Here is a 48,153-nt window from a genome sequence, read left to right on the forward strand (position 1 = left end):
CGCATTCCGGATACGCTTGACCAGGTGGTCGTCCGGGCGCGCGATTCCGTTCATGGTTTCGGCCTGCGGGTGATCTTTCCGCTGCCTGAATGAGTGATGGATATCGTGGGTGTCGGAACCGGTTCGGAAAAAAGTTTCCGTTTCTGAGTTAAATCAATGCGCTATCAAAGTTTCAAAAATATGAAACTATCTCTTGCGTGAACAAGGCCGTGCGATTATGTGGACCGAACGGCATAAGCGATCAGGAGTTGGCATGCGAAATGGCGATTGTAAACCGGCCGGGGAGCGCCGGTTTCTGGGGAGTTTGATTTGGCTCGGAGCCTTGCTCGTCCTTGCGGTGGCTGGAATGAACAGCCTGGCACAGGCTGAGGAATACCAGGTCAAGACCCGGACCGTGACCGACACCAAGACCGTTTACGGAACCGTTCAGGCTGCCGTCGACGTTCCCGCACGTGCGCGCATTTCAGGGACCCTGCAGGATCTTTCCGTCGACGACGGCAGTTCCGTCAAGAAGGGCGAGCAGATTGCGCAGATCGTCGATGAAAAGCTGAACCTGCAACGCCTGGCCCTGGACGCCAAGATCGCCGCGTCCAAATCGAACGTCGACAATTACCAGCTCGAATACGATCGCGCGCAGAAACTCTACGAACGCGGCACGATCGCCAAGTCCCGGATCGACCAGCTCGAAACCCAGCTTATCGTCGCACAGAACACGCTGAAGGCCGCGGAGGCCGAAAAGGCGGTCCTCGAACAGCAGATGACGGAGGGCAAGGTCCTCGCGCCGTCTTCGGGACGGGTGCTTGACGTACCGGTGACCGCCGGTTCCTTCGTCATGGGCGGCGAAGTGATCGCGACCATTGCTCAGGAAGGCTTTCTGCTGCGGATCGAGGTGCCGGAACGCCACGCCCGCTCCATGAAGGTCGGAGACGAAGTGCTGCTTGGCGCGGAACTCGTGAAAGAGGGGCAAGCGGCTGAAGCAGGGCATATCGTCAAGGTCTATCCGAAGATCAGTCAGGGCAGGGTGGTTGCCGATGCTGAGGTGCCCGGGCTTGGCGATTTCTTCGTCGGCGAGCGCATTCAGGTCCGCATTGCGGTCGGGGAGCGCCAGGCCATCTTCATTCCGCTGGAATACATCTCGACGCGCTTCGGGCTCGATTTCGTCAAACTCGCCGCTGACAACGGCGATACGCTCGAAATCGTTGTGGAACTGGGCGAGCATCAGACCGTTGACGGAAAGCCCTATGTTGAAGTCTTGAGCGGCCTGAAAGACGGCGACAGGCTGGTGCACCCATGAAGCTCGGTCTTTCTGGTGTTCTGACCAAGGCGTTCATCACCTCGCCGCTGACGCCGCTTCTGCTGTTTGCCGCGCTTGTGCTCGGGACGATCTCTCTGATCACCCTGCCGCGCGAAGAAGAACCGCAGATTTCCGTGCCCATGGTCGACATCATGGTGGAGGCCAACGGCCTCAAGGCGCCGGACGCGGTGAAGCTGGTGACCGAGCCACTCGAAACCATCGTCAAGGCGATCAACGGCGTGGAACATGTCTACAGCCAGACGGTCGACGATCGGGTGATGGTGACTGCGCGGTTTTTTGTCGGGACGGATTCCGACGACGCGATCCTGCGGGTGCACGAAAAGATCAAGGCCAATATGGACCGGATCCCGGCAGGGATCCCGGAACCGCTCGTCGTCGGCCGGGGCGTGGATGATGTGGCGATCGTCGTTGCCACCCTGACACCGTCGCCGGAAGCCGCCAGCCGCTGGAACGACAAGAACCTCCATACGCTTGCCGATGAGGTGCGTATCGAGCTTTCCAGGCTCGACGATGTCGGTCTGACCTATCTGGTCGGCGGAAACACTGAAATGGTGCGCGTCGAACCGGATCCGGAAAAACTGTCGCTCTATGGCGTGACGCTCGATCAGCTGGTCGGAAAGGTCCAGGCCGCAAACCGGTCGTTCATCGCCGGCGCCGTTCGCGACCAGGGCAAGAACCTGCCGGTCGTGGCCGGTCAGACATTGACCGGAATACCCGATATCGGCCTTCTGCTGCTGACGACCCGTGACGGACGTCCCGTCTATGTGAAGGATGTTGCGAAAACCGTCATCGGCGCCCGGCAATCGGAAGAACGGGTCTGGCATCTGCAGCGCCGGAACGACAATCAGGTGACCCAGCTTCCGGCCGTTGAAGTCGCCATTGCCAAGCGGGCTGGGGCCAATGCGGTGGTCATCTCCGAACAGGTCGTCGATCATCTGGAAGACCTGAAGGGCCGTCTGATTCCGGAGGACATCGAGGTTCACATCACCCGGAACTACGGCGAAACGGCCAATGAAAAGGCCAATGAGCTGCTGTTCCACCTCGGACTGGCAACCCTGTCCATCGTGATCCTGGTGGCGGTCGCGATCGGCTGGCGCGACGGGATCGTCGTTCTGGTCGTGATCCCGACCACGATCCTGCTGACGCTGTTTGCCGCCCAGATGATGGGCTACACCATCAACCGGGTCAGCCTGTTCGCGCTCATATTCGCGATCGGTATCCTGGTCGATGACGCGATCGTCGTGATTGAAAACATCGCCCGCCACTGGGGCATGAAGGATGACCGCACCAGGATCCAGGCAGCCATCGAGGCGGTCGCGGAAGTCGGCAATCCAACCGTGGTGGCAACCCTGACCGTCGTTGCCGCCCTGCTGCCGATGATGTTCGTCTCCGGCCTGATGGGCCCCTACATGAGCCCGATCCCGGCGGTCGCCTCCGCTGCCATGCTGTTTTCGTTCTTCGTCGCAGTGGTCCTGACCCCGTGGCTCATGCTGAAGACGTCGGGCAAGGCGTCCATGCATGGAAACCCTCACGGAGAGGCAAGCGATGGCGGGCCCTTGGGGCGGATCTATCGCGCCGTTGCGACGCCGATCCTGCGCACCAAGGCAGGGGCCTGGGTCTTCCTGCTGCTGGTCGGGGCTGCGACGCTCGCCTCCATGGCGCTGATCTACACCAAGGACGTGACGGTCAAGCTGCTGCCTTTCGACAACAAGTCTGAAATCCAGGTGGTCGCCGATTTCCCGGAAGGAACGGTTCTGGAAGAAACGGATCGTGTCCTGACGGAAATCGGGGGCAGCCTTTTCGATATTCCCGAAATCACCTCGATTCAAAGCCATGCCGGGACCGCGGCCCCGTTCAACTTCAACGGTCTGGTTCGCCATTATTTCCTGCGGGCGAGCCAGGAACAGGGCGACCTCCAGGTCAATCTGCTGCCCAAGGGCGAACGCGACCGGACAAGCCACGACATCGCACTGGAACTGCGCGAGCGGTTAAAGGCGATCAAGGTGCCTGAAGGGACGTCGCTCAAGGTGGTGGAAGTCCCGCCCGGACCGCCGGTGCTGGCGACCCTGCTGGCCGAAGTCTATGGCCCGACGCCGGAAGTCCGTCGGGCGGTTGCCGCGAAGCTGGAACAGATCTTCAAGGAGGTCCCGTTCATCGTCGATGTCGACAATAGCTACGGCCAGCCGACCGAACGGGTCCGGATCTCCATCGATCAGGACAATCTGGAATACCACGGTGTATCGGAAGCTGATGTCTATAACACCATCCAGAGCCTGCTCGGGACGACCGTCGTGGGCTATTCCCATCGCGGCGACGGCCGTCGGCCGGTGGAAATCGCGCTGGCGCTGCCCAAGGGCGAACGGGTGCTGTCCGAACGTCTGCTGTCCACACCGGTTCCGGCCAATGCCCTGCCGGGCAACCGGACCGTCGTCGAACTGGGCGACGTCGTCCATCTGTCGCGCGAACCGTCGTCCTACCTGATGTTCCGGCATAACGCGCGTCCGGTGGTCATGGTCATGGCGGATCTCGCCGGTGAATTCGAGGCGCCTGTCTATGGCATGCTCGCGGTACAGGACAAGATCGATGCGACCGATTGGGGAAATCTGCCAAAACCGCAGGTCATTCTGCACGGCCAGCCAATCAGCGATGCCACGACAGCCGTTCTGTGGGACGGGGAGTGGGAAATCACCTGGGTGACCTTCCGCGACATGGGAGCCGCCTTCATGGTCGCTTTGCTCGGGATCTATTTCCTGGTGGTGGCGCAGTTCCGCTCGTTCCAGCTGCCGCTGGTGATCCTGACGCCGGTACCGCTTACCCTGATCGGCATCATGATCGGCCATTGGCTGTTCCATGCGCCATTCTCGGCAACGTCGATGATCGGCTTTATCGCGCTCGCCGGCATTATCGTGCGCAACTCGATCCTGCTGGTGGATTTCATCCGCCATGCGCGGTCCGAGGACCGGGCCTTGAAGGATGTGCTTCTGGAGGCCGGCTCGATCCGCTTCAAGCCGATCCTTCTGACCGCGCTCGCCGCCATGATCGGTGCGGCGGTGATCCTGGCCGATCCGATCTTCCAGGGGCTTGCGATCTCGCTGCTCTTCGGGCTTGCGTCCTCGACGCTTCTGACCGTGCTCGTGATCCCGGCGATCTATGTCGTGCTGCGCGACGACGGCAAGCCGGTCACGAAGCGCTAATTTAGCACAGGCGGCGTTTACGGCTTCATGAACGCCAGGACGCCGTCTGCGATGAACTGAACGGAAAGGGCCGCCAGAAGCACGCCGAGCAATCGGGTAATGACCAGTTGCGCCGTATCGCCCAGAAGCCGTTCGATCCTGTCGGCCAGCAGGAAGGAGAACAGGCAACTGGCGAGAATAACGACGATTACGCCGGCCAGCCCGATATAGGTCAGGGTGTCGGGGGCTTGCCCGGTCAAAAGGATGATCGCGCTGATAGCCGCAGGCCCGGCGATAAGCGGGATGGCCAGCGGGAAAATGGCCACTTCGTGAAAGTCGGCGGGCGGATGATGTTCGACGGCTTTCTCCGCCGTCTCCGCTTTTCGCTGTTGCCTTTTGCCGAAGACCATTTCTATGGCGATCAGAAACAGCAGGATGCCGCCGGAGACCCGGAAGGCGGATACGGAAATACCCAGCACGGTGAGCACCGATTGTCCCGCTACGAAAAAGACCAGGAGAATGAGGGCCGCCGTGACCGTTGCCCGGATGGCGACGCGCTTGCGATCGGCGGCCGAAAGCCCAGCCGTAACGGCCAGAAACATCGGTGCCAGACCGACCGGATCAATGGTCACGAATAGCGTGGCGAAGGCATTGATGAAGTAATCGGTCATAGGGTGTTCCGGGCCATTTTGAACGGTGAATTTCGGCTGCTTTTTGCGTAATTCTTGCGCGTCTGAAGGGGTGTTGCAGCAATCTATTTTTTGGCCTGTGAATTGTCGGTGTAACTATATGAAAATAAAGGATATTTAGTTGGCGTGTTCAGTGCCTGGAATTTGGCCGCCTATTTGGAATCGTATATAAACGGCAAAGCAATAACAACGACTAAGAGTTCCATCCTTGGCAGACCAGGATAATACCACACCTTCCGGCGCGAGCCCGTCGGACATCAAGCCGATCTCAATCGTCGATGAAATGAAGAGCAGCTATCTCGATTACGCCATGAGCGTGATCGTCAGCCGTGCTCTGCCCGATGTCCGCGACGGCCTCAAGCCCGTTCACCGCCGCATCCTGTTCTCCATGCACGAGAATGGCTACGAGTGGAACAAGCCCTACCGCAAGTCGGCCCGCGTGGTCGGCGACGTCATGGGTAAATACCACCCGCACGGCGACAGCGCGATCTACGATGCGCTAGTGCGTATGGCGCAGAACTTCTCCCTGCGCCTGCCGCTGATCGACGGGCAGGGCAACTTCGGTTCCGTCGACGGCGATCCGGCTGCGGCCATGCGCTATACCGAGTGCCGCCTGCAGAAGGTCGCTCACAAGCTGCTGGACGATATCGACAAGGATACGGTCTATTTCCAGGAGAACTACGACAACTCCGAAAGCGAACCGGTCGTCCTTCCGGCGAAGTTCCCGAACCTCCTGGTCAACGGCGCCGGCGGTATCGCCGTCGGCATGGCGACGAACATTCCCCCGCACAATCTGGGCGAAGTCATCGATGCCGCGATCGCGATCATGGAAAATCCGGCGCTGACGCTGGAAGAGCTGATGCAGATCGTGCCGGGTCCGGACTTCCCGACCGGAGCCATGATCCTGGGCCGCTCCGGCATTCGTTCCGCCTATGAGACCGGCCGTGGGTCCGTCGTCATGCGCGCCAAGGTCGAGGTCGAAGAAGTCCGCAAGGACCGCTGGGCGCTGGTCGTCAACGAGATCCCGTATCAGGTGAACAAGGCCTCGATGATCGAGAAGATCGCCGAACTGGTGCGCGACAAGCGGATCGAGGGCATCTCCGATATCCGGGACGAGAGTGACCGCTCCGGCATGCGCGTCGTGATCGAGTTAAAGCGCGATGCGGTCGCCGATGTGGTCCTCAACCAGCTCTACCGCTTCTCCCAGCTGCAGACCTCCTTCGGCTGCAACATGGTGGCGCTCAACGGTGGCAAGCCGGAGTTGATGATCCTTTCGGATATGCTCAAGGCATTTGTGAGCTTCCGCGAAGAAGTCATTGGCCGAAGGACACGTTTCCTTCTGAAGAAGGCGCGTGATCGGGCCCATATTTTGGTCGGTCTGGGCATTGCCGTGGCCAATATCGACGAGGTCATCAAGCTGATCCGCAGCGCGCCGGATCCGGCGACCGCCCGGCGCCAGCTGATGGAACGCAACTGGCCGGCACAGGACGTGGAAGCGTTGATCCGTCTGATCGACGATCCGCGGCACATGGTGCAGGAAGACGGCACCTACAAGCTCTCCGAAGAGCAGGCCCGGGCCATCCTCGATCTGCGTCTGCAGCGTCTGACCGCCATGGGCCGTGACGAAATCGAGGACGAGTTGAACAAGATCGGCGCCGAGATCGCCGATTACCTCGACATCCTGCGCTCGCGCGCCCGGATCCAGCAAATCGTCCGCGATGAAATGCTGGAGATCAAGGAGGAATTCGCAACGCCGCGGCGGACCGAAATCACCGAAGGCGGCGCGGATTTCGACGACGAGGACCTGATCCAGCGCGAAGACATGGTCGTCACCGTGTCTCACGAGGGCTACATCAAGCGCGTGCCGCTGGCCACCTACCGGGCGCAGCGCCGCGGCGGCAAGGGCCGTTCGGGCATGTCGACCAAGGACGAGGATTTCGTAACCCGCCTGTTCGTCGCCAACACCCATACTCCGGTTCTGTTCTTCTCCTCACGCGGCATTGCCTACAAGATGAAGGTCTGGCGTCTGCCGCTCGGCGGTCCGACCTCGCGCGGCAAGGCGCTGGTCAACATGCTGCCTCTGGAGCAGGGCGAACAGATTTCCTCCATCATGCCCCTGCCGGAGGATGAGGACAGCTGGGCAAATCTCGACGTCATGTTCGCAACCGTCCGCGGCACGGTCCGGCGCAACAAGCTTTCCGATTTCGTCCAGATCAACCGCAACGGCAAGATCGCGATGAAGCTGGAAGAGGGCGACGGTATCGTCGGCGTGGAGACCTGTTCCGAACATGCCGATGTCATGCTGACGACGGCTTCGGGCCAGTGCATCCGCTTCCCCGTGACCGATGTCCGTGTTTTCGCCGGCCGAAATTCCGTCGGCGTGCGCGGTATCCGGCTCGGCGACGAGGATCGCGTCATTTCCATGCAGATCCTGCACCACATCGATGTGACCGCGGAAGAACGTGCCGCCTATCTGAAGATGTCGCGCGCATTGCGCGGCGAGACCGAGGAAAGCGGTAACGGCCACGATGAGGAGGAAGATGTCGTCGCCGGGGAGCTCAACCAGGAACGCTATGCGGAAATGGGCGCTGCCGAGCAGATCATTCTGACCATCTCCGAAAACGGCTACGGCAAGCGGACATCGTCGTTCGAATACCGGGTGACCGGCCGCGGCGGCAAGGGCATCACGGCCATGGCCGTCAATGCGCGCAACGGTGATTTGACCGCATCCTTCCCGGTCGAGGAGACCGATCAGATCATGCTGGTGACCAATGGCGGCCAGTTGATCCGGTGTCCGGTCGACGGCATTCGTATCGCCGGCCGCGCCACCCAGGGCGTGACGGTCTTCAAGACGGCAGAGGGCGAAAAGGTCGTTGCCGTCGAGCGGATCAGCGAAGTCGACGAGGAAGAGGACGTCGATCTGGAAAATGGCGAGAACGGATCTGACGCCGGGGAGGCTCCGCCGGAAGCCCCGGAAGGCGACGCCGAATAAACTCCGCCTGAATCAGGAAACAAAAACAGCGGCCAGGCATTGCCTTGGCCGCTGTTTTTTGAAGGGGAGCGGTCAGGTTTGGTCAGTTTGTCCTGGGGAACCGGGCCAGGATCGTTTCATTGACGGTCTGCGAGGGCTGTTCGACCGTGACAAATCCGACATTGCGGACCGCGGAACCACCCGACAGTGCGGCGGCGCAGTCTGCGCTCCAGGCGCCCCAGGCCTGACCCTGGCAGGATGCCGGCAGGTTGGTCTTCGTGCGGTCGGACTTGGTGGCTTCCAGGCCCTGGACCATGCCCATGTCGGCGGCCCGGGCAGGTGTGAAGGACTCGGCCGGCTGCAGCGTGACGAAACCGGCAATCAGAACCGCCAGCAACGCCAGGGCCAGGATGCCGGCGATCTGCGTCGCGCCGGCCGGGTGAGCGGCGGTCTTGTTCGACTGAAAGACATCCTTGCCGAATTTCTGCAAGAACAAGTCCGTGGTGGCTTTCTGATAAGTGGACATGTGCGTTACTCCCTGCGCGTCTGTTGTCCATCCCTATGCGAACCACTATGAGCGGGATCGGCTTCTTGAGCCGTGACGCCTGTCACACTTTTAAAGGTTTTGTCTTTAAAACCGCTGAATCCTCATCGGCAGTTCTTACAGATCCTGTTCACCCGGGTCGTTTCAGGAGGCAACCGGCCCCGGAACGCTTGCTGGGACGCTTGTAGGTTCGGCGTTGGCAGAGTATGGAAGGTCCCATGATACGCATAGCGCTCTATCCCGGGTCCTTCGATCCGGTCACCAACGGTCATATGGACATCCTGCGTCAGGCACTTGCGCTTGCCGACAAGGTGATCGTGGCCATTGGCATTCACCCCGGCAAGGCGCCCCTTTTCAGCTTCGATGAACGGGTGGAGATGATCCATACCTGCGCGCAGGAGGCTTTCGGAGCCGAAGAAGCTGCCCGGATCGAGGTCAAGTCCTTCTCCAATCTGGTGATCGACTTTGCGCGTGAAAACGGCGCCCGCTACCTGGTGCGCGGCCTGCGTGACGGCACGGATCTTGACTATGAAATGCAGATGGCCGGGATGAACGGCACGCTTGCGCCTGAAATCAACACCGTGTTCCTGCCGGCGTCTCCGGATGTCCGCCATATCACGGCCACGCTTGTGCGTCAGATCGCAAAGATGGGCGGTGACACCTCGGCATTCGTCCCGAGAAGCGTTGCGCAACCCTTGAAGCTCAGAACCAGCTGACAGTCAGTTTGAAAACAGTTCATGGCTGACGCCTGACAACCCGATCGGAGTACCCAGTGTCACGATTTCTTACCATCTTTGCGGTGATCGCTTCGATCCTGCTTGTTCCCGCATTTGCCGGAGCGTCTGATCTCGATCCGGAAAACACGCTTTACCTCGACCTGAAGGACGGACGGGTCGTCATCCGCCTGCGCCCGGATCTGGCACCGAAGCATGTGGAACGCATCAAGCAGCTGACCCGAGACGGTTTTTACGATGGCATCATCTTTCATCGCGTGATCGACGGCTTCATGGCCCAGACCGGCGATCCGACCGGCACCGGTACCGGTGGGTCGGACCTTCCCGATCTGAAGGCGGAGTTCTCCGATGCCCCGTTCAAGCGTGGCGTTCTCGGCATGGCGCGGACATCCGATCCGGACAGCGCCAATTCCCAGTTTTTCATCATGTATGCCGACGGCGACTGGCTGAACGGCCAGTACACGGTCTGGGGCGAGGTGGTCGATGGCATGAAATACGTTGACATGATCGCAAAGGGTCAGCCGCCCGCACATCCCGACAAGATCATCAAGATGCAGGTGGCCGCCGACGCCGGCTGATCTGCGTACATAATCGATTGGAAATAACGGAGAAAAAGAAATGGCCGAAATCAAGGACGCCGAGAATACACTTTTGATGGAAACGACCCAGGGCCCGATCATCATCGAGATGAAGCCGGATCTTGCGCCGACCCATGTGGCCCGCATCAAGGAACTGGTTCGCGACGGCTTTTATGACGGTATCGTCTTCCACCGTGTCATCGACGGTTTCATGGCCCAGACCGGCTGCCCGCACGGCACCGGCACCGGCGGTTCCGGCCAGAAGCTGAAGGCGGAATTCTCCAACGAAAAGCACAAGCGCGGCACCTGTTCCATGGCCCGCGCCATGGACCCGAACTCCGGGGACAGCCAGTTCTTCATCTGCTTCACCGATGCACCCTGGCTCGATGGCCAGTATACGGTCTGGGGCGAAGTCGTCGAAGGCATGGACAACGTCGACAAGATCAAGCGCGGCGAGCCGGTTTCCGATCCGGACAAGATCGTCTCGATCAAGGTCGCAGCCGACGCCGAATAAGCGTTTTTGGTACGTCAACATCTGCAGCGCGATGCCCGGCATCGCGCTGCTTTTGTTTGGTTCTGCCAAGACGGTTGATAATTGCCCGTATGGCGGTTATCAGCACGGCTCTTTGCTTCGTCTTGTGAACAGTTTCAGGGATGCCGGTGCGGCCCGGACGGATGAACGATGCGCGTGGACCAGTTTGAATTCGACCTGCCGAACGAGCGGATTGCCCTCAGGCCCGCCCGGCCGCGGGATTCCGCGCGCATGCTGGTGGTCCATCCGGACCATGAACCCGAACTGACCGATGCCTGCGTGCGGGATCTGGGCTCCTGGCTGGAACCCGGCGACGCGCTGGTTTTCAACGACACGAAAGTGATCCCGGCACAGCTGGAAGGGACCAGAGCCCGCGGCGAGGCGGTGGCCAAGATCAGCGCAACGCTTCACTTGCGTTCAGGCGACGATCGCTGGCGGGCCTTCGTCCGGCCGGCGAAGAAGCTCAGCGTCGGCGACCGGGTGCGTTTCGGCGGCGAGGGCGGGGCGTGCCTGCTCGGCACGCTCGATGCGACCGTCGCCGAAAAGGGTGAGGCCGGGGAAGTGCTCCTGGTCTTCGACCTGTCGGGACCGAGCCTCGATGAGGCCATTGCCGCGGTCGGACACATTCCCCTGCCGCCTTATATTGCCGCCAAACGCGGTGAGGACGAACAGGACAAGCTCGACTATCAGACCATATTCGCCGAAAGGGAAGGCGCGGTGGCGGCCCCGACCGCGGGTCTCCATTTCACACCGGACCTGCTGGAAAGCCTGGCCGCACGCGGTATCGAACAGCACCGGGTGACCCTTCACGTCGGTGCGGGCACCTTCCTGCCGGTCAAGAGCGAGACCACCGAAGGTCACCGGATGCATGCCGAATATGGCGAAGTTTCCGCGGAAACCGCCGATGCACTCAAAGCCGTGCGGGCGCGCGGCAATCGGGTCGTCAGCGTCGGGACGACATCGCTTAGGATCCTGGAAAGCGCCGCGCAAGGGCCGGGCGGCCTGACCGCTTTCGCCGGCGAAACGTCGATTTTCATTACGCCGGGCTATAAGTTCCGGGCGATCGATGTGCTGATGACCAACTTCCACCTGCCGCGCTCGACGCTGTTCATGCTGGTGTCGGCCTTTTCGGGGCTTGAAACCATGCAGCGGGCCTACGCCCATGCGATTGCCGAAGAATACCGCTTCTACAGCTATGGCGACGCCTGCCTGCTGTTTCCCGCCAGCGGTGCGGTTGAAAGGGACTTACGATAATGTCGGGGAACACCGAAAACCGCTTTTCCTTCAAGTTGCTCAAGACCGACGGCAAGGCGCGGCGCGGCGAGATCACCACGCCCCACGGGCTCGTGCGCACGCCGGCCTTCATGCCGGTCGGAACCCAGGCGACCGTCAAGGCCATGTATCCCGAGCAGGTTCGGGACCTTGGTTCGGACGTTGTGCTCGGCAATACCTATCATCTGATGCTGCGCCCGACGGCGGAGCGGGTTCATCGTCTCGGCGGCCTGCATACGTTCATGAACTGGCCGCATACGATCCTGACGGACAGCGGCGGCTTCCAGGTCATGTCGCTTGCCCAGCTGCGCAAGCTGGACGAGACCGGTGTCCGGTTCCAGAGCCATATCGACGGCCAGAAGTATCACCTGACCCCGGAACGGTCCGTCGAGATCCAGGGGCTGCTCGGGTCCGATATCCAGATGCAGCTGGATGAGTGTATCCGCCTGCCGGCTCCTCGTGAGGAAGTGGCACGCGCGATGGAACTGTCGCTCCGCTGGGCGGAGCGGTCGCGCACCCAGTTTGAAAACATGGATGGCCCGGCAAAGGGGCAGGGGCTTTACGGCATTGTCCAGGGCGGTGACGTGGAGGACCTGCGTATCCGGTCCGCCGAGGAACTCTCCAAAATGCCGTTTGAGGGCTATTCGGTCGGCGGCCTTGCGGTTGGAGAACCCCAGGACGTCATGTTGAGGATGCTGGATATCACCAACCCGGTGCTTCCCGTCGACAAGCCGCGCTACCTGATGGGGGTGGGGACGCCGGATGATATTCTGGAAAGCGTGGCCCGCGGTATCGATCAGTTCGACTGCGTCATGCCGACCCGTGCCGGACGGCATGGCCTGGCCTATACGAGGTTCGGCAAGGTCAACCTGAAGAACGCCCGCCATGCGGATGATCCGCGGCCTCTGGACGAGGCAAGCAACTGCCCGGCGACGAGCACCTATTCACGCGCCTACCTGCATCATCTGGTACGTGCCGGCGAGGGATTGGCGGGCATGCTACTCACCTGGAACAACCTGGCCTATTACCAGTCGCTGATGCAGGGCATGCGTGATGCCATCGAGGCGGGAACCTTCGAGGACTTCCGGCAGAAGACCAAGGAAAACTGGGCGCGGGGAGATATCGCCGCGCTATAGGGGCCTGTCTGAGACCACCGATAGGTCCGTTGTTATGCCGGATACCCGGACGACTTGGTCAGGTAACAGCCGGAAATCCGCCAGTTCCCGTCGTCCTGCTTTTCGAAGCTGTAGAGGGCAAGCCAGTCATCGCCGTCCGGGCCGGTGAGATAGACTTCCTGGACCGGGCCCTTGCTGGTTACCTTGGAAGTTCCGAAGGTAATATCCCTTGGGCTGTAGACCGGACGGTAGCCACGCTTGACCGCGTCCATGAAGATGGCCGGCGTCTGAAACTGATGCTGCAAGGCCGTCGTTGCATAGGAGAATGCGGCGTTCGCGTCTCCTGCCGCAAAGGCCTTCATCTGGTCCTTGATGATTTTGTGAAAGACGGCGCCGTCCGGCGTGACCGCTTGCGCTTCGGCCGGGATCCGGCCGGAGAAAAGCACAGCGGCGAAAACAACCCAAACACTGACAAAGACTGAAACCCGCATGACCGGTCCTTCCTTGTTGTTGGAATTCAGTCAGTATACGCGAGATTCGCAAATTCAATCTGTTGTAAAAATATGCAATTTGCTCAAATAACTGCAGAAATTTATTTTGCCGGAAAACCCGTTGAAAAGTCGGGTGATTTGGTCCGCCATTCCTTGCAGGCAGATGCGGCAAGCATCACAGCCGCCAGAGTGTGACCGCTTCTGGCTTTTTGGAACGGGCAAGACGCGCCGGCAGGTCGGCCACCAGCGTCGCACCATCCCCTAACAGCGGGAGGATGACCGGCCAGGCATTATCCGCTTGGAAAAACGCGGCATGAGGAACCGCAAGGATCACGGCATCCGCTCCGGCAAGATCTTCAAGCGGGGACAGCCTGAGCCCGTATTCCGCCTCGACCTCGTCGGACAGGGCAAGCGGGTCGTGAATTCTGACGTCGGCTCCGAAATCAACCAGTTCCCGGACCAGGTCGACAACCTTGGAATTGCGGGTATCGGGCACATTGGCCTTGTAGGTGAGGCCGAGCACGGCGATTTTCGGCGGCATCTTCCGCCCGAGCTTGACGCAGGCCTGAATGATCTTGCCGGCAATGAAGGCGGGCATGGCCTCATTGGTGCCGCGGCCGGCAAGGATCACCTGCGGGGTGAGGCCGATTTCGTGGGCCTTGTGGGTGAGGTAATACGGGTCGACGCCGATGCAGTGCCCGCCGACAAGTCCCGGCTGAAACGGCAGGAAGTTCCATTTCGTCGCGGATCCGGCGAGAACGTCCCGCGTATCGATGTCCATCGCATGAAACAGGACGGCGAGTTCGTTCATCAGCGCGATGTTGAGATCCCGCTGGGTATTTTCAATCACCTTCGCCGCTTCCGCTACCTTGATGGACGGGGCGCGGTGAATTCCGGCCGTGACGACTGAGCCATAGAAATCGCAGAGCGTATCGGCCGCTGCCCCGGAGCTTGCCGATACGATCTTCATGATGTCGGCAAAGCCGTGAACCGTATCTCCCGGATTGATCCGTTCCGGGGAATAGCCGACTTCGAAATCCCTGCCGAATGTCAGCCCCGAAGCCTCTTCGAGGATCGGAACCGCGATGTCCTCGGTCGCGCCCGGAAACACGGTGGATTCAAAGACGATGATTGCGCCCTTCCGCATGACCGAACCGACGGTTCGGGCAGCACTTTCAAACGGCCGCAGGTCCGGCCGTTTTGCCCGGTCGATCGGTGTCGGAACCGCGACGATAAAGATTTCGCAATCCGCAAGCTCCGCCGGGTCTCCTGTGAAGGTCAGGTTTGGATGGCCGAGATCATCCGGGCTGACGGAGGCTGTCACATCGTTGCCGCCTCGAAGGGCGCTCAGCCTGTCCGACTTGATATCGAAACCTCTGACCCGGTGTCCTGCGCGCGCAAATGCGACGGCGACCGGAAGCCCCACATACCCAAGGCCGATGACGGCGACATCTCTGAAAATCGGGGCGGCGGAAGTCATCAGCGTTTCCGGATGTGAGGGCCAAAGGAAAGGGCCGGTCCTTTTCAGGCGGCCGGCCCAGTCCTAGTCGGTAAGGTCTTGGTCTTGCAAGCGCAATAACGCCGGTCTTCCTGCAGACGCCGGATTATTCCGCAGCTTCGCGCTTGTTGATCATGTCGTGGAGGAACGGCACCAGCTCAGCGGCCAGGTCCGGCTGTTCCAGCGCGTAGGCGATGTTGGCGCTGAGGAAGCCGGCCTTGGAACCGCAGTCGTAGCTTCGGCCTTCAAACTTCAGCGAAGTGAACGACTGGGTCTCCATGAGCGCGAGCATGCTGTCGGTCAGCTGGATTTCGCCACCGGCCCCCTTTTCCTGACGGCTCAGGAGGCTGAAAATCTCAGGCTGCAGGATATAGCGTCCTGTGATCATGAGGTTGCTGGGAGCCGTTCCGGGTGCCGGCTTCTCCACCATACCCGCTATCTTGCTTGCCCGGTCGGAGAGTTTATCCGAGAGTTCCACGATACCATACTGATGGGTCTGGTCCTCCGGCACTTCTTCGACCGCAATCACGTTGCCGCCGTTTTCGCTGTAGACGTCGACCATCTGTTTCAGGCAGCTCGTCTCGGACTTGATGATCACATCGGGCAACAGAATGGCAAAGGGTTCGGGTCCGATGATATCCCGGGCGCACCAGATTGCGTGGCCGAGTCCGAGCGGGTCCTGCTGCCGGGTGAAGCTGGTCGAACCGGCTGCCGGGCGCAGCTTTTCGAGAAGTTGCAGGGCTTCGGTCTTGTTCCGGCTCTTGAGCGTGTCTTCCAGCTCGTAGGCGCGGTCGAAATGGTCCGCGATCACGTGCTTGTTGCGCCCGGTCACGAAGACGATGTGTTCAATCCCGGCCGCGCGGGCTTCTTCCACGACGTATTGAATGATGGGCCGGTCGACAATGGTCAGCATTTCCTTCGGCACGGCCTTGGTCGCGGGTAGAAAGCGCGTCCCCAGACCGGCTACGGGAAGGACGGCTTTTCTAATCTTTTGGGTCATTTTGTCTCTTTCCGGGAGTTTTGTTCAAAATGAGAAAGGCTCAATTGTAAAAACCGCATTCAGTTGAGTTGCTCAATCGCTGATATTCGACACGTTTCGGATCGCCAAATACATACGCAAAATCACCATGACATGAACTCATTTCGAATTCGTATCGCGTGCAACGCAATATACATTGCCAGGCGCCTTCAATCGATACGCTAGACCGCAAGTGCGGAAAAACTTCGACAAGTCGGTTACTTCTGGATCCATTGGTCCCCCGTATTGCAGGCGTGGAAAAAGAACGCTATGGAACGGTCGCCTATTACAGGGCCCGCCGGGGCCTGCCCACTGACCCTTAGGAAGTTCCATGTCCCAGCCGAACACTGAAGTCCGGGTCGGCGACGTTTGCTTCAGCAACACGTCCCCATTCAGCCTGATTGCCGGTCCTTGCCAGATGGAAAGTCGTGCGCATGTGCTTGAGTGCGCCGCAGCCGTCAAGGAAATCGCCGGATCGCTCGATATTCCGGTCGTGTTCAAGGCCTCCTTCGACAAGGCGAACCGCACGTCTTTGGCAGCCACGCGCGGCGTTGGTCTGAAGGATGCGTTGCCGGTTTTCGCAGAGATCCGTGAAACTTACGGCATGCCCGTTCTGACCGATATTCACTCGGAAGACCAGTGCGCGCCGGTTGCCGAAGTTGTCGACGTCCTGCAGATCCCTGCGTTCCTCTGCCGTCAAACCGACCTTCTGGTCGCGGCGGCCAAAACCGGGGCAATCATCAATGTGAAGAAGGGCCAGTTCCTCGCGCCTTGGGACATGAAAAACGTTCTGATGAAGATCGTTGAAACCGGCAATCAGAATGTCCTTCTGACCGAGCGCGGCGTCAGCTTCGGCTATAATACGCTCGTCAGCGATTTCCGGGCGTTGCCGATCATGGCCGAAACCGGCGCGCCGGTCGTCTTCGATGCGACCCATTCCGTACAGCAGCCGGGCGGCCTAGGCGGTTCCTCGGGCGGCGACCGCCGCATGGTGGCCGTTCTGGCCCGGGCGGCCGTGGCGGTCGGGGTCGGCGGGCTTTTCATCGAAACCCATCCGGATCCGGACAATACGATCTCTTCCGACGGACCGAATATGGTGGCGCTGAAGGATCTTGGTGCTTTGCTGGCACAACTCAAGGCACTCGATGCGGTCGTAAAGCCGGCTGCAAGCGCGAGTTAGATCATCGGGGCCGGGCGTTCGCCTGGCCCTTTTCCTATCCGGGCGGCATGACCTCTTCACCCGAGGCCGGCGGCCGATCCGGGAACAGACGAAATCGGCGCCGGGGCACCGGCCTGCCGCTCTACGATACGAAACAAGGAGTATTGCGATGACCGCAATCGTCGATATTACGGCGCGTGAGATTCTCGACAGCCGCGGCAACCCGACCGTGGAAGTGGATGTATTTCTTGAAGACGGTTCCTTCGGCCGCGCCGCGGTTCCCTCCGGCGCTTCGACCGGCGCTCATGAGGCGGTTGAATTGCGCGACGGTGGCGACCGCTATCTGGGCAAGGGCGTTCTTAACGCCGTCGACAACGTCAACGGTGAAATCTTCGAGACCGTTGGCGGCCTCGACGCGGAAGATCAGCTCAAGATCGACCAGGCAATGATCGATCTGGACGGCACCCCGAACAAGGCGCGTCTCGGTGCCAATGCCATCCTCGGTGTTTCCCTGGCCGTTTCCCGGGCCGCCGCCCAGGCGTCCGGCCTGCCGCTCTACCGTTATGTTGGCGGCACCTCGGCCCGCACCCTGCCGGTCCCGATGATGAACATCATCAATGGCGGCGCCCATGCCGACAATCCGATCGATTTCCAGGAATTCATGATCATGCCGGTCGGCGCCGATACGCTCGGTGACGCGGTGCGCATGGGCGCGGAAGTCTTCCACACGCTGAAAAAGGCCCTGGCTGCGGCCGGCCACAACACCAATGTGGGTGACGAGGGCGGTTTCGCGCCGAACCTGGAATCCACCGATGCGGCCATCGGCTTCGTCATGAAGGCCATCGAAAGCGCCGGTTACAAGCCCGGTGAAGACATCTATCTCGCTCTCGACGCGGCTTCCACGGAGTTCTTCAAGGACGGCAAATATGTCCTCGAAGGCGAAGGCAAGTCCCTGTCGCCGGAAGAAATGGCCGAGTATCTGGAAAACCTGGTTGCCCGTTACCCGATCATTTCCGTCGAGGACGGGCTTGCCGAAGACGACTGGGAAGGCTGGAAGGCTGCGACCGACCTGTTCGGCTCCAGGTGCCAGCTCGTTGGCGACGATCTGTTCGTGACCAATTCCGCACGCCTGCGCCAGGGAATTGAAATGGGCGTGGCCAATTCGATCCTGGTGAAGGTCAACCAGATCGGCACGCTGTCGGAAACCCTCGATGCGGTGGAAACGGCGCACAAGGCCTCCTACACCGCCGTCATGTCGCACCGGTCCGGTGAAACCGAGGACGCGACCATCGCCGACCTGGCTGTTGCCACCAACTGCGGCCAGATCAAGACCGGGTCTCTCGCCCGTTCCGACCGGTTGGCGAAGTACAATCAGCTGATCCGGATCGAGGAAGAACTGGGACCGCAGGCAGTCTATGCCGGCCGGTCGATCCTGAAGGGCTGAGCCAGTACGCTGGATTTCTCAAAAACAAAGCCCCGCCGGTTGGCGGGGCTTTTTTCGTCTGGTCCCGTAGCCGCTATTGGGAAACGGCCTCCGGATCGGAGGTGCGGGTTTCTTCCGCGTGCCGGATGGCGGCGGCGATGGTCTCCGATTTCTCGGCCCCCGCGATCACGAACCGTCCGTCGATGATGAAGCAGGGCACGCCCGTGACTCCGAGTTCCTGGGCGCGGGCGATCTGCTGTTTGGTCTTTTCCAGGTCGCTGTCGGTTTCCAGAAGCTGGTCGACGAGGTCAGACTGCATGCCGGCATCATCGGCGATTTTCACCAGCGTCTCCGGCTTGGTCAGGTCTTCTCCGTCCTGGAAATAGGCCTTGAACAGCCGTTCCACGACCTCGTCCTGCAGGTCGTCGGCACGCGACCACAGGATCAGCCGATGGCTGTCGAGCGTGTTCGGGGAAACCTTGATCTTGTCGAAGGCGAAATCGATGCCTTCCTGGCGACCGGCGTCGCTGATCCTGGCATAGATGCCTTCCGCCCGCTCCGGACCGCCGAACTTGTCATTGAGATAGGCCTGCCGATCCTTGCCTTCTTTCGGCAACGTGGAATCAAGCTGGAAGGGATGCCAGCGAACCGCGACCTTGATGTCGGGCAACTGGGCCAGCGCCCCTTCGAGCCGCCGTTTGCCAATATAGCACCATGGGCACATCACATCTGACACCACGTCCACGGCAATAGGTGTGTCTTCAGTCAAATCCCGTCTCCCGGCTACTCTTCAACTTACCGAACATAAGCGTTTCCGGCAGACGGTTCCAGTCATTGCCTCCAACGACGCCGTTCAAAGAGCCGTGTGCCCGAGGATCGCCTCGATCCGGGCCTGCAGCCGGCCCCTGCCTCTTTGGCTTTTCAGCACCGCGACAGGGCCTATGTCGTGGACCACGCAGACCAGATCCTCCTCGCGGCTTGTGGCGTCGGCGATCGAAAGCAGGGTGCCGCAGAGATCTTCCGACAGCGCGATCGTCTGGTCTGGCAGGAAGAAGTTTTCCGGCAGAAGCTTCATCTCGCAGAGTTCCAGCCCGCGCTTGGCGAGCGCATCTCCGGCGCGCTCCAGATAGCGGGCATAGTCGGCCTGGCTTACCCCTCCGCTGCCCAGTTGCTGGGTCAGCCAGCGGTGGCTTTCCGCCAGAACCTTGTCGGCGAGCCTCCGGCGTTTGCCGTGGCGGATGGCAGTCGCGAGCCGTGCGCGCAGGTTGGCGTCATGCAAGGGCACGTTCAAAACGTCGTTTGCGCCGGCGCGAAACAGCATGGCGGTATCTTCCAGCCGGTCGGTCACCACCAGGACGGGAAGGGCGGCAAAGCGGGCATCCATCCGGATCAGCCGCAGGCTTTCCAGGGTTTCATCCAGGGTCGAGTCCAGAATGACGGCATCGAACGCCCGCTGGGACAGGTAGTTTTCCGCCATGTCCCGCGTGAAGGCGCCGATGACCTCGACCTTCCGGTCGCTGGCTTGCTGCAGATCGGGAAAGCGCCCGCCGAGCCCCACGACGAGCAGTCCGCTGGTTCCGCGATAGTGGGGCGCAGCTCCATAGCCGGGAATACGGCCGAAGACGAGCCGTCGGATCCGGGCTTCCTCGAAGCGCATCAGGGCTCGCTGATGGGAGCAGATGGCGTTGAACAGGACATCGTCCGGCACGGATCTGTTGATCGTGGCGTTCGCTTTCGGCCGCGCCGGCAGGATGTCATCCGGGTCGCTCAGGAAAAACAACGGGACATCCGTGGGCAACCGGGTGATCAAACCGTCCAGCCAGGCAAGGAAACCGTTCCGGTCCGCCTCTGCAACCGAGGAAATATCCACCACAATCGCGCTCGGAAGCCGGTCATCCGGTTCTTCAGTACCGGGATAGGCTTGCAACAGGTCAATATCGCCGGGGAGACCGGGAATGGGACCCGCGCTCACCGGCGACGGCCGGCCGGCGAACCAGACCGGGCCCTGCCACAGAAGTGAATTGTCCTGATCCATGTGGTTCCGTTTCCGCCGGGTATGGCTCAGGCCACTGCGGCCGGTAGGCGTTGGATGCGTGAGGTCAGTCTCTCGCGGTCGATTGATCCGTTATTGTTTCGCGGGAGGGCCTGCAGCACCAGGACTCGGTAGGGTATCTTGGCGAGATCCACCCCGTCCGCATCGAGATAGGCGAAAAAGGCCTTGGCATCCGGAACATTGCCCGAAACCGGTACCAGGGCGGCATGGAGCCGGGCCCCGAGAAGCTCGTCTTCGACGAGAAACGCGGCCGCTTCGCTGACACCCGGGTATGCGGAATAGATGTCGTCCAGTGCGCTGAGGTCGCCGGCGCCGTTGGCATGGGTGCCGGGGATGCCGAAACCTTTCAGTCCGTCTTCGCTCTGCTCGACCGGGATGCCGGTGTTCAGGAAGCCGTCCTGATCGCGTTGATGAGGATGCGGCGCGGAATGCGTATGCCAGCCGATATCCGGAACCATGGGACCCCTTACCTGCAGCAGCGCAGAGGTCCCGTTTTCTCCTTCGTTGACGGCTAATTCCAGAAGGGCTGGCCCGCTCTCACACCCGTTCGGCCCCGCCTGTTTTCCCAGCGGAGTCGCCTGAACCTTCGCTGACGGCCCGCGCGCCTTTGCCACGAGCGCGAATTCGTCGGCAATGTGAAGATCCACGACCTTGTGACGCGGCGCATATGTGCCCGGCTTCGGCGCGGCGACGTTCCAGGCTGCGACAATGGTCGTGCTGTCCTGAACGAGTTTCTTGTCCAGGATCTGCGTCAGCGGGCCCGGGGTCAGCACGTAGTCGGCCCCGATCGCATTGGCGTGCCGTGAGAGCTGCAGAAGCGAGGTCGGATGATGCAGATGCAGCGTCCCGCCGACCAGAAGCCAGGGGACCAGTCCGGCGCCGATGCCGGTCAGGCCGCTCAGGGAGTAGGGGACCAGGATCCGCTCGCCGTGTTTCAGTCCGGCTTCGTGCACGCATTGGCGGGCCGAAGCGATCCAGTGATTGTGGCACCGGTTGACCGGAACCGTTTCGCTGCCCGAACGGGTCCATGAAATGGTCGCCACGTGATCGGCGGCCTTGTCCCGTTCGCCTTCGTCAAAACTCAGGTCGTCGCCCATCTCCGCCAGCATCGGTCCGAGTTCGATGAGGCCGTCGGGTATGTCCTTGCCGAGACCGAAAACGAAGCGGAGACTGAAAAGATCCGCCGCCACGTCCCGGGCAGCGGCGCCCACATTTCGTGTCTCGATGCGGTCTGCCGCGATGAAGCCTTTGGCGCCGACGGAATTGAGCGCTTCCAGCACGTTCTTCTGCCGCCAGTGAAGCGGCAGCGTTGACACGATCAGCCCGGCCCGAAGCGCGGCCAGGATGGCGACAACCGTGTCGACGGTATTGGGGGATTGTACGCCGATGACATGGTCGGTTGTCAGGCCGATGGCCCGGTAGAACGCGGCCAGACGGTCGATTTCCCGTTCGGCCTCCTGATAGGTCAGGCTGCGGCTGTCTCCGCCCGTCCAGTTGGCCCGGTCGGGCGCATCCACCAGCGCCATCCGGGTCGGATGCAACTGGGCCGTCTGCCGGAACAGCATGTCCAGCGTCATGTCGCCCCAGGCATCGGTTGCATGGTAGGGATCGGACAGGGTGTCAGGCGTGACTTTCATGGTCTTTGTTCTTTGCTCCGATCAGTTTACCGCCGCTTCCGCGGACCACCAGGTATCGAACTCGACCCCGTAAAGCGAATTTACTTTCGGCGGCACGACGCGGCTCCAGCGGCCGACCCAATCGTCCGATACGTGGAAAAGGGGAACTGCGTAAGCTCCGGAAATCAGGACACGGTCGAAGGCCCTGACAGCGGCAATAAAGTCGTCTTCCGTGCGGGCGCCGACAATGGCGTCGATCAGGGCATCGATCGCCGGACTGTGCGCGCCGACAATGTTGAAAGACCCTTCCGCACGCGCCGCGGCGGACGACCAGCGGCCGTATTGCTCGGCTCCGGGCGAAAGGGAGGAATACCAGGTGTTGAACACCATATCGAAGTCCCTGCGGATCCGCCGGTCTTCGAACTGGGACGGATCGACGGTCCGGACCTGCACGCCGACACCGATCAGCTTCAGGGTTCTGGCATAGGCCAGTGCCAGTTTTTCCTCGTCCTCGTTCTTGGTCAGAATTTCGAAAGCCAGAGGCATGTTCGTTTGCAGGTTGACGAGCTGGCCTTCTTTCAGCGCATATCCGGCGCTTTTCAGCTTGCCCAGCGCCGCCCGCAGCACCTTCCGGTCCCGGCCGGAGCCGTCCGTCACAGGCGGCCGCCAGGTGCCTTCCATGACCTCTGGCGTCACCGCATCCGGGAACGGGGCAAGAAGCGCCCGTTCCTGTTCGCTTGCCGGCCGGCCTACGGAGGAAAGAACGGAATCGTCCCAGTATCCGGCCGTCCTCTTGTAAAGGCCGAAATAGATGTTCCGGTTCACCCATTCGAAATCGAACAGCATCGACAGCGCCGCGCGCACGGCCCGGTCCGCGAAGACCTCGCGACGGGTGTTGAAGGCGATGCCCTGCATGTTCGCCGGGGTTTCTCTTGGAATGACCGTCTTGACAACCCTTCCGTCTTTGGCGGCCGGAAAGTCGAACCCCGTCTCCCAGCGCACCGGGTCGCCGAACTGCAGGGCGTCGACCAGGCCCTTGCGGAAGGCTTCCTGCAGGGTCGTCTCGTCCCGGTAATATTCGATGCGGATTTCGTCGAAATTGTCGAAACCGGCCTTGATCGGCAGGTCCTTTGCCCAATAGTCGGGGTTTTTCCGGTAGATCACGCGCCGTCCCGGTTCGATCTTTGAAAAGACATAGGGACCCGTTCCCATAAGCGGCGTCAGCGTCGACTTGTCGAAGGTCTCTGCGTTGGTGTGGGCCTTGGAAAAGATCGGCGCCATGGCAATCAGCAGGGGAAGCTCGCGATTGTCTCCATCGCCGAAGGTGAGCTTGAGCGAATGGTCCCCGGTAATCTCCTTCTTGACGATCTCGCCGTACCAGTTGCTGTAGGGCGGCCGCCCCTTGTCGCGGATGATGTCCAGGGAAAAGATCACGTCTTCGACCGTCACCGGGGAACCGTCGGAAAACCGCGCGTTCGGGTTCAGCTCGAACTCGATCCACTTCCGGCTTTCCGGCATGCGCACCCGCTCGGCCAGATGGGCGTAGAGAGTGAAGGGCTCCCTGTAGGAGCGGGCGAGAAGGCTTTCGAATATATTGGAGCCGAAGGGGCGCTCCTTCATGCCGCGCGCGCTGGTCCAGCCGCCCTGGACGATGAACGAGTTCAGGCTGTCGAATGTGCCCTGGACGCCGAGCGTCAGCACGCCGCCCTTGGGCGCATCGGGATTGGCATAGGGCAGGGATTTGAAATCGGGCGCGAGCGCCGGCTTGCCGTGCATGGCGATGGCATGGACCCAGGGAACGTCCTCGTCGGCGGCCTGGGCCGCCACGAAAGGCACGAGCAACAACAGTCCGGCACCCAACGCCAGCCGGCATCCGGTCAAAACAGCGACGGCACAGCCCTTGGCCGTTGCAAACCTGCGGAAAAAGCCAGTGATCATCACCTAACCGTGGTTTGATTCTCCGCGAAATCCTAGCACAAGCAGGGTTTCGGCGCGCGCCGGTCCGGCTTCGAATGCATGATATCCAGTAGTTCCGGCAAAATCGGATTCCGTTGCATATCGGTCACCCTATTGCCGTAATCGCCGCGTTAGGGTGTTTCAAAGCGTTGTCTGGGGCACGGGTACTTGAAGTTGCCGGCCGAATGGAGCAAGAAAGCGCAAAGATCCGAGCACGGAAGGTTGAGGATGTTTCCAATGAAAAAGATTTTGAAAAGGGTTTTGGTCGGCTGCGCCCTTGCCGCGCTGGCACTTCCCTCTTCGGCGGTCAGTGTGTCGGCCCAAACTGATGAAAAAAGCGATTCCCCCTGGGTCAAGATCTGTAATGTTGATCCGAAAGTGAACAAGCAGATCTGCTTCACCAGCCTTGAACTGCGGACCAATACCGGCCAGTTCCTGAGCAGCTTCGGCGTCAAGGAAATCGATGGCGAAGCACGCAAGCTTTTGATCATCGCCGTCCCGACCGGCCGGCTGATCCAGCCTGGCCTGGGCGTCCAGATCGACAACGGTAAGCTGGTTCAGGCCAAATATTCCATCTGCGTCCCCACCACCTGCGTTGCCGAACTTGTCGTCGACGACGGTTTCATCGCCTCGATGAAGCAGGGCAACAAGATCACCCTGACCACGTTCAACCAGCAGGCCAAGGCCATTCCGCTGGAAATCACCCTGATCGGCTTTACCAAGGTCTATGAGGGCGAGGCTATGGACGTGGCGGATCTACAGAAGAAGCAGAACGAGTTGCAGGACGAGCTGAAGCGCCGCGCGGAAGAAGCGCGCCAGAAGCTGATCGACGCTCAGAAGAACGCCGCCCAGTAAGCGTCTGTTCCTGTCGCGCAAATAAAAACGCCGCACCCTTCCGGGGTGCGGCGTTATTCAATTCTGGCGAAACGCATCATTGCCGACACCTGTCAGGTTCTCAAGACCTGACCTTAGTGAATCTCGACCGTCCGCGGCACGTAGGATCCATCGCCCATCTCCTCGAAAATCTCGTCGACCTGCGGATGCCGGACGGGTTCCCCGGTCATGTCCGCAACGAGATTCTGCTCGCTGACGTAAGCGACGTATTCGGTCTCTTCGTTTTCGGCAAGCAGGTGATAGAACGGTTGATCGCGAAGCGGGCGCACATCCTCGGGAATGGCATTCCACCATTCCTCGGTGTTGCTGAAGGTCGGATCGACATCGAAAATGACGCCCCGAAAGGGATAAATCCGGTGCCGCACGACCTGACCAATTCTGAATTTTGCCGTACGCATCCTAAAACCACCTGACCAATCGGCCTTTTTTGCCGGGATAACGCGCGCAAGCGGGGCTTGCAAGCGTTATCACGCGGTCGCATTGGTGATGTAGTATAGTACCGCTTCCTCTAGAGAGCGTAAACTTTTGCGAGATCGGGGTCCTTGGTGGCCACCAGACGGGCCAGGTCGACGATCACCTTGGCCTGTTTCCAGGTCGCATCGTCCTGCATCTTGCCGTCGATCATGACGGCGCCGGTGCCGTCGGGCATGGCGTCTAGGATCTTCTTTGCGAAGGCCACCTCATCCGGATCCGGGCTGAAAACCTTCTTGGCGAGGTCGATCTGGTTCGGGTGCAGCGACCAGGCGCCGAGACATCCCATGAGGAAGGCGTTGCGGAACTGGCTCTCGCAGGCTTCCGGGTCGGAAAAGTCGCCGAACGGACCGTAGAACGGCTTGAGGCCGTAGGACAGGCAGGCATCCACCATCTTGGCGACCGTATAGTGCCAGAGGTCCTGCTGGAAGGCGGTTCGCCCCGATCCCTCCACCGCATCGCTCAGGACGGCATAGTCGGGATGGCCGCCGCCGACGCGGGTGGTCTTCATGCCGCGGGAGGCGGCCAGATCCGCCGGACCGAGGCTCATGCCGTGCATGCGTGGGCTCGCCGCCGCGATATCCTCGACGTTTTTCACCCCTTCGGCCGTTTCCAGAATGGCGTGGATCATGATCGGCCGGCTAAGCCCCGCCTTGGCTTCAAGCTGCGCCAGGAGCTGGTCGAGATAGTGGATGTCCCAGGGGCCTTCCACCTTGGGCAGCATGATCACGTCGAGCTTGTGACCGACCGCCGGTACGATTTCCAGGATGTCGTCCAGAAACCACGGGCTGTTCAGGCAGTTGACCCGGGTCCACAGGCCGGTCTGCCCGAAGTCGTTCTCGGCCGCCATCTGGATGAAGCCCTTGCGGGCGTCCTCCTTGGCGTTGGCGGGGATGGCGTCCTCGAGATTGCCGAGAACCACGTCGACCTTGGAAATCAGATCCGGAACCTTGGCCCGCATCTTCTCCACATGCGGCGGAACGAAGTGGATCATCCGCTCCAGAGACACCGGTAGTTCGCGGAACGGTGCGGGCGCACCGATGGCAAGCGGCTGATAAAAGGAGCGGGGCGTTTTCATCATTGGTCCTCCGTGGTTGGAGGATCTATAGCGCGATTGTTGCGCCGCAACCATACGCCGAAAGGTGGACCGGAAGCCTTTCTTCAGTTCGGCTTTTCAAGCCGATTATTTAGGCCGATTATTTAGGCCGATTATTCAGGCCAGGGCCCATTTGCGGTGGATCCACATCCACTGTTCCGGGTTCTCGCGGATCCATTCCTCGAAAATCTTGTGAATCTCGATCGTCGCGGCTTCGATATCCGCCTTGCGGTCGTCGGTCACAGGCACATCGATACAGCGGCCTTCGATCCGGAAATGGACGCCTTTCGTCCGCACCACCCGTCCGACGACGATCGGAACGCCGCAGGTGCGCGCAAGCGAAGCCGGTATCGGCGTTGCGTAGGCCGGCAGGCCGAAGAACGGCACCTTGATGCCGCGGGCCTCCCGTAGGTCGGCCATGATCCCGACGCTTTCACCCTGGCGAAGCGTGCTGATCAGCTTGCGCGCGGTCTGGTGGCTCTTCGAATAGAGGCCGCCGCGATAAAGCTCCTTGCGCATGTCGCGCAGGATCTCGTCCGTGATCGGGTTCTTGAGCGCCTGATAGACCCCGGTCACCTTCTGCCCGTACCGCACCGGAGGTTGAACGCAGAGCTCCCAGTTTCCCGAATGCATCGAGACCCAGATACATGCCGTGTTTTCATCGAGGATCTGCTGGGTTCGCTCGTCGGGATAGGCCTTGAAGCGGTCGTTCTGTTTCATCAGGTCGGCGATGTGGAAGGTTTCCGCGGCGACCCGGCCGAGATTGTCCCACATGCCCCTGACGATTTCCTGGCGCTGGCCTTCGCTCGTTTCCGGCAAGGCCAGTTCCAGATGTCTCAGGGCACGCTTGTGACGGCTGTTGAGCGGTGCGAGTTTGCGCCAGAAAAAGCCCATGGCGGCAGAGGCCATATCCACCGGAATTAGCCGGAACAGGAAGATCGCCGTCCTCAGGAAGGCGGCTTCGATCCGGTATTGGAAATCTTGAAGGGGGGATGAACGGGCCATCTGTGGTTTCGATCGTGATCCTGGAAAGTCCGTTTGAGCGCAGGCTCTCTGGAGACCATGTGTACAAGAGTGCGCAGGACCCGCGGTCAGTCAATCTGGCGATTGACCCGTTGCGGTGAACAGGCTAGGCGTGATTAGCCAAGGTGTTTCGAGGATGCAAGCGCAACGGCTTCACCGGCTGGTTTATTGGCCACCTTCTTCGATACGCAGGATCCCTGTCGGACCAATCCATGCAAGATATCATCGCGCTCGCTTTTCCCTTTTTCGGGCTTATCTTTCTGGGGGTTATTGCCGCCAAGATCCGGGATCTGCCGGAAGCCGGTCTCGCGTGGATGAACTTTTTCATCATATACATCGCGCTCCCGGCGCTTTTTTTTCGCCTCTTGTCGGAAACACCGATTGAACAGCTGACGGACCCGACCTTCGTGGCCGCTACCACGTTCACGACCTACACGGTTTTCGCGATCTCCTTTTGCATCGGCGTCCTGGCGACAAATGGAAGCATTCCGGAATCCACCATGCTGGGGATTGCCGGCGCCTATTCCAATATCGGTTACATGGGCCCCGGCCTGACGCTTGCCGTGCTCGGCGCCGGCGCGACAGTGCCGACAGCCCTGATTCTGTGTTTCGACAACACGCTGCTCTTCATTCTGGCGCCGTTGATGATGGCTGTGGGCGGAACCGACAAGCAGCCCATCAGCAAGACGGTTCAACTGATCTTCTGGCGCGTGTTCACCCATCCCTTCATTGTCGCGACCATCCTGGGCGTGGGCGCTGCGGCGGTCGGCTTCAAGCCGCCGGCGGCCGTCGACACGATGCTGCGCTACTTGAGCAATGCGGCCGCGCCCTGCGCCCTGTTCGCAATGGGCGTCAGCATCGCGCTTCGACCTGCCGGCCGGGTGCCGCTCGAACTGCCGGCCGTGCTGGTGGTCAAGCTCATCGTTCACCCGGTATTGGTCTATCTGCTCCTGACCTGGATCGGCGGTATCGACCCGGTGTGGGTGGCGACTGCGGTGCTCATGGCCTGCCTGCCGCCGGCGACCAACGTCTTCGTCATTGCCCAGCAGTACAATGTCTATGTCCAGCGGGCGTCCAGCTTCGTCCTGTTCGGTACGATGGCCTCGGTGGTCACGGTGACCGGGTTCATCTGGGCAATCACCAACGGCGTCTTGCACACCGGCTGAAACTCCGGCACTCCTTGAAAAAGGGAGCGTCAGTGGAGGAGATGGATGTGCCGCAACCGCTTGAAGGACTGACCGTTCTCGATTTCACCACGTTGCTGCCGGGGCCGCTTGCCACCCTGATGCTGGCCGAAGCCGGGGCGCGGGTGATCAAGGTGGAGAGGCCTGGCGGCGAGGACATGCGCCGGTTTGCGCCCTTCGCCGGCGGCGTCTCCGTGCTGTTTGCGCAACTGAACCGGGGAAAGGAGGTCGTCGAACTGGACCTCAAGGCGCCGGACGTATTGACACACCTCGAACCGCTTCTTGCCGGTGCGGATATTCTGGTTGAGCAGTTCCGTCCCGGCGTGATGGAACGGCTCGGCCTCGGTTACGAGACCCTGAGCGCGCGTTTTCCGGGGCTCATTTATTGTTCGATCTCCGGGTACGGCCAGGCCGGGCCGAATTCGGAGATGGCCGGTCATGATCTCAACTACCAGGCCTTGACCGGGCTGCTGGCCCAGTCCTGCGGCTCACTGGAACATCCATCCCTGCCGCCGACGCAGATTGCGGATATCGGCGGCGGATCCTTTCCGGCCATGATCAATATCCTTCTGGCCGTGCTCCAGCGCCAGAAGACGGGCAGGGGAACCTGGCTCGATATCGCCATGAGCGATGCCATGTTCACCTTCGGCCTTTTCGCTCATGCCTTCCATGCGGCGGGCAAGACTGTGCCCGAATTCGGGTCCGCGCTCCTGACCGGCGGCTCGCCGCGTTACCGGCTTTATCCGGCAGCGGACGGCAAGATGATTGCGGTCGGGGCTCTGGAGGAGAAGTTCTGGCAAAGGCTCTGCGCACTGCTCGATATCCCCGAAGAGCTGCGCGACGATCGCAAGGCCCCGGAAAGGACAGCCTCGGCGATCGCCAGTGCCTTTGCCACCAGAGAAGCAGGCGACTGGGAGGACGATCTGATCAAGGCCGATTGCTGCGCCTGCCTGGTCAAGACTTTCGAGGAAGCGCGCAACGACCCGCATTTCGAGGAACGCGGCCTGTTCGGCTTCCATGCTCACGCCGGCGCTGTCGAGGTGGATGCATCCGTCGTGCCGATTGTCCCGGAATTCCGGAAGCCCTAGGCCGACTTCCGGCGCGGAAACAGGCTGCTTGCGAGGGGCTTGGCGCCCGGCGCGATGCCTTCGCGCATCAGGAACCGGCGCAGCGGCCCGATCCGGTCGGCCAGGTACAGGCCGGCACTGCGGGCAAGCTGGATCGGCAGGAACCCGTTCAGGAGCGAACGGTTCAAGGCGTCGACCGCGGCCGTGCGCGAGGAAATGTCTGCCCGGCGTTCGCGCTCATAGACGGCAAGGACAGAGGCGGACCCGATGTCCGCGCCCCGGTCGTGGGCACTTCCGATCAGCCGGACGAGCGCTGCCACATCGCGCAGGCTGAGGTTCAGCCCTTGCGCGCCAATCGGCGGGAAGACGTGGGCGGTTTCTCCGATCAGGGCCACCCGGCGTCCGACCAGCGTCTTGGCCGCGAGGCCGGAGAGGGGGTATCTCTGCCGTTCGCTGGCGATTTTGAATTTCCCAAGGATCGAATGGGCGCGCTGTTCCAGTTCCTGTTCCAGATAGGCGTCCTGCATCTTGTAGAGGCGGTCCGCTCCGGCTTCCGTCTCGACGCAGACGAGCGACGAATTGCGGCCGGGCAGGGGAACCAGGGTGAAGGGGCCGGTCGGTGTGTGGAATTCCGTCGAGACGTCGCCGTGGGGCAGATCGTGGGCTAGGTTCAGGACAAGGGCGACCTGCGGATAACCCCAGCGTTTGACGTCTATCCCTGCCGTCTTGCGCAGCAGCGAGTTCCGGCCGTCCGCGGCAACGGCAAGCCGCGCCTGATATGTTGCGCCGGAAGCGTCTTCGATCGTGACCACGTCTTCGCCGAGCTCATACCCGGCTGCTGCCTGACGAACGAAGGTCAGGCCCTTCTGAGCATCCGCCTCCTGTTCCAGAACGGTATTCAGGTCGATGTTGAGCAGGTTGTAGCCATAGGCTTCCATATCCAACTCGGCGCTGTCGAAGGTGACTTCGGGCGCCCGGATCAGGCGTCCGGTATCGTCGATCAGCCGCATCCGGCGTAAAGGCGCGGCCTTCGGCGCGAGTTTGCCCCAGACATCGAGGGCTTCAAGAAAAGCGACGGACTCCTGAAGCAGCGCCGTGGTGCGTCCGTCGCTGTGGTTGACCTCAGGGGCCAGCAGCAGCGTGTCCAGTCCTTTTTGCGCGAACGCGAGTGCGGCGGTCAGTCCGGACGGCCCGGCACCGATGACAGCGACGTCGTACAGTTTGCTGGGGTTCCGCTTTTCAGTCATGGCACTGGCTCACGTTTTCTGCTTTTCATGAGGATGGGCTATTCTCGCCCGATATCAAGACCGTCTGCCGCCGGTTTCCGCGGTCCAATGACGCATGCCGGAAGTTACCGGCCTTTGGCAAGATCCAAATGCGCCAGATCAAGGCGCGGTACAGAATGTTGTTTAAACCGGACAACTGCCGTCGGGCGACAGCCGAATGGAAACGGCACTGAAGAGATTGCATGAAACAGGGAGCGAACCGGACATTGGCCGTGGATGACAACGGGGTCTCACCTGCAGAAAATCGCCGTCCTCCGTTAAGCGAGGAAATGCTGATGCGTGGTTGGCCGCTGGTGATGGCCTGCCTCACCGTGCTTGTGCTCATGGGCTGGGCCTATCTGGGCGTCATGGTCGCCGACATGATCTCCGCCATGGATATGACCGAAGCCGGTCCGGGCATGGGGCTTTTCAACCTGTTCAATCAATATGCCGGCCTGCCGGAGGAAGCACGCGCGGCGATTGCCGCCCTGTGCCTGCCGACCTCGGCCGCGACCTTCGGCATGCCGGCAGCCGTTTGGGGTGTTGTCGACCTTTTGAAGGTCTATCTGATGTGGCTGATGATGGCCCTTGCCATGATGCTGCCCTCGGCGCTCCCGATGTTGCGCGCCTATATCCGTGAGAAGAACGCAACGGCAGCGGCCGGCGGGGAGGCATCGAAGAATACGCTCCTTGTCGCTGCCGGCTATCTGCTGGTCTGGGCCGCCTATGCGCTGGTTGCCACGCTTGCCCAATGGGCCTTGACGGCGGCCGGTGCGGTTTCCCCGATGATGGCGCCCCTCAGCCTGGCCGTTTCGGCGAGTGTGCTGATCGCCGCCGGTATTTATCAGTTCACGCCCGCCAAATGGGCCTGCCTGAACCGCTGCTGGTACCCGCACTGGGCCTTCCTCGGCAAGAGTGGCGCCTTCGGCGCGCTGCGCGAAGGCGTGGTGCAGGGTCTTGCCTGTCTCGGGTGTTGCTGGGCCGTCATGACGGTCATGTTCGCCGTAGGCGTCATGAACATCGTCTGGATTGCCCTCCTCGGCGCCATCATGGCCATCGAGAAGACGTTCCCGAGTTTCTGGTTTCCCAAGGCGGTCGGCGTCTTCTGTCTTGCCTGGGGGATGGCGCTCGCATTGGCCATGGCGAGCTGAGCCTGAGGCGGTACGTTCCCCAAGCTAAAAAAGCTGTTCAAACTGTCACGGAATTGAAATACTGAGTTCCGGAGGCCGGGGTTCGGCTCGATAAGCCTTGCCTGAAACAAAACGACGAAAATCCCGTGACAGATATCCCCACGCAAAAGCAAGGCCGGGAACCGGCGCTGTTCCTGATCCATCTTCTGACCGCCTCCGGCGCACCGATCGCGCTGATCGCGCTTCTGGCCGGATCGCGTGGGGAGTGGGGGGGAATGTTCGCCTGGCTCGGGTTGGCCCTGGTGGTCGACGGGGTCGACGGGCCGCTTGCCCGCCGGTTCAACATCGCCGAGCGCCTGCCGCGCTGGTCCGGTGCGTCGCTCGACTTCGTGATCGATTACGCGACTTACGTGTTTCTGCCCGCCTTCGCGCTGGCCGCAAGCGGCATGCTTTCCGAACCCTGGAACTGGGTTTGCGGCGGGCTGGTGGTCTTTACCGGCGCACTCTATTTCGCAGACAGTGGCATGAAGACACTGGACGGGGCCTTCAAGGGATTTCCCGCCGGCTGGAACATGGTGATCTTCGGGCTGATGGTTCTGTCTCCTTCGGAAGGGTTCACCATCGGCTTTGTCCTTGTCTGCTGTGTCATGAGCTTCGTTCCGGTCAAGTTCACCCATCCGGTCCGGGTCCGGCGCTGGCGTCCGTTGACGCTTCTGGTAACCGCTGTCTGGTTTGCATTTGCCGCCATGGCGGTCATGGGTAACATGACCTTGTCGGATACCGGTGAGATGGTTCTCGCCCTGTCCAGCCTTTACCTGCTCGGGGTGTCGGCCCTACAACAGGCTCTGGATCGATTCTTCTAGAACGCCTCGGGCGGGATCGCATCACAACACTGGAGACGCCATGCTTGCGTGGGTAACGGATGCCCAGATCTGGGCAAGTCTTGTGACGTTGACCGTCATGGAGATCGTGCTCGGCATCGACAATATAGTCTTCATTTCTGTTGTCGTATCCAGGTTGCCTGCCCATTTCGCAAACCGGGCCCGCCGGGTCGGTCTGGCCCTGGCGCTGGTGTTCCGCATCATTCTGCTCACCCTCCTGACGTGGCTGGTCGGGCTGACGGCACCGCTCTTCGACGTGGGAGGACATGCGTTTTCCTGGCGGGACGCGATCCTGATTGCAGGCGGATTGTTCCTGCTCTTCAAGGCGACCCATGAAATCCACAAGGGTATTGAGGGCGACGACGAAGAGGGAGGCATGACGGGGGCGATCGGCACTTCATTCGCTGCGGTCATCGCGCAGATCGTGGTGATCGACATGGTCTTTTCCGTCGATTCCATCATCACCGCGATCGGCATGGCCCGGCACATCGAGGTCATGGTCGCAGCCGTGGTCATCGCCATGGGGATCATGTATCTGGCCTCCGGTCCGGTCGCCGCTTTCATCAAGAGACACCCGACGACCAAGATGCTGGCCCTGGCCTTTCTTCTCCTTATCGGCGTAGCACTTGTGGCGGACGGGTTGGGTTTTCACATCCCCCGCGGCTACATATATTTCGCTATGGCGTTCTCGGCCGGCGTGGAAATGGTCAATGTACTGGCCCACAACCGGCGCAGGAAGAACAAGGCGATGTAGCCAGTCGGTGGGTTGAACCTGCATTGGCTGCGAACAGATACGGATTACGGAGGGCAAGATCATGGTAATGGCGGTGCGCGTGCATGAGAACGGGGGACCGGACGTTCTGACCTGGGAAGAGGTCGAGGTCGGCAAACCCGGACCGGGCGAAGTCCATATCCGCCATACCGCAGTCGGCCTGAATTTCATCGATACCTATTTCCGCAGCGGCCTTTATCCGGCTCCGAACGGATTGCCGTTTATCCCCGGAAACGAAGGCGCCGGTGTCGTCCTGACGGTGGGCGAAGGCGTCACTCACGTGAAGCCGGGAGACCGGGTCGCCTATGTGGGACCTCTCGGTTCTTATGCCGAAGAGCGCCTGGTTCCCGGCGACCGCCTTGTGGTGGTACCCGATGGCATCGATGACAAGACGGCCGCGGGCATGATGCTGAAAGGCATGACGGCGCAATATCTGTTGCGGCGGACCTTCAATGTCACCTCCGACACCACGCTTCTTTTTCATGCGGCAGCCGGCGGTGTCGGCCTGATCGCCGGTCAGTGGGCGGCGCATCTGGGCGCGACCGTGATCGGTACCGTTGGTTCTGCGGAAAAGGCGGAACTGGCGAAGGCGCACGGTTATACCCACGTCATCAATTACCGCGAAGAAGACTTCGTCGAGCGGGTCAAGGAAATCACCGGCGGCAAGGGTTGTGACGTCGTCTACGACAGCGTCGGCAAGGACACCTATCCCGGATCGCTCGACTGCCTGAAGCCGTTCGGCCTCTGGGCCAGCTTCGGCCAGTCGTCGGGGCCGATTACCGATTTCAACATGGGGCTTCTGGCGCAAAAGGGATCGCTGTTTGCCACGCGTCCGACGCTCTTCACCTATATCGCCAGCCGGTCCGATCTGGAAATGACGGCAAACGATCTGTTCGACGTCGTGAAATCCGGGGTGGTCAAGATCGAGGTCAATCAGGAATACCGGCTTGCGGATGCCGCACAGGCGCACAAGGACCTTGAAGGGCGCAAGACCACCGGAACCACGGTTTTGATCCCGTAAGGTCATGAGCGCGCGCGGGGGCAGAGGGCAGGACCGGTCGAGGCATCTCTACGCCCCCGCCATGCGCTATTTCGCGGCGGTCGCCGAACTTGGGTCCGTTCGGGCGGCCTCCCGCGAACTGAACGTCGCCTCGTCTGCGGTCAACCGGCAGATCCTCTATCTGGAAGAGGCGCTGGACCTTCAACTGTTCGAACGTGTCGGGCGCAGGCTCCGGCTGTCCCAGGCCGGCGAAATCCTGCTGGCCCATGTGCGACGGACCTATTCCGATTTCGATGCCACCGTTGCCGAGCTGGATGCCCTGAAGGGGCTGCGGCGCGGTTCCGTTTCGGTCGCCGTGGTCGAAAGCGTCTCGGAGTCGCTCCTGCCGGATCTGATCAGCAGCTTCCGCCGGTCCTATCCGGGCATCCATGTGGGTGTCACGGTGACCAGTTCCCAGGAAGCCGCCCGTCTGGTGGAGGCGGGCGAGGCGGATGTCGGCTTCACCTTCGATCCGCCGCGCACCTCCTCCCTGACCATCGCCTATCAGCACGAACTTGCCATTGGCGCGTTGATGACCCCGGACCATCCCTTGGCCGGCAAGAGCAACCTGACCCTGGCGGACTGCCTGAAATATCCTGTTGCCCTGCCGGCGGAGGGCCTGTCCCTGCGCGCGCGTATCGATGCGGTCCGGACGCAGATCCCGGGTTCGACGCGGACTTACGTGGAAACAAATTCGCTACGCTTCATGCGGGCGCTGGCGCGCGAAGACAAGGTGATCGGCTTTCAGACGCGGATCGGCTCGGAGGAGGATCTGGAACTCGGCAGGCTGGTGTTCCGCCCGCTCGCCGACCGGCCGTTGCAAGGGGATCTTCTTTGTGTAGTGACGTCATCGTTGAGGGCATTGGCTCTGGCGCCGGGCATGTTTTTCGATCATGCTGTGCTCTCGCTAAAGGATCATCTGCCATCTATTGCTGCCGAAAAGGCAACATAAAGAGCTCAAATGAGCGCTATGGCGCTGGTGATTTTTCAGGCAAGCTCACTTTTTAACAATTTGATGGCGAAGACTTCGAAGCCATCGTCCCGGGCATGAGGGGAACTATGGGGCGTCTGACGACACATGTGCTGGACACGGCACTCGGCAAACCGGCCCAAGGCCTGAAGATCGAATTGTGGTCGCTGGGGGCGGAGGCGGTGCATGTCTCCACCCATGTCACCAATTCCGACGGCCGCGTGGACGGGCCGCTTCTGCAAGGCGATGCCTTCAAGTGCGGCAGTTACGAGCTGCGGTTCCATGCCGGCGACTACCTGAAGGCCACCGGCCAGCCGCTTCCCGAACCGCTGTTTCTTGATATCATTCCGATCCGCTTCGGAATCGCGGAAGAAGACGGGCACTATCATGTGCCGCTTCTGCTTTCGCCCTTTGGATATTCCACCTACCGGGGGAGCTGAGGCCCATGCGCGACACCATCCGCTTCCTGAAAGGCGGCGAGCTGATCGAGCTTACCGACGTGAAGCCGACGGAAACGGTGCTTGACTATCTGCGGCTTCGCACCGGGCAGAAAGGTACGAAGGAAGGCTGCGGCGAAGGCGATTGCGGCGCCTGCACCGTCGCCGTCGGCCGGCTCGTCGAAGGCAAGCTGGTCTATCAGCCGGTCAACAGCTGCATCCAGCTGCTCGGCATGATCGACGGCGCGGAACTGGTCACGGTCGAGGATCTTGCCGAAGACGGCCGGCTCCACCCCGTTCAAAGGGCCATGGCCGATCTGCACGGATCCCAGTGCGGCTTCTGCACGCCGGGCTTCATCATGAGCCTGTTCACGCTCTACCATGCCGAAGGCCAAACGAAGAGCCGCAAGGCGGTGACGGACTGGCTTGCCGGAAACCTTTGCCGCTGCACCGGCTACCGGCCGATCATCGATGCCGCCTTGGAAAGCTGTTTCGACAGCGCCGATGACGCCTTTGCCTGGCGTGGCAATGAAACCCGCGAAAAACTGCGCCAGATCACCGATTCCAGCGATATTTTCCTCGGCGACAGCGAGAGCTTCTTCGCCTCTCCGACGAGCATCGACGGACTTGCCGCGCTTTACCGCCAGCATCCGGATGCAACGCTTGTGTCCGGTGCGACCGATGTCGGCCTGTGGATCACCAAACAGCTGCGCGAGCTGCCGAAGGTGATCTGGCTCGGCCGGATCTTCGGACTGGACCGGGTCGAGGAGACGCCGTCCGGCCTGCTGATCGGGGCAACGGCCACTTACGTCTCCTGCGAGGCCGCGATTGCCGACCTGTCGCCGGATCTCGGCGAGCTGTGGCGCCGCATCGGCTCCAAGCAGGTTCGTGTTTCGGGAACCGTCGGCGGCAATATCGCCAACGGGTCTCCGATCGGGGACACGCCTCCGGCCCTGATTGCGCTCGGCGCCACGCTTGAGCTGCAGAACGCGGACGGATCGCGGACACTGCCGCTGGAGGATTTCTTCATCGACTATGGCAGGCAGGACCGCAAGGAAGATGAATTCGTCACCGGCGTCTTCGTGCCACGGCCCGATCCGAACCAGATCTTCCGCTGCTACAAGATTTCCAAGCGGTTCGATCAGGATATTTCCGCCGTTATGGGGGCGTTTCGCTTCACGGTGATGGACAGCAGGATCACCGAGGCCCGGATCGCCTATGGCGGCATGGCCGGAACGCCGAAGCGGGCGAAGGGGGCCGAGACGGCCCTGATCGGCGCGTCGCTGGAAGATCCCTCGACCTGGGGCGCCGGGATGAAGGCCCTGCTTGCCGACTACACGCCCATGACCGACATGCGCGCGAGCGCCGGCTACCGCATGGAGACGGCGCGGGCCTTGCTGGCCAAGGCCCTGATGGAGGCAAGCGGCACGGAAGCGGCGCAGGTGCGCGTCCTGGCTGCACGGGAGGCTGCCGATGACCGCGCCGCTTGATCCGAATCTGGCTGAAACCGGCCTGCGCCATGTGCGCAAGGCGCTGCCTCACGACAGCGCGGAAAAGCATGTCTCCGGCAAGGCCATCTATATCGACGATATCGTGGAGCCGGTCGGAACCCTGCATGTCGTGCCGGGGTGGGCCCGCAAGGCCGTTCGCGGCAAGCTGGTCAGGCTGGACCTGGACAAGGTCCGTCAGGCGCCCGGCGTGGTCGCCGTGCTGACGGCGGACGATATTCCGGGCACCAACGATTGTTCTTCCGCCTTCGGAGACGACCCGGTTCTGGCAAAGAACGAGATCCTGTTTTACGGCCAGGTCGCCTTTGCCGTTGTTGCCGAAACCCGCGATGCAGCGCGTCGTGCGGCCTTGCTGGCCGATATCGAGGTTGAACCGATCACGCCGATCATTACCGCCGAAGACGCGGTTGCCGCCGATATCACCGTATTGCCCGACTATCAGTTCCGCCGGGGATCGCCGGAAACCGGCATGACCGCCGCGGAAAAGACCCTGTCAGGGGTCATGCACATCGGCGGTCAGGAGCATTTCTATCTGGAGGGGCAGGTCGCGATGGCGATTCCCCAGGAGGATGGCGGCATGTTCGTCCATTCCTCCACCCAGCACCCGACGGAAATCCAGCACACGGTTGCCAAGGTGCTCGGCGTTCCCGATGCCGCGGTCACGGCGGAAGTCCGGCGCATGGGCGGCGGCTTCGGCGGCAAGGAATCCCAGGCCAACCAATGGGCCGCGCTCGCGGCTCTTGCGGCCGACAGGACCGGGCGGGCCTGCAAGATGCGTCTCGACCGCGACGACGACATGATCATGACCGGCAAGCGCCATGATTTCCGCGTCGAATGGCAGATCGGGCATGACGGCGAGGGCAGGATCCGGGCCGTCGACCTCAATTTCCTGGCCCGTTGCGGCTATTCGGCGGATCTGTCGCTCGGCGTCAACGACCGCACCATGTTCCACGCGGACTCCAGCTATTTCTATCCGGATGCAGTGATCCGGAGCCGGCGTCTTCGCACCGACACCTGCTCCAACACCGCCTTCCGGGGCTTTGGCGGACCGCAGGGCATGCTGGCTGCCGAACGCATGATCGATGCCATTGCGATCACGCTCGGCAAGGATCCGCTGGAGATCCGCAAGCTCAATTTCTATGACGGTGAGCGCAATCTGACGCCCTACGGCATGCCTGTTGAGGAATATCAGGTCATGCACGACCTGATCGCCGAACTTGAGGAAAGCGCCGGCTACTGGGCGCGGCGGGAGAAGGTCAAGGCGTTCAATGCCGAGAACGCGATCCTGAAAAAGGGACTTGCGCTGACCCCGGTCAAATTCGGTATTTCCTTCACCCTGAAACACCTGAACCAGGCCGGCGCGCTGGTCCATCTTTATACCGACGGGTCCGTGCATCTCAATCACGGCGGCACGGAAATGGGGCAGGGGCTCTACCAGAAGGTCGCCCAGGTCGTGGCCGAGGAATTCGGCGTCAGCATGGACAAGGTGGTGATTACCGCGACCAACACATCCAAGGTGCCGAACACCGCGCCGACGGCGGCCTCGTCAGGCACGGACCTGAACGCCATGGCGGCGAAGAAGGCTGCCGGCGAAATCAAGCAGCGGCTGATTGCGTTCCTGAGCGAACAGCATCAGTGCTCTGCGGATGTCATTTATTTCGGCGACAACAAGGTGCTGGTCGGGGAGAAATCCTATTCGCTTGCCGAAGTCGCCAAGCAGGCCCATGTCGCGCGCATCCAGCTGTCCCATGCCGGCTTCTACGCAACGCCGATGATTACCTGGGAACGGGAAAGCGCCACCGGCCGGCCGTTCTTCTATTTCGCCTATGGCGGGGCCTGCGCCGAAGTGACCATCGATACCATGACCGGCGAGATGACCGTCGACCGGGTGGATCTGCTCCATGATGTCGGCCATTCGCTCAATCCGGCCATCGATATGGGCCAGATCGAGGGCGGGTTCATCCAGGGCATGGGCTGGCTCACGACGGAGGAACTGGTCTGGGACGAGGAAGGTCGTCTGCGGACACACGCGCCCTCCACCTACAAGATCCCGACCGCCTCCGACGTGCCTGAGGATTTCCGGGTGAAGCTCTATGAATCCAAGGGCAACCCGCAGGACAGCATCTACCGGTCCAAGGCCGTCGGCGAACCGCCGGTGATGTTGGCGAATTCGGTGTTCTGCGCCATCAACGACGCTGTCGCCAGCCTGAAACCGGGCGTTGTCCCGGATCTGGATGCGCCGGCCACGCCCGAAGCCATCATGAAGGCCGTCCGCGGCATGCGCGAAAGGCAGGCGGCGGAATGACGGTCTGGAGCCACATCGTCCGGTCGCTTGAAGGTGGGGAGCCATGTGCGCTCGTCACCGTCGCGACCGCACGGGGCTCCACGCCGCGCGAGACCGGCGCGCGCATGGTCGTTTGGGCCGATGGCCGCTTTTCAGGCACCATCGGCGGCGGCACGCTTGAATTCGAAGCGCTTCGCTGGGCAAGACAGGCCCTTGCCGAAGGGCGCGCGGGCCTGGAACTGCGCACGGTATCGCTTGGGCCGGATCTCGGCCAATGCTGCGGCGGGCGCATCGATGTCGCCATCGAGGCACTTGAGCCCGCTCAATTGCCGATGGCACAGACCCTGGCCGGGCGCGAGGCCGAAAGGCTGCCTTTCGCGACCCGTGCCCATGTTCGGTCCGGCAAGGCGGTTGAACGGGCACTCGTCGACCTGCCGAAAGATCCGCGGTTCCGTCTTGAAGAAGACGGCACGCTTGTCGAAACCTTCGGTGCATATCGGCGGCCTTTATATCTTTTCGGGGCAGGGCATGTGGGCAAAGCGCTGGTTCTGGCACTCGCGCCGCTGCCGTTTGAAATCACCTGGCTCGACAGCCGGGAAGACGCGTTTCCGAAGGCGGTGCCCGGCAACGTCCGCAAGCTGCTGCTGAACCGGGAGGACCGGTCTGTCGCGGAGTGCCTGGCACAAGCGCCGGATGGGGCGTTCGTCCTGGCCATGACCCATTCCCATGCTCTGGACGAGGACATCATGGCGGCGAGCCTTGCCCAACAGCGCTTTGCCTATTGCGGGGTTATCGGCAGTGCCACGAAACGGGCCCGGTTCGAAAAGCGGCTGAAGGCACGGGGATTTGCGCCAACGGTTGTGTCGGAGATGGCTTGTCCGGTCGGTTTGCCGGCGATCCGGTCGAAACATCCCGCGGCAATTGCTGCGGGAATTGCCGCTGATCTTCTGGAGCGGGACGAGGCTGCGGTGCAAGAGACAGCCAATCCCGACCGGGTTGCGTGGCTGCAGGCACGCGTTAAGTAAGACGGCGGAACGGGGGGATTCGTGTCGTGAGTGATGTTTTGACGAGAAGGCGCCAGGCGGGAGAGGCAGGAACCGCGCGCCCCGCCACGGGCAATCTGCTTCATGCCCGCGGCCTGACCAAGCGCTTCGGCGACATTCTCGCCAATGACCACGTCGACCTTGGCCTCAACAAGGGCGAGATCCATGCGCTTCTGGGGGAAAACGGCGCCGGAAAGTCGACGCTGGTGAAGATGTTCTACGGCGCCCTGGAGCCGGATGGCGGTGAAATCATCTGGCAGGGCAAGCCGGTCGTCATCGACAATCCGGCAAGCGCCCGCGCGCTCGGCATCGGCATGGTGTTCCAGCATTTTTCCCTGTTCGAGGCGCTGACGGTTGTCGAAAACATCGCTTTGGCTCTGCCCAATCCGGGCAACATGAAAGCTCTTGCGGCCCGGATTACCGACGTCTCCGAGGACTATGGCCTGCCGCTTAATCCGCAGGACGTGGTCGCGGACCTGCCTGTCGGGATCCGACAGCGTATCGAAATCGTGCGCTGCCTTCTCCAGGAGCCGCAGCTCATCATCATGGACGAGCCGACCTCGGTGCTCACGCCGCAGGAGGCCGACCGGCTGTTCCTGACCCTGCAGCGTCTGGCGGGCGAAGGCTGTGCGGTTCTCTACATTTCCCATCGTCTGGAGGAAGTGCAGCGCATCTGCCACCACGCCACCATCCTGCGCCACGGCAAGGTGGTCAGTGAGTGCGATCCGTCGCTGGAGACGGCCTCGAGCTTGGCCAGCATGATGGTCGGCTCCGAGGTGATCGGCGTCAATCATGGGGCAATGGCGCCCGAACCCGGTCCGGTCCGGCTGAAACTGTCCGGCCTGAGCGCACCCGCTGCGACCCCCTTTGCCACCCGCCTCAACAACATCGACCTGGAGGTTCATACCGGCGAGATCATCGCCATTGCAGGGGTTGCCGGCAACGGTCAGGGCGAATTGTTCGATGCGATTTCCGGCGAAATGCGGGTGGACCCGGGCATGGTGGTTCTGGATGGCCGGGCTTGCGGCAACCGGGACGTCACATGGCGGCGCCGGCAGAATGCGGCCTTTGTGCCGGAAGAACGGCTGGGCCACGGGGCCGTGCCCGGATTGAAGCTCTCCAGCAATATCGTGCTCACCCGTCACGGGACCGGAGACGGCCTCGTCGGCACCGGCTTCGTTTCGACCGCCCGAGCAGCGGAACTGGAGCAGAAGATCAAGACGACCTACGACGTGCGCATGTCGCACGACGATCCGGAGGCCCGATCGCTTTCGGGGGGAAACCTGCAGAAATTCGTCGTCGGCCGGGAACTCGACCGCAATCCCGGCGTCCTCGTCGTCAACCAGCCGACCTGGGGGGTGGATGCCGGGGCGGCGGCACTGATCCGTCAGGCGCTGATCGATCTGGCCCGGTCCGGCTCGGCCGTGCTGGTGATCAGTCAGGACCTCGATGAGATTTTTGAAATTGCCGACCGGATCGCGGTGATTTCCCGCGGTCATCTGTCGGTGCCGGAGGACGCGAGATCCATGACCCGCGAGCGGGTCGGCATTCTCATGGCCGGCGGCGCGGAAAAGAACGCGGGGAGGGCGTGATGCGGATCGAACTGGTCAAACGCAAGGAACACAGCCGGAAAATGGCCCTGCTGTCGCCGGTGATCGCGGTGGGGCTGACCCTGGTGGCTGCTGCCATCCTGTTTGCGGCTTCCGGGACGGATCCGTTTCTGGGACTGTACAAGTTCTTCATAGAGCCTCTGACCGACAGCTGGTCTGTCCAGGAAATCATCGTCAAGGCGACGCCGATGGTGCTGATCGCCTGCGGGTTGGCCGTCTGCTATCTCTCCAACAACTGGAACATCGGTGCCGAGGGGCAGTTCATTTTCGGCGCGCTTTGCGGCAGCTTCCTGCCGATCGTCTATCCGGAATTCGAAACATCCCTGACCCTGCCCCTGATGCTCGTCCTCGGGGCGCTCGGCGGGGCTTTCTGGGCGCTTATACCGGCTGTCCTGAAGACCAGGTTCAATGCCAACGAGATCCTGACCAGCCTGATGCTGGTCTATGTGGCAAGCCTGCTGCTCGATTACCTGGTGCGGGGACCGTGGCGGGATCCAGGTGGGTATAACTTCCCCGAGTCCCGTCTGTTTTCGGAAGCCGCCACATTGCCGCTGATCGGGGATGGACGCATGAGCATTGCCGCCCCCGTTGCGGTGGTTGTGGTGATCGTTCTGGCGATTGTCCTTGCCCGAACGCTGAAAGGCTTTGAAATCCGGGTCATGGGGGAAAGCCCGCGGGCCGGGGCCTTCGCCGGTTTTTCGGCAAAGCGGCTGACCCTTTTCGCCTTCGCGCTTGCCGGCGGTCTGGCAGGCCTTGCAGGCACCATGGAGGTCTCCGGATCCCTCAACCAGCTTCTGCCGACGATCTCGCCGGGATACGGCTTCACGGCAATCATCGTCGCCTTTCTGGGGCGGCTCAATCCGGTCGGCATTCTGGTAGCCGGTTTCGTGCTGGCGCTGTCCTATATCGGCGGCGAGGCGGTGCAGGCCTCTATGGGCGTTTCCGACAAGATCGCGAGCGTCATTCAGGGACTTCTCCTGTTCTTCGTTCTCGCCTGCGATACGCTGATCCTGTATCGCATCCGCCTGCATTCCCGCCGCACCACGGCAACCGGGGAGGTTTCCCGTGCTTGATATTGTCCAGGCCGTCCTGCTGACCGTCATCACCGCCGCAACCCCTTTGCTGATTGCGGCCATCGGCGAACTCGTCGTTGAGCGCTCGGGCGTTTTGAACCTCGGCGTGGAGGGCATGATGATCATGGGCGCCGTGGTCGGGTTCGCCGCTGCCAACCAGAGCGGGTCCGGTGCACTCGGCGTCCTGGCGGCCATCGTGGCGGGCATGGCCATGTCCGCCCTGTTCGGCTTCCTCGTGCTCGGGCTCGTGACCAACCAGGTGGCGACGGGCCTTGCGCTCACCATTCTGGGGCTCGGCGTGTCCGGTATGATCGGCGAGGCCTTTATCGGCGTTCCCGGCCTGCGGCTGCCGAAGCTGGATATCCCCGTTCTATCGGACATCCCGTTCATCGGACCCGTGGTCTTCCAGCAGGACGCGATCGTCTACCTGAGCTTCGCTCTGGTTGGGATCGTTTCCTATTGCCTGTTCCGCACACGCATCGGGCTGATCCTGCGTGCGGTCGGAGACAATCACACCTCGGCCCATGCGCTTGGCTATTCCGTGCTCAAGGTCCGCTTTCTGGCGGTCCTGTTCGGCGGCGGATGCGCAGGGCTGGCCGGCAGTTACATGTCGCTTGCCTATACGCCCCAGTGGGTGGAGAACATGACCGCCGGCCGCGGCTGGATCGCGCTGGCGCTGGTGGTGTTCTCCTCATGGCTGCCGATGCGCGTGATCGCCGGCGCCTATCTTTTCGGCGCGGTGACCGTGCTGACCTTCCATGCCCAGGCCCTTGGGGCGGGCATTCCATCGCAGTTCCTGTCGAGCTTGCCCTATCTTGCGACCATCGTGGTGCTGGTCCTGATATCGGCAAACCGCAGGCTGACGCTTGTGAACACGCCGGCCTGCCTCGGCAAGCCGTTCGTTCCGGACAGGTGACGCAAGAATCCCGTGTCCGAGTGCTGTGCCCGATGCGATCCGGGCGCGGCATTTCCTTGAGAAGATCGCATGTCGAACACCATCCTGAGGGGATAATCAAGATGAAGAACTTTTTGAAAGCGACAGTCGCGGCAATTGCGTTTGCAGCCGTTTCCTCGGCCGCCTCCGCGGCCGACCTCAAGGCCTGTTACATCTACGTCGGCCCGGTCGGCGACTTCGGCTGGAGCTATCAGCACGACCAGGGCCGGAAGGACGTTGAAAAACATTTCGGCGACAAGGTCGAAACCGCATATCTGGAAAGCGTGCCGGAAGGCCCGGATGCGGAACGTGCCATCGAGCGCTTTGCCCGTGACGGCTGCGGTATCATCTTCACCACGTCTTTCGGCTACATGAACCCGACCATCAAGGTGGCGAAGAAATTTCCGAAGGTGAAGTTCGAACACGCCACCGGCTACAAGACCGCATCCAACGTTGCGACCTATAACTCCAAGTTCCACGAAGGCCGCTACATCATCGGCCAGATCGCGGCCAAGATGTCCAAGACCGGCACCGCCGGATACATCGCCTCCTTCCCGATCCCGGAAGTGGTCGCCGGCATCAACGCCTTCATGCTGGGCGCCCAGTCCGTCAATCCGGACTTCAAGCTCAAGGTCGTGTGGGTCAACAGCTGGTTCGATCCGGGCAAGGAAGCGGATGCCGCAAAGGCCCTGATCGACCAGGGCGCCGATATCATCACCCAGCACACCGATTCCACCGCCCCGCTGCAGGTGGCCGAGGAACGTGGCGTGCATGGCTTCGGTCAGGCTTCCGACCAGATCGCCTTCGCTCCGAAGGCGCAGTACACGGCAATCGTCGACAACTGGGGCCCGTATTACATCGAGCGGATCCAGGAAGTGCTGGATGGAACGTGGGAATCCAAGTCGACCTGGGGCGGCATTGCCGAAGGCCATGTCGTCATGGCGCCTTACACCAACCTGCCGGACGATGTCGTCGCCATGGCCAAGGAAACCGAAGCCAAGATTGCAGGCGGCTGGGAACCCTTTACCGGCCCGATCACCAAGCAGGACGGCTCGGTTGCAGCCGAAGACGGGGTGACGCTCGAGGATGGCGCGATCCTCGGCATGAACTGGTACGTCAAGGGCGTCGACGACAAGCTTCCGCAATAAGCAAGACCCCGGCCGGTTCAACGGCCGGATGACAAAGCCATCCGGAGCTGCGGCTCCGGATGGCGGGACCTTCCTGAAAACATGGATATGCCGCTATGACCCTTGCCTTTGCAATGGACTGGTTAAACCTGCTTTTTCGATGGGCTCATCTGATCGTCGGTATCGGCTGGATCGGCACGTCCTTTTATTTCATCGCCCTCGATCTTTCCCTGCGCAAGCGGGAGCAAATGAAGGAAGGCGTCGCAGGAACCGCATGGGAAGTGCATGGCGGCGGCTTCTATCATGTCGAGAAATACCTCGTTGCCCCCAAGGAACTGCCGGACGACCTGATCTGGTACAAATGGGAGGCCTATCTCACCTGGGTCACAGGCTTCGCCCTTTTGGTGGTCCAGTATTACGTCAATGCGTCGGCCTATCTGATCGACCCGTCGGTGCTCCAGATGACGCCGGGCGAAGCGGTTCTGATTTCCGTCGCCTCCCTGGGTGCCGGCTGGCTGATCTACGACCGTCTGTGCAAGTCGCCGATCGGACGCAACACGCCGCTGCTTGCCGTCTGCGTCTTCGCCCTGATCATGGGGGCGTCCTATCTCTTCACCCATGTCTATTCGGGCCGGGGCGCGTTCATTCACGTTGGCGCTTTCATCGGCACGATCATGGCGGTGAACGTGTTCGGGATCATCATCCCGAACCAGAAGAAGATCGCCGCCAGCCTGTTGGCCGGAGAGGCTCCGGATCCGGCGCTCGGCGCCATGGGCAAGCAGCGTTCGGTTCACAACAACTACCTGACCCTGCCGGTGCTGGTCATGATGGTGTCGAACCATTATCCGCTGCTGACGAGCCACCCGCATTCATGGATCCTGGTGGCGCTTATCCTGCTGATGGGCGGCATGGTCCGCCACTTCTTCAACCGGCACGAAGCGGGCGATGAATTCGCCAGGTTCTGGTGGGCCTTGCCGGCCGCGGCTGTCGGGCTCCTGATCGCCGTGATCATGACCGCGCCGAAAGACTTCAGCAGCAGCGAAAGGGTTGCGGACGCGACGGTTGTCGCGATGACCCGACAACACTGCGTCATGTGCCATGCAGCCGTCCCGACACACGAAGGTTTCGAGGAAGCGCCCAAGGGAATTCATCTGGAAAATGTCGATGAATTGCGCCGCTACGCGGATTTGATCATGCAGCAGGCCGTTCAGGCGGATACCATGCCTCTTGGAAACGAAACCGGCATGACCGATGAGGAGCGTGCGACGCTCGGTGCGTGGATTACCCAACAGAAGTGAGGCGCCATGTGGTCTCTGGCCGAAATCAACCGGATGCAGAAACCGGAGTTCGTCGCAGCTTTTGGCGACGTTGCGGAACACAGTCCCTGGGTAGCGGAAGAAGCGCATGCTCTGGGCCCATTCGCTGATCGCGAGGCGCTGATAACCGCGTTCCAGACGGCGATGCTTGACGCGTCACACGGGGCGCAACTGGACCTGATACGGGCGCACCCGGACCTTGCCGGCAAGGCTGCAATGGCCGGTGAAATGGCGGCGGATTCGAAAAGAGAGCAGGCCGGCGCCGGCCTTGACCAACTGACGGCGGACGAATTTGCGCGTTTCACCGACCTGAATGGCCGATATCTGGACAGGTTCGGCTTTCCATTCATCTTCGCTGTGAAAGGGGCAACCAAGGATATGATCCTGGCTGCCTTCGAAGCCCGGATCGAAAATGAAATCGATCAGGAGTTCGAAACGGCTTTGCGGCAGATCGCCCGTATCTTCCGCTTCCGTCTTGAAGACAGGGTCGAGGCGTAGAGGGGCGAGAACCCGGATTGAGCGGTTTCTCTTATAATGAATTTCACGCCGGCCCTCATCTCGGGGCACCAAATCGGCATTAAGCGCCCTGACGGGGCGACGGGTAGAAGCCGCGGCCGATACCTTTTCGCCTTCAGTTCGTGTTCGGGAACGGCGGTTTGCAGGGATGTTCGCACACGCAAAAATCGAAAATTTGAAAATAGATTCAAATTCGAATTTTGTAATGTTGCCGGTTTTGCGTTTGCCCGCGCGAGAGCCTGAATTGTGATTATGGGATGGCCCGCCCCTCTCCGGAGCGATCCGATAGGATTGCTCTGTATTTGAGGTAGAGAGGAACGGACCGATGTCGATTTTTGTACTTGGAATTGATCTTGGCAAGAACGTGTGCAGCCTG

42 protein-coding genes (1 of these 42 cut by a window edge) are annotated in these 48,153 nt (G+C 61.4%); 29 read left to right on the forward strand and 13 right to left on the reverse strand.

From position 1 onward, the window contains the following. The 3 genes from HK439_RS08860 to HK439_RS08870 form a co-directional block, all read left to right on the forward strand. Positions 1 to 93: the end of a hypothetical protein gene (locus tag HK439_RS08860; RefSeq protein WP_190291040.1), read on the forward strand. The gene continues 279 nt to the left of window position 1, outside the view; the window shows 93 of its 372 coding nt (coding positions 280–372); its start codon lies beyond the left edge, outside the window; its stop codon occupies positions 91 to 93. 253 nt (positions 94 to 346) lie between these two features. Then, the gene (locus tag HK439_RS08865; RefSeq protein WP_190291041.1) at positions 347 to 1,294 is read left to right on the forward strand and encodes an efflux RND transporter periplasmic adaptor subunit; all 948 of its coding nucleotides are present in this window, start codon (positions 347 to 349) and stop codon (positions 1,292 to 1,294) included. Then, positions 1,291 to 4,509, forward strand: a complete 3,219-nt coding sequence (locus HK439_RS08870) for an efflux RND transporter permease subunit (protein WP_190291042.1) — start codon at positions 1,291 to 1,293, stop codon at positions 4,507 to 4,509. The genes HK439_RS08865 and HK439_RS08870 overlap by 4 nt, the downstream gene beginning before the upstream one ends. Positions 4,510 to 4,526: 17 nt before the next feature. On the opposite strand, the gene HK439_RS08875 is transcribed toward HK439_RS08870, so the two are convergent. Further along, a complete protein-coding gene (locus HK439_RS08875) occupies positions 4,527 to 5,159 on the reverse strand; it encodes a MarC family protein (RefSeq protein ID WP_190291043.1) in 633 nt (210 codons plus the stop codon). Positions 5,160 to 5,460: 301 nt separating this feature from the next. Between HK439_RS08875 and gyrA the strand changes: the two genes are divergently transcribed. Then, the gene (gene gyrA, locus HK439_RS08880) at positions 5,461 to 8,169 is read left to right on the forward strand and encodes a DNA gyrase subunit A (RefSeq protein WP_209011667.1); all 2,709 of its coding nucleotides are present in this window, start codon (positions 5,461 to 5,463) and stop codon (positions 8,167 to 8,169) included. Between the two features lie 82 nt (positions 8,170 to 8,251). Here gyrA and HK439_RS08885 read toward each other — a convergent pair whose 3' ends face one another. Further along, on the reverse strand, positions 8,252 to 8,674 hold the full coding sequence (locus tag HK439_RS08885) for a phosphopantetheine adenylyltransferase (RefSeq protein ID WP_190291045.1): 423 nt from the start codon (positions 8,672 to 8,674) through the stop codon (positions 8,252 to 8,254). Between the two features lie 239 nt (positions 8,675 to 8,913). On the opposite strand from HK439_RS08885, the gene coaD reads away from it, so the two are divergent. The 5 genes from coaD (at position 8,914) to tgt (ending at position 12,944) form a co-directional block, all read left to right on the forward strand. Continuing rightward, positions 8,914 to 9,408 (forward strand): pantetheine-phosphate adenylyltransferase, encoded by a 495-nt coding sequence (gene coaD, locus HK439_RS08890; RefSeq protein ID WP_190291084.1) that lies wholly within the window; start codon positions 8,914 to 8,916, stop codon positions 9,406 to 9,408. A gap of 56 nt (positions 9,409 to 9,464) precedes the next feature. Beyond that, positions 9,465 to 10,004: a peptidylprolyl isomerase gene (locus tag HK439_RS08895; protein WP_190291046.1), complete on the forward strand. Its 540-nt coding sequence runs from the start codon at positions 9,465 to 9,467 to the stop codon at positions 10,002 to 10,004. Positions 10,005 to 10,044: 40 nt separating this feature from the next. Beyond that, a complete protein-coding gene (locus HK439_RS08900) occupies positions 10,045 to 10,518 on the forward strand; it encodes a peptidylprolyl isomerase (RefSeq protein WP_190291047.1) in 474 nt (157 codons plus the stop codon). Between the two features lie 168 nt (positions 10,519 to 10,686). Continuing rightward, the gene (queA, locus tag HK439_RS08905) at positions 10,687 to 11,790 is read left to right on the forward strand and encodes a tRNA preQ1(34) S-adenosylmethionine ribosyltransferase-isomerase QueA (RefSeq protein ID WP_190291048.1); all 1,104 of its coding nucleotides are present in this window, start codon (positions 10,687 to 10,689) and stop codon (positions 11,788 to 11,790) included. Then, on the forward strand, positions 11,790 to 12,944 hold the full coding sequence (tgt, locus tag HK439_RS08910; protein ID WP_190291049.1) for a tRNA guanosine(34) transglycosylase Tgt: 1,155 nt from the start codon (positions 11,790 to 11,792) through the stop codon (positions 12,942 to 12,944). The genes queA and tgt overlap by 1 nt, the downstream gene beginning before the upstream one ends. A gap of 32 nt (positions 12,945 to 12,976) precedes the next feature. On the opposite strand, the gene HK439_RS08915 is transcribed toward tgt, so the two are convergent. From HK439_RS08915 to galU, 3 genes are all read right to left on the reverse strand, one after another. After that, positions 12,977 to 13,414: a DUF4864 domain-containing protein gene (locus HK439_RS08915; RefSeq protein WP_190291050.1), complete on the reverse strand. Its 438-nt coding sequence runs from the start codon at positions 13,412 to 13,414 to the stop codon at positions 12,977 to 12,979. 175 nt (positions 13,415 to 13,589) lie between these two features. Continuing rightward, the gene (locus HK439_RS08920) at positions 13,590 to 14,894 is read right to left on the reverse strand and encodes a nucleotide sugar dehydrogenase (RefSeq protein ID WP_190291051.1); all 1,305 of its coding nucleotides are present in this window, start codon (positions 14,892 to 14,894) and stop codon (positions 13,590 to 13,592) included. A gap of 124 nt (positions 14,895 to 15,018) precedes the next feature. Next, positions 15,019 to 15,912, reverse strand: coding sequence for a UTP--glucose-1-phosphate uridylyltransferase GalU (gene galU, locus HK439_RS08925; protein ID WP_190291052.1), 894 nt, complete (start codon positions 15,910 to 15,912; stop codon positions 15,019 to 15,021). Between the two features lie 349 nt (positions 15,913 to 16,261). Between galU and kdsA the strand changes: the two genes are divergently transcribed. Together kdsA and eno are read left to right on the forward strand one after the other, a co-directional pair. Further along, on the forward strand, positions 16,262 to 17,110 hold the full coding sequence (gene kdsA, locus HK439_RS08930; RefSeq protein ID WP_190291053.1) for a 3-deoxy-8-phosphooctulonate synthase: 849 nt from the start codon (positions 16,262 to 16,264) through the stop codon (positions 17,108 to 17,110). Positions 17,111 to 17,258: 148 nt separating this feature from the next. Then, on the forward strand, positions 17,259 to 18,533 hold the full coding sequence (gene eno / locus HK439_RS08935; RefSeq protein WP_190291054.1) for a phosphopyruvate hydratase: 1,275 nt from the start codon (positions 17,259 to 17,261) through the stop codon (positions 18,531 to 18,533). 73 nt (positions 18,534 to 18,606) lie between these two features. On the opposite strand, the gene HK439_RS08940 is transcribed toward eno, so the two are convergent. The 4 genes from HK439_RS08940 to HK439_RS08955 form a co-directional block, all read right to left on the reverse strand. After that, positions 18,607 to 19,281: a DsbA family oxidoreductase gene (locus tag HK439_RS08940; protein ID WP_190291055.1), complete on the reverse strand. Its 675-nt coding sequence runs from the start codon at positions 19,279 to 19,281 to the stop codon at positions 18,607 to 18,609. An 84-nt stretch (positions 19,282 to 19,365) separates the two neighbouring features. After that, on the reverse strand, positions 19,366 to 20,547 hold the full coding sequence (locus HK439_RS08945; RefSeq protein ID WP_209011657.1) for a hypothetical protein: 1,182 nt from the start codon (positions 20,545 to 20,547) through the stop codon (positions 19,366 to 19,368). Between the two features lie 26 nt (positions 20,548 to 20,573). Continuing rightward, on the reverse strand, positions 20,574 to 22,202 hold the full coding sequence (locus HK439_RS08950; RefSeq protein ID WP_190291056.1) for an AMP-binding protein: 1,629 nt from the start codon (positions 22,200 to 22,202) through the stop codon (positions 20,574 to 20,576). 21 nt (positions 22,203 to 22,223) lie between these two features. Continuing rightward, a complete protein-coding gene (locus HK439_RS08955) occupies positions 22,224 to 24,119 on the reverse strand; it encodes an extracellular solute-binding protein (protein ID WP_190291057.1) in 1,896 nt (631 codons plus the stop codon). Positions 24,120 to 24,374: 255 nt separating this feature from the next. On the opposite strand from HK439_RS08955, the gene HK439_RS08960 reads away from it, so the two are divergent. Beyond that, entirely contained in the window at positions 24,375 to 24,992 is a 618-nt protein-coding gene (locus HK439_RS08960; RefSeq protein ID WP_190291058.1) for an invasion associated locus B family protein, read from the forward strand. A gap of 113 nt (positions 24,993 to 25,105) precedes the next feature. On the opposite strand, the gene hspQ is transcribed toward HK439_RS08960, so the two are convergent. The 3 genes from hspQ to HK439_RS08975 form a co-directional block, all read right to left on the reverse strand. Next, entirely contained in the window at positions 25,106 to 25,429 is a 324-nt protein-coding gene (gene hspQ, locus HK439_RS08965) for a heat shock protein HspQ (protein ID WP_190291059.1), read from the reverse strand. Between the two features lie 110 nt (positions 25,430 to 25,539). Beyond that, positions 25,540 to 26,580, reverse strand: coding sequence for an HpcH/HpaI aldolase/citrate lyase family protein (locus HK439_RS08970; protein WP_190291060.1), 1,041 nt, complete (start codon positions 26,578 to 26,580; stop codon positions 25,540 to 25,542). Between the two features lie 135 nt (positions 26,581 to 26,715). Continuing rightward, positions 26,716 to 27,603: a lysophospholipid acyltransferase family protein gene (locus tag HK439_RS08975; protein WP_190291061.1), complete on the reverse strand. Its 888-nt coding sequence runs from the start codon at positions 27,601 to 27,603 to the stop codon at positions 26,716 to 26,718. 230 nt (positions 27,604 to 27,833) lie between these two features. Here HK439_RS08975 and HK439_RS08980 point away from each other — a divergent pair, with 230 nt between their 5' ends. Beyond that, a complete protein-coding gene (locus tag HK439_RS08980) occupies positions 27,834 to 28,787 on the forward strand; it encodes an AEC family transporter (RefSeq protein WP_190291062.1) in 954 nt (317 codons plus the stop codon). Between the two features lie 47 nt (positions 28,788 to 28,834). Next, on the forward strand, positions 28,835 to 29,893 hold the full coding sequence (locus tag HK439_RS08985) for a CaiB/BaiF CoA transferase family protein (RefSeq protein ID WP_190291063.1): 1,059 nt from the start codon (positions 28,835 to 28,837) through the stop codon (positions 29,891 to 29,893). On the opposite strand, the gene HK439_RS08990 is transcribed toward HK439_RS08985, so the two are convergent. Continuing rightward, positions 29,890 to 31,119 (reverse strand): UbiH/UbiF family hydroxylase, encoded by a 1,230-nt coding sequence (locus tag HK439_RS08990; RefSeq protein WP_190291064.1) that lies wholly within the window; start codon positions 31,117 to 31,119, stop codon positions 29,890 to 29,892. The genes HK439_RS08985 and HK439_RS08990 overlap by 4 nt on opposite strands. A 314-nt stretch (positions 31,120 to 31,433) precedes the next feature. Between HK439_RS08990 and HK439_RS08995 the strand changes: the two genes are divergently transcribed. From HK439_RS08995 to uraD, 15 genes are all read left to right on the forward strand, one after another. Next, complete coding sequence (locus HK439_RS08995; protein ID WP_209011659.1) at positions 31,434 to 32,288, forward strand: DUF2182 domain-containing protein; 855 nt, start codon at positions 31,434 to 31,436, stop codon at positions 32,286 to 32,288. A 125-nt stretch (positions 32,289 to 32,413) separates the two neighbouring features. Then, positions 32,414 to 33,130: a CDP-alcohol phosphatidyltransferase family protein gene (locus tag HK439_RS09000; RefSeq protein WP_190291065.1), complete on the forward strand. Its 717-nt coding sequence runs from the start codon at positions 32,414 to 32,416 to the stop codon at positions 33,128 to 33,130. Between the two features lie 40 nt (positions 33,131 to 33,170). Beyond that, complete coding sequence (locus tag HK439_RS09005) at positions 33,171 to 33,902, forward strand: TerC family protein (RefSeq protein WP_190291066.1); 732 nt, start codon at positions 33,171 to 33,173, stop codon at positions 33,900 to 33,902. 61 nt (positions 33,903 to 33,963) lie between these two features. Next, entirely contained in the window at positions 33,964 to 34,941 is a 978-nt protein-coding gene (locus tag HK439_RS09010; RefSeq protein WP_190291067.1) for a quinone oxidoreductase family protein, read from the forward strand. Between the two features lie 4 nt (positions 34,942 to 34,945). After that, positions 34,946 to 35,911, forward strand: a complete 966-nt coding sequence (locus tag HK439_RS09015; protein WP_190291068.1) for a LysR family transcriptional regulator — start codon at positions 34,946 to 34,948, stop codon at positions 35,909 to 35,911. Positions 35,912 to 36,018: 107 nt separating this feature from the next. Next, the gene (gene uraH / locus HK439_RS09020; RefSeq protein ID WP_190291069.1) at positions 36,019 to 36,369 is read left to right on the forward strand and encodes a hydroxyisourate hydrolase; all 351 of its coding nucleotides are present in this window, start codon (positions 36,019 to 36,021) and stop codon (positions 36,367 to 36,369) included. Positions 36,370 to 36,374: 5 nt separating this feature from the next. Beyond that, on the forward strand, positions 36,375 to 37,856 hold the full coding sequence (xdhA, locus tag HK439_RS09025) for a xanthine dehydrogenase small subunit (protein ID WP_190291070.1): 1,482 nt from the start codon (positions 36,375 to 36,377) through the stop codon (positions 37,854 to 37,856). Further along, positions 37,840 to 40,179 carry a xanthine dehydrogenase molybdopterin binding subunit gene (gene xdhB / locus HK439_RS09030; RefSeq protein WP_190291071.1) on the forward strand — a complete coding sequence of 780 codons (2,340 nt, stop codon included), beginning with the start codon at positions 37,840 to 37,842 and terminating at the stop codon, positions 40,177 to 40,179. Before xdhA ends, xdhB begins: the two co-directional genes overlap by 17 nt. Continuing rightward, the gene (gene xdhC, locus HK439_RS09035; protein ID WP_190291072.1) at positions 40,176 to 41,183 is read left to right on the forward strand and encodes a xanthine dehydrogenase accessory protein XdhC; all 1,008 of its coding nucleotides are present in this window, start codon (positions 40,176 to 40,178) and stop codon (positions 41,181 to 41,183) included. The genes xdhB and xdhC overlap by 4 nt, the downstream gene beginning before the upstream one ends. Positions 41,184 to 41,221: 38 nt before the next feature. Further along, complete coding sequence (locus HK439_RS09040) at positions 41,222 to 42,793, forward strand: ABC transporter ATP-binding protein (RefSeq protein WP_190291087.1); 1,572 nt, start codon at positions 41,222 to 41,224, stop codon at positions 42,791 to 42,793. Further along, positions 42,793 to 43,884, forward strand: a complete 1,092-nt coding sequence (locus HK439_RS09045; RefSeq protein WP_190291073.1) for an ABC transporter permease — start codon at positions 42,793 to 42,795, stop codon at positions 43,882 to 43,884. Before HK439_RS09040 ends, HK439_RS09045 begins: the two co-directional genes overlap by 1 nt. A gap of 1 nt (position 43,885) precedes the next feature. Further along, positions 43,886 to 44,800 (forward strand): ABC transporter permease, encoded by a 915-nt coding sequence (locus tag HK439_RS09050; RefSeq protein WP_190291088.1) that lies wholly within the window; start codon positions 43,886 to 43,888, stop codon positions 44,798 to 44,800. Positions 44,801 to 44,901: 101 nt separating this feature from the next. Beyond that, the gene (locus HK439_RS09055) at positions 44,902 to 45,966 is read left to right on the forward strand and encodes a BMP family ABC transporter substrate-binding protein (protein ID WP_190291074.1); all 1,065 of its coding nucleotides are present in this window, start codon (positions 44,902 to 44,904) and stop codon (positions 45,964 to 45,966) included. A 95-nt stretch (positions 45,967 to 46,061) separates the two neighbouring features. After that, positions 46,062 to 47,243 carry a urate hydroxylase PuuD gene (locus HK439_RS09060; RefSeq protein WP_190291075.1) on the forward strand — a complete coding sequence of 394 codons (1,182 nt, stop codon included), beginning with the start codon at positions 46,062 to 46,064 and terminating at the stop codon, positions 47,241 to 47,243. Between the two features lie 33 nt (positions 47,244 to 47,276). Beyond that, positions 47,277 to 47,759, forward strand: coding sequence for a 2-oxo-4-hydroxy-4-carboxy-5-ureidoimidazoline decarboxylase (uraD, locus tag HK439_RS09065; RefSeq protein WP_209011670.1), 483 nt, complete (start codon positions 47,277 to 47,279; stop codon positions 47,757 to 47,759). Positions 47,760 to 48,153 lie beyond the last annotated feature (394 nt).

The sequence above is a fragment of the Roseibium aggregatum genome (assembly GCF_014692675.1).
GTDB classification, from domain to species: domain Bacteria; phylum Pseudomonadota; class Alphaproteobacteria; order Rhizobiales; family Stappiaceae; genus Roseibium; species Roseibium aggregatum_C.

Coding starts and splice junctions, on each gene's coding strand:
- HK439_RS08865 (WP_190291041.1), top strand. CDS start 347: ATGAACAGCCTGGCACAGGCTGAGGAATACCAGGTCAAGACCCGGACC.
- HK439_RS08870 (WP_190291042.1), top strand. CDS start 1,291: ATGAAGCTCGGTCTTTCTGGTGTTCTGACCAAGGCGTTCATCACCTCG.
- HK439_RS08875 (WP_190291043.1), bottom strand. CDS start 5,159: ATGACCGATTACTTCATCAATGCCTTCGCCACGCTATTCGTGACCATT.
- gyrA (WP_209011667.1), top strand. CDS start 5,461: ATGAAGAGCAGCTATCTCGATTACGCCATGAGCGTGATCGTCAGCCGT.
- HK439_RS08885 (WP_190291045.1), bottom strand. CDS start 8,674: ATGTCCACTTATCAGAAAGCCACCACGGACTTGTTCTTGCAGAAATTC.
- HK439_RS08900 (WP_190291047.1), top strand. CDS start 10,045: ATGGCCGAAATCAAGGACGCCGAGAATACACTTTTGATGGAAACGACC.
- queA (WP_190291048.1), top strand. CDS start 10,687: ATGCGCGTGGACCAGTTTGAATTCGACCTGCCGAACGAGCGGATTGCC.
- tgt (WP_190291049.1), top strand. CDS start 11,790: ATGTCGGGGAACACCGAAAACCGCTTTTCCTTCAAGTTGCTCAAGACC.
- HK439_RS08915 (WP_190291050.1), bottom strand. CDS start 13,414: ATGCGGGTTTCAGTCTTTGTCAGTGTTTGGGTTGTTTTCGCCGCTGTG.
- HK439_RS08920 (WP_190291051.1), bottom strand. CDS start 14,894: ATGACTTCCGCCGCCCCGATTTTCAGAGATGTCGCCGTCATCGGCCTT.
- galU (WP_190291052.1), bottom strand. CDS start 15,912: ATGACCCAAAAGATTAGAAAAGCCGTCCTTCCCGTAGCCGGTCTGGGG.
- kdsA (WP_190291053.1), top strand. CDS start 16,262: ATGTCCCAGCCGAACACTGAAGTCCGGGTCGGCGACGTTTGCTTCAGC.
- eno (WP_190291054.1), top strand. CDS start 17,259: ATGACCGCAATCGTCGATATTACGGCGCGTGAGATTCTCGACAGCCGC.
- HK439_RS08945 (WP_209011657.1), bottom strand. CDS start 20,547: ATGGATCAGGACAATTCACTTCTGTGGCAGGGCCCGGTCTGGTTCGCC.
- HK439_RS08950 (WP_190291056.1), bottom strand. CDS start 22,202: ATGAAAGTCACGCCTGACACCCTGTCCGATCCCTACCATGCAACCGAT.
- HK439_RS08955 (WP_190291057.1), bottom strand. CDS start 24,119: ATGATCACTGGCTTTTTCCGCAGGTTTGCAACGGCCAAGGGCTGTGCC.
- HK439_RS08960 (WP_190291058.1), top strand. CDS start 24,375: ATGAAAAAGATTTTGAAAAGGGTTTTGGTCGGCTGCGCCCTTGCCGCG.
- hspQ (WP_190291059.1), bottom strand. CDS start 25,429: ATGCGTACGGCAAAATTCAGAATTGGTCAGGTCGTGCGGCACCGGATT.
- HK439_RS08970 (WP_190291060.1), bottom strand. CDS start 26,580: ATGAAAACGCCCCGCTCCTTTTATCAGCCGCTTGCCATCGGTGCGCCC.
- HK439_RS08975 (WP_190291061.1), bottom strand. CDS start 27,603: ATGGCCCGTTCATCCCCCCTTCAAGATTTCCAATACCGGATCGAAGCC.
- HK439_RS08980 (WP_190291062.1), top strand. CDS start 27,834: ATGCAAGATATCATCGCGCTCGCTTTTCCCTTTTTCGGGCTTATCTTT.
- HK439_RS08990 (WP_190291064.1), bottom strand. CDS start 31,119: ATGACTGAAAAGCGGAACCCCAGCAAACTGTACGACGTCGCTGTCATC.
- HK439_RS08995 (WP_209011659.1), top strand. CDS start 31,434: ATGCGTGGTTGGCCGCTGGTGATGGCCTGCCTCACCGTGCTTGTGCTC.
- HK439_RS09005 (WP_190291066.1), top strand. CDS start 33,171: ATGCTTGCGTGGGTAACGGATGCCCAGATCTGGGCAAGTCTTGTGACG.
- HK439_RS09010 (WP_190291067.1), top strand. CDS start 33,964: ATGGTAATGGCGGTGCGCGTGCATGAGAACGGGGGACCGGACGTTCTG.
- HK439_RS09015 (WP_190291068.1), top strand. CDS start 34,946: ATGAGCGCGCGCGGGGGCAGAGGGCAGGACCGGTCGAGGCATCTCTAC.
- uraH (WP_190291069.1), top strand. CDS start 36,019: ATGGGGCGTCTGACGACACATGTGCTGGACACGGCACTCGGCAAACCG.
- xdhA (WP_190291070.1), top strand. CDS start 36,375: ATGCGCGACACCATCCGCTTCCTGAAAGGCGGCGAGCTGATCGAGCTT.
- xdhB (WP_190291071.1), top strand. CDS start 37,840: ATGACCGCGCCGCTTGATCCGAATCTGGCTGAAACCGGCCTGCGCCAT.
- xdhC (WP_190291072.1), top strand. CDS start 40,176: ATGACGGTCTGGAGCCACATCGTCCGGTCGCTTGAAGGTGGGGAGCCA.
- HK439_RS09045 (WP_190291073.1), top strand. CDS start 42,793: ATGCGGATCGAACTGGTCAAACGCAAGGAACACAGCCGGAAAATGGCC.
- HK439_RS09055 (WP_190291074.1), top strand. CDS start 44,902: ATGAAGAACTTTTTGAAAGCGACAGTCGCGGCAATTGCGTTTGCAGCC.
- HK439_RS09060 (WP_190291075.1), top strand. CDS start 46,062: ATGACCCTTGCCTTTGCAATGGACTGGTTAAACCTGCTTTTTCGATGG.
- uraD (WP_209011670.1), top strand. CDS start 47,277: ATGCAGAAACCGGAGTTCGTCGCAGCTTTTGGCGACGTTGCGGAACAC.